The following is a 57,318-nucleotide window of genomic DNA, read 5'->3' as shown; positions in this document are numbered from 1 at the left end:
GGCATTGGCCCGACTGATCATTCTTCAAGGCAAGGATATGGCACCCGAGAACATTCTCTACGAAGCCATCGCGATTCTGATTCTTGCCATTGCAGCGTTTGTAATGACCCGGCTCAACCAGGTTCGCAAATACGACGACTAGCCCGGTTCTGATAAATAGGGCTTTGCCAGCGCCTCTAGTTTTTCTTCTCTCAGTTCGCCGATGGCATTCCATATGTGCTCTGCAAGCTCTGGGTGTGCTGCTTTGAATTCCCGCGAGAGCGTCAGGTAGTAGGGCTTGGTTTTGAGAGGGGGATCAATCCGAACGATGCCCGTGAGCTGCTTGGCGTTCTGGCGTAACAGAAAATCGGCGGTGACCGATTGAAGCGCAACGGCATGAACGCGTCTGGCAGTCAGTAACTGCAGGCTTTGCCTGGAACTCCGAACCTTGATTACGGAAACGCCCAGTTTTTCCAGATCGTTCACGATTGAGTAACCCAATGGGGCGCCAACGTAGAGATCCGTGTCTTCGAAAGCCTTGCCGTTCCAGCCCAGCTCAGTATCCGGTAGGGCATAGAGATTGTAGCTGATGGTGGTTAGTCGGCGGGTAGGGTCAACGTGACCGTCCCGCCAAGGGTATTCGGCAATTCGGGTGCGGGCAGCATTGTAAGAAGCATTGAAGATACCATCCACCTGGCCGGTTTCGAGCATGGCGAGGCATCGTTTCCAGGGGTAGCGGCTGAACCTGATCCGCAAACCCGGTACCCGCTCTTCCAGCATTTTGACCAGCTCCACCGCTGCGCCGGGTCTCTCTAGAACCTCCTGGGTGTCGCCCATGTAGTAGGGGAATTGCGTTTTATCTTCGTAGGCAACATGCAGGACGGTTTCTGCATGGCCAATTCGGGCTGGACTCCAGAGAAGCAGAATGGATAGCGCGAGAGCGAGAACTGCATGAAGACACGCTTTCATGGGCATGCTCAAAAGAGTGAAGAGACAGGAATAGCTTAGTTTGCGGCGAGGAATTTTCAATACATCTTTCCATTGAGACCAGCAGCTCTGGCATCGGACTGGAATGTATAAGACCATGCTATCCATACTTTCGAAAAGAGGCCATTGCGGCCCGGGAGACCTGATCAATGAAGTACAAGAGTCTTGGGTTTTTGTTGGCGGTTGGCGCTTTGACGGGCTGTCAGACGTCCTCTCATTTTTCTTCCGCAGCGATGGATGGAGACGGCATTACCTGTAATGAAATCTACCAGGCATTTTCAGCCTATGAGAGCGACCGGCAATCCGCTGCGGCCTGGGCCCAGCTGGGCACCCTGATCAGCCCCAGTGCCGGGAATTACGCGGATATGGGCGTGAAAACCGCCTCTAAGTACTACGATCAGATCAAGGCGGCAACGAATATTTCTCTCGCTGTTCGCGGTTGTCAGCCGGTGCAGTGACGCATGGCCGCATGCAAAACGGGTTATTCAGTTCTGCATGCGGATATCGTCTTTCCACCGAAAGCCCACGCCACCGGCTTGCCACACGCCATCTTTGTTGAACGGATGGGGGCCGGCCATATTGATGTACTGCGGCAGGCCAAAATGAGGCGACAGGTTTCGCGGAGCTTTGATGGTAACGCGATCCATAATGCGCAGACCCTGTTGCTCTGCCGGCAGGTGGGCCTCCGGTGAGGCCCGATGGGCCACCGCCCAGTTGTCGATAAACAGCAGGTCGCCGGTGTCGTACTCGTAGCGAATGCCGTAGCCATCCTCGAAGGAATCGTTCAGCAAATCGTTGTAGTCGTTGAACAGTTCTTTCATGGCCGCTTCGTCCAGCAGGCGGAAACTGTCTGCATGTGCGGGGAGCGTTTTGAGTTGGTCGATTGTCAGTCCGTCGTCCGGCAGGCGTTCGATGACGGCGCCGGTCATGCCCAGGTGCAGCCACACGCTTTTGCGGCCGGAAATTGGATGCGTATGAACCACGGGGTGTGTGACGCTGGACGCGGAGTTAACCGAGACAAGGCGTTCCCAGAAGTCCTGTTTCTCCGGCGGAAGTGAATCAAACGCGGCGCCCTGGTGAGCGAAATGGGTGCCGCCGCCGTTTTCCGGCGCGCGAGCCATGTAGTAGGCGCTGTGGGAAAAGGTAGCGGCTTCGAAACTGCCGTCGTTGTGCCATTGGGGGCCGACGCCGAGTATGCCCTGGCGGCCATCGTTCGAGCAGCGGAAGATGTGCCGGTTTCGGCCGGGCGTTGCCGGATGAACGCCGTGGGTGGAGTGGATTTCACGGCCGCCCCACCACTTGCAGGCATCAATCAGTTCTTGGGGCGACAGACCGGCCTGGTGTTTGAAAACGATGAATCCGCGATTGGCCATTTCCTCTTCAAGGGCCTCGATGGCGGGCTCTGGCAGTTGGTTGCGCACGTCGGCACCGTAGATTTCAACGCCGATAGGGTCCAGTGGCTTTAGCGACAATCCGTGCTGTTCAAGCAGAGTCACGTTCTCCGGGTTCAGGGCCGCTACGGTGGAGGTGGGTTCGCGGGGAGTTTCCTGGGTCTGTGCCATAGCCGTCACTACCATGCTGCTCGCTTTTCAGACAGCCTAACCCAGCAGGTTTTGGGAATTCAAACCTGAATAATCTCTGTACATGTCTTGAGCCGGGCGGGCCGCGCTTTCACCCGGCAAGACCAATTCGCGTTTGCCTTCGTAGATGCGGCCTCTAGACTGTTATAGGTAACCAAAACCAGAGGAATGGCCGTGACTCCCAAAACCCTTTTTCGCCGCACACTGGCGTTGTTCGCTTTCGTGATGTCCGGATCTTTGTTGGCTGCCGACCCAGTGGTGGTGTCTTCGAAGATTGATACCGAAGGCTCGGTATTGGGCCAGATGGTATTGCAGTCCCTCGAAGGAGCCGGTATTCCGGTTGAAAACAGGCTTCAGCTGGGCGGTACGAGCATTGTCCGCAATGCCATCAAGGCCGGGGAAATAGATATTTACCCGGAGTACACCGGCAACGCTGCCTTCTTCCACGATCAGGCCGAGCGGGATATCTGGAAGGATGCCGGAAAAGCCTATCAGGAAGCCGCCCGCCTGGATAAAGAGGCGCACAACATTGTCTGGCTGGAACCGGCAGAGGCCAACAACACCTGGGCCATGAGCGTACGTGGAGATCTGGCCCGTGAGAACAACCTGGCTACGCTGGAGGATCTGGCGCGCTATATCAATGAAGGCGGTGCATTCAAGTTTGCAGCCAGCGCCGAGTTTGTGGAATCCGCCAGTGCCCTGCCGGCGTTCCAGGAGGCCTATGGTTTCAAGCTTGAATCCGATCAGCTTTTGATTCTTTCAGGTGGTAATACGGCGGCCACTCTCCGTGCGGCGGCGTTGAACAACAACGACGTGAACGGGGCGATGACGTACGGTACCGATGGTGGCCTGGATGCGCTGGATCTGAAGGTGATGGAAGATACCGCGGGCGTTCAGCCGGTGTACCAGCCTGCGCCCATCGTGCGTGGCGAGGTGCTGGAAACCTACCCGCAGATCCGGGAGGTGCTTACTCCGATCTTTGAGTCGCTGGATCTTGAAACCCTGCAGCGCCTGAATGGCCAGGTAGCGGTAAACGGGGTGCCTGCGGATACTGTCGCGCGGGATTACCTGGATTCCCTCGCCCAGAACTGAGGTTTGTCGATTTTCAGCTCCGTTGCTCCGAATTCCATGCCGAACCGTGTCCTGCCCGTGCTGGGGTGTCTTGCCCTGGCGCTGGTCTGGTTGCTGGACTTGGGCGTGATTCAACCCAACCGGATTGTCCCGGGTACCGGGCACGGCCTTTTGTCGGCTCTCGGCGGAGCCGGGGCCGGCCTGGTCTCGCTGATCCTGGCCGGTTGCGTCTTGCTGTCTCTTCTGCCGCTGCGCCGCCGTTACCTGCCGCTGCTGGCTTTGGTAGGGCTCTCACTGGCCCTTTTGCCACTGCTGCTTGAGGTTTTTGCAAGCCGGCATCTGCCAGAGAACGCGCCGTATGCACGATCCTCCATCGGTGCCGGTTTCTGGTGTCTGCTGTTTCTGCTGTCCCTGATGCTGATCGAAATTCTCGAGCGTCTTGGAGGCGGGCGAGGGCTGCAGCTGCTGATTCTGGCCTTTATCAGCGGAAGCTGGTTGTGGTTCCTGCGGGGCGATGGCCTTGAGAGTCTGTCCCTGGTTCGGGAGTTCAACGCCCGGCCAGACAAGTTTGAGCAAGCATTCTGGACCCATCTGGCTTTGGCATTCGGGGCAGTCAGCATCAGTGCGTGCCTGGCGTTTTTCCTTGCCCTGAAGATGATTCGCAGCGTCGCCTGGCGCCGGCCCATCCTTGGTGCTGTCAGCTTTCTGCAGACCATTCCCAGCCTGGCGGTGTTTGGTTTGCTGATCGCACCGCTCAGTGCACTGGCGGCTGCCTTCCCGGCACTTCAGGCGATGGGAATCCGCGGAATTGGCTGGGCGCCGGCTTTGTTGGCGCTGGTGGCTTACAGTCTTCTGCCGATGGTGCGCAATACCTTTGTGGCGCTCACTGAAGTGCCCGAAAGCCTCTCCGATGCTGGGCGAGGAATGGGAATGAATGAACGGCAGCTGTTTTTCAAACTCAAGCTGCCGCTGGCACTGCCGGTGATTGTGGAGGGCGTTCGCATTACCACGATTCAGGCCATTGGCCTGACGGCGGTTGCCGCACTGATCGGTGCCGGCGGTTTCGGCAGCTTTATCTTTCAGGGTCTGGGGCAAGCGGCGATGGACCTGGTATTGCTGGGCGCCTTGCCAACGATTGCACTCGCGCTGCTGACGGATGCTTTGCTTACCATGCTGGCGGCGAGTCTCAAACCGACACCGGCGACGGCCTGACAGGAAAAGGATAAGCCCGGATGATCGAACTGAAAAACGTAACCCGCCGCTTCGGTGACGCCGTCGCCGTGGACAGCATCAATCTGACGGTCGAAACCGGAGAGGTTTGCGTGCTGGTGGGCAGCTCGGGCTGCGGCAAGTCCACCACCTTGCGGATGATCAACCAGTTGCTGCCCCACAGCGAGGGCGAGATTCTGGTGGACGGCAAGGATGTGACCGCCATGAACCCGGAGCAGCTGCGGTTGAACATGGGGTATGTCATCCAGGGCACCGGGCTGTTTCCGCACTGGACGGTGGCCCGCAACATAGCCATGGTGCCCCAGCTTCTGAAATGGCCACGGGAGCAGATCGACGAACGTGTTCATGAGCTGCTGACGCTGCTGGACCTTGACCCGGCCGTCCATGCCAAAAAGTATCCCCAGCAACTGTCCGGCGGCCAGGCCCAACGGGTGGGGGTTGCCAGGGCACTGGCGGCCAATCCTAATATTCTGCTGATGGACGAACCCTTCGGTGCGCTGGATGTCATCACGCGCGAAAATCTGCAGCTGGAAATGCTGCGCATCCAGAGACAGTTGAAAAAAACCACGGTGTTCGTGACCCACGATATCGACGAGGCCCTGAGACTGGCGTCTCGCATCGCCGTTATGGACCGGGGCCGTATCATTCAGCACGACACGCCAGAGAACATCCTCCGCCGGCCGGCCTCCGAGTTTGTCGAGAATCTGGTAGGCAAGCAGGACCGGGGACTAAAACTGATGAGCCTGCGCAGCGTGCGTGACCTGATGCAAGCATACCCACAGCCGAGGCAACCGGAACCCGGAGCCGATGGTCTCAAGGAAGACGACAGTCTGCGGGTGGCGCTGTCGATCATGCTCTGGCAGAACTGGAACCATGTGCCCGTGTTCAATGCCGAGGGCCAGGAAACCGGAACCATCACGCGCGAACGCATTATCCAGGAAGGTGCCTGATGCGGATCTGGGTGCCACCGGTATTGCTGACCGCGCTGCTGTGCGCCCTGAGTGCGGGCATGCCGGCTCTGGAGCCACTATTCGAATGGGTGCAGCCGGACAAACAGAACGTCATCTATGAGCGGGAGAGCTTCCTGTTTCTGCTGCAGAATCATCTGACGCTGGTGGTGATTTCCGCGCTTGTGGGCACGGTTGCTGCGGTAGCGGGCGGAATCTTCGCCACCCGGCCTTTCGGCCGGGATTTTCTGCCACTGGTGAGCCAGATTGCGTCCATTGGCCAGACCTTCCCGCCGGTGGCGGTTCTGGCCCTGGCGGTGCCGGTTCTTGGCTTCGGCGAGGCGCCGATTCTAGTCGCATTGATTCTGTATGGCCTATTGCCCATTTTGCGCAACACCCTGGCGGGCCTTGAGGGGGTTGATACCACCGTCAGGCAGGCAGCCCCGGGCATGGGCATGTCGCCGCTGCAGGTGCTTCTGCAGGTGGAACTGCCGCTGGCGGGCAGGGTGATTCTGGCCGGCATTCGCACTTCGGTGACGATCAACATTGCCACCGCGGCCATTGGCTCAACCATTGGGGCCCGAACCCTTGGTGATCCGGTGATTGCCGGTCTGGTGAATGGCAACACGGCCTACGTGCTGCAGGGTGCGATTTTGATTGGGCTCCTGGCGCTAACTGTGGATAGCCTGTTTGAGGCGGTGGAGCGGGTCTGGGATCGCAGATTTCTGCCCCAGGCTGCAGGCTGAAACCGTTCGCACTATACGCTCACCGCTTTAAAAACCTTGCGTGGATGTCTAGGCTGACGGAGAGGCACAGCGCAAGGAGCACAGCGGAATGAAGTTTCCCTCGAGCACATCATTTGCACTCCTCGGCGCAGCACTGATCGCGATCAGTTACGGGCTTGCGCGTTTCGCGTTTGGTTTGTTTGTGCCCCCGATTCGGGACGATCTGGATCTGGCACCGGATGTGATTGGTATCATCGGTGCGCTGCCGCTGATCAGTTTCGTTTTCGCGACCATGGTTGCGCCGCTCTCCGCGAATCGGCTTGGCGCCCGCAATACCGCCATGGCCTCCGGTATTTTTGGTGTTGTTGGCCTGGCCCTGATTAGCCAGGCCACGGGCGCCCTGTCCCTCGGCATTGGCGTTGTCCTGTGTGGTATCTGCACGGGCCTGATGATGCCTGCGCTCACGGCCGCCATGCAGGCGCTGGTCAGACGCTCCCTCCACGGCCGGGTCAGCTCGGTGATGAACGCGGGCACGAGTGTGGGTGTCATGGTCGCTGTACCAACCATACTTTTCCTGGCCGGTGCCTGGCGCTATGCCTACGCGTTCTTTGCGGTGCTGGCGGTTATTGGCGTGATTGCCACCTGGTTCTTCATCCCCTCGGTTTCACGTGTGGTTCCCGCCAATGCGGCGCCCGTGCAGCCAATCAGTGCGGATCAGTGGTGGCGACTGCTCCGGCTGTCTTTGTTCGCCTTCATGATGGGGTTTGTGTCTGCCGCCTTCTGGATTTTCGCCCCCGATCTTGTGGTTAATCTTGGGTCCATGCCCTCCGATGCCACCGGCTGGCTGTGGTTGGGTGTTGGCTTCGCAGGTCTGGGCGGTGCGGTGGTGGCCGATCTGGCAGACCGGAACAATCCGCCGGTTACCCAGGCCCTGATGTTGATGACATTGGCTGCGAGCCTGGCGTTGCTGGCAGCCAGCCCGGACAACCTGGTGATTTCGGCGTTTTCTGCTCTGGTTTTTGGCCTGGCCTATATGAGTCTGACCGGCCTGTATCTGATGACCGGCATTCGCCTGTTGCCGGGGCGGCTGTCCATGGGGCCGGTGCTGCCATTTATCGCCGTATCCCTGGGCCAGGCGGCTGGCTCGCCAGTGGTTGGTCTGCTGGTCGGCAGCGTGGGTTACGCCGATGCCTTTGCCATGTTCTGCTCTATCGGCATCGTTGTGGCCATGCTGTCTCCCTTCTATCCGCGGTATCTGGAATATGAGCCGGAGGAGGAGACTGAAGAGGATACCGGCCTGCAGGCCGCCTATGACTACCAGCTTCAGGACGAGGAAGGCGAACCCTACTCGCCGGTTACAGGTAAGACTGAGAGCTACTAGGCTGCGCCGCTTCAGGGGCTAGCCCGGGGACCCGTCGGTGGGCGCTGCCCAGCTGGTATAGCCAAGGTCCATAACGCGGGCGACTTCCTCATCCGGTATGGCCGAAAGGTCGCCAAGCTCCAGGGGGTCGAAGTGGAAGGCATAGAGGCGGGAGGTGAACTCGGCAATAGGCAGGGAAGCTTCGCCTCGAAATTCGCCGTTGCCGTGGGTTGAGCAGGTAATGCCCTGGCCCCAGTTCTGGCCGCTGTCGTTGTTTGGGTTGAAGAAATAGACCCGCATTTCGTTTTTTGGGCTCAGGGCAACCCGCAGTATGTTAATGGCGTGGCGGCCGACGAATCGGGCGGCGCTGTCGGTAACAGCAATGCCGGCGGGCTGGGCGTGAATCACCGGGATGTTGCCGTTGTAGAAAGGGTGATAACTGGCGTAAAAATGCCGGATAAAACCTTCATAGTCGTGCACCTCACCGGTTTTTACATCGGTGACCGCGCGGAAACCATGGCTCACCCACCAGCCGTAGAATTCCGGGTTGATCCAGCGGTGGGCATCCTCATCCCGGTTCTCACAGCGGCGCCACATTTCGCCGTAAAGGCGGTCCAGATGGGGGATGAGAACCAGCGAAACCGGGTCGACATCCACGGGCGTTCCTTTGACAAGCCCCGGCTCCAGATCCCGGGATGATACCTCCTGGCCCTCGAATCGACTGAGTACCTCATTGTCCCGCGCCGCCCAGGCCAGAACCTGCAGCAGGTAATCCGCCTCGTTCGATGCCCACATGGAAAGGCCAATGGCAGACTGGCAGGTGGGGTTGTTGCCCTGGCCAACACCCAGTGGCTGTCCCAGAAGATTGATAACACCGGCGAGCAGGAAAACCCGCGGCGGCCGCGCATCGCCGAATGTCTCTGCCAGGGCCTGGTTGGTTTCGGCAGACGGCTGGAGCTTGATTTGCCGCCATAACGCCTGGGCCACGGAGGGGGTAAACAGCGACCCGCGCTCCAGCATCATGGTCAGGCCATACACGGCCTGGCAGGTTTCGGGGTAAATGGCCTCGTCAATCAGTGCATGGACCAGTTCGGTGTAGCAGTAGAGATCGTCCAGGCCGGTCATGGTCAGGCCCAGGGTGTTGGGGATCAGTTCGTCCTGGCCGGTATCGCGGAGAAACCTGAGCATCACCGCATGGTAGGGGGAGGCCAGGCCTGTATCGAACATGCTGCGGGCAAAACTGCTGGCTTCGGAGGACAGCGCCAGGTCATCCATATCTTTCAGGCGTTGCTCGTAAACCGCAAGGCCCGGGTCCTCCGCACTGGCGGGGGTAGGGGCAAACAGTGCTTTCACCAGCCGGGTGGCGTCGGAATTTCCCCGGGTTTTTATCTCGGGGTCATACAGGCACTTGGCAATCTGCCCGATCATCTCGCAGATGCTGTCCACTTGCACTGGCCCCTGGTCCAGCAAGCGCCACACTTCATCCACCAGGCTGTCCAGAAGGCTTTCGTAGCCGAGGTGAGAGACCAGATAGCGATAGAGTTCGAGGACGATGGTGCCGAGTTGCTTCGGACGTTCCCGATCGGCTTCGGTGAGTTGGCCAGACAGCAGATCCAGGTTCAGGGCCATCACCTGGGTGAGGAAGTGCCTCGCCTGCTCCGCAGAGATGCCGGGATGGAAATAGTCGCCCCGGGTAACGGCCAGCATGCGCAGCTCGCTGAGCGCCTCCACGATGGTGGTGACCGCACCGGCCGCCCGAAGCGAATGTTTTGCCAGGGCGGGTTGCAACAGGGCTGGCCGGGCCCAGTCACTGGTTCCGAAAATACCGGCGGATTCCAGTGAGCGAACCCTGCGGTACAGGGCGTCGAACCCGCCGGGCAGGGTCATCAGCAGTCTGGAACGCTCCAGTACGCCAAGACTGGACGCCTTCGGATCGGCGCGGCGGGCGCGGGCAAACTCTGCCAGCGCCATATCAAACTGCATCAGTGCCGGCTTGAGCGCAGGATCTGGGTCTTGGCGCTCCATAGCGTTGGCTCCCTTGCGGTTTTATCCGCCCTGACGAAAGCGTTGGATAAAGGCTTCAGACTCCGCGATTGACTGTTCCATATTGCGAATCAGGGAATCCACATCCTGCCGGATACTCACCAGTTCGTTTTCCAGTGAGCCGATCGCCTGGGCGTTAAGGTTGTGTTTAAGATACAGCACCTGGTCTTCAAATGCCTGTAACACCGGCTCCATGCGATCCTCGGCATCGTGCATCCGGCTGATCAGCTGGCTGTACTGAACACGGGTATCCTTCAGTTGCTGCTCACTGCTGCGGCGCAGTGAGGCGCTCTCGTAGAGGCTGAGCTCGTCTTCCCATTCATCAAACAGGTCCTCGGCGACTTCTTCCACCTTGTCGATCCGGTCTCTAACCTCTTCGGCACTCGCCAGGCTGTCTTCGTAGGCATCGCTGATTTCGGCATATTGTTCCTTGAGCTCGGTGTCAGGCGTGTCCACCACACTCTGGAAACGCTCAAGCGAAGAACGGAAGGTTTCCTGGGCGTCGTTCTGGCTGTCCCGGGCATCTTCGACCCGATCTACCAGTATGTCCCGCTTTTCATACCCGAATTTTTCCATGGTTTTGTAGTACACCGTGGAACACCCGCCCAGCAGCACAGTGGCAAACAATAACAACCAGAAACGCTGGATGCTGGTTTGTGTCTTCGGGAAGTCGGTAGCGGGTCTGGGCATAGAGGCGTCTCCGGTTGCATGCTAATCAGAGAAGTGAAGCATGGCGATGGAGCGCTGACAAGCACGGATTCGGCCCGCTTTTGCTGGTGCTGTTAACAACAAACCCCGGCGCGGAGCCGGGGTCTGTGAATTCAACCAGGAAGAAAGGCTGATTATTTCTTCAGTCCCATTTCCTCGATTGAGATCTCCCGCATCTTGAACTTCTGGATCTTCCCGGTGACGGTCATCGGGAATTCGTCCACGAATTTGTAGTTCTTGGGGATCTTGAAGTGGGCAATCTTGCCTTTGCAGAAGGCCTGCAGGTCCTCTGCGGTGACGGGCGCCGCTTCCGGTGCCAGCTTCACCCAGGCAATCAGCTCTTCGCCGTATTTGTCATCGGGAATGCCGGTTACCTGCACTTCTTCGATGGCCGGATGGGTGTAGAGGAACTCTTCGATTTCTTTCGGGTAGATGTTCTCACCACCGCGGATGACCATGTCCTTGATGCGGCCAACGATCTGGATGTAGCCCTCTTCGTCCATGGTGGCCAGGTCGCCGGTGTGCATCCAGCCGGTATCGTCGATGGCTTCGCGGGTTTTCTCTTCGTTGTTCCAGTACTTCAGCATCACGCTGTAGCCACGGGTGCACAGCTCACCGATCTCACCGCGCGGGACCACGTTGCCGGTGCCCGGATCCACAATCTTGGTTTCCAGGTGCGGCTGGGTGCGGCCCACGGTGGTGACCTGCTTCTCGAACGGGTCGAGGGAGCTGGTCTGGGTGGAAACCGGGCTGGTTTCGGTCATGCCGTAGGCAATCTGAACCTCTTTCATGTTCATCTTGCCGTTGACCTTCTTCATCACCTCGGCCGGGCAGATGGAGCCGGCCATGATGCCGGTGCGCAGGGTGGAGAGATCGTAGGTCTCGAACTCGGGCTCGGCCAGTTCGGCGATGAACATGGTGGGTACACCGTACAGCGCGGTAGCCTTTTCCTGGTGCACGGCCTGCAGCACGGACTTGGGCTCGAAGCCTTCGCCCGGATAGATCATGGTGGAGCCGTGGGTGATGCAGCCCAGGTTGCCCATGACCATACCGAAGCAGTGGTACAGGGGCACCGGAATCACCAGGCGATCTTTCTCGGTGAACAGCTGGCTTTCGGCCACGAAATACCCGTTGTTCAGGATGTTGTGATGGGTGAGGGTGGCGCCTTTCGGGTTACCGGTGGTGCCGGAGGTGAACTGGATATTGATGGGATCATCGAATTGCAGTTCGCCCTGGCGCTTCACCAGATCTTCCTGGGAGACTTCGCTTGCGAAGCCGAGGAATTCTTTCCAGGTCCACATGCCATCGTGTTTGTCTTCGTGAACGTTGATCACGGCACGCAGTTCCGGAACGTGGTCGGCTTTGAGTTTGCCCGGGGCGCTACGCTTCAGTTCCGGGGCCAGCTCGTAGATCATTTCACGGTAGTTGGAGGCCTTGAAGCTGTCAGCGGTGACCAGCACGGTGATTCCGGCCAGGTTCAGGGCGTATTGCAGTTCGTGCACGCCGTAAGCCGGGTTGATGTTTACCAGGATGGCGCCGACTTTGGCAGTAGCGAACTGGGTAACGGTCCACTCGTAGCGGTTGGGGGACCAGATGCCCACTCGGTCGCCGCGTTTTACGCCAATGGCTATGAAGGCACGGGCGGCTTCGTCGACCTTTTCAACAAACTCTTTGTAGGTCCAGCGAATGTCCTGGTGCAGGCACACCAGGGCCTCGTTGTCCGGGTACTTCTCGGCGGTGCGGTCGAGCATTTCACCGATGGTCATACCAAGAAGGGGCACTTCCGCGGTTCCGCTGGTATAGCTTGGTAGAGTCTTGCTCATATCTCTGCCTCCATTGTTTTTGTATTCGAGGGCGAGCAGGGTGGTGTACCTGCTAGCGACTCTGACTGTGATATTCGGGGTTAGGTTGCATATCGCTGGCAATCGCCACGCGGTTCGACATGTTGTAGAAACCGATCAGGTTACTGAGATCCCAGATGCCGCGGTCGCTTAGCCCGGCATCCCGCAGGGCCTGGATGTCGTCCTCGGTAACAGTGGCCGGCGAGCGGGTCAGGTGCGACGCAAAATCCAGCATAGCCCGCTGGCGCTTGTCGAGTTTGGCGCTGCGGTAGTTCATCACCATGTGCTCGCCCAACTGGGGATCACCGCTCAGGACGCGTACGGCGGCGCCGTGGGCGACCAGGCAGTAGAAGCATTTGTTCTCGGAGGAGACAACCACGGCGACCATTTCCCGCTCCAGTTTGGAGAGTTCACCTTCGCCGAGCATAAGCTCGTTGTACAGGCGGGTGAAGCCCTCAAGCTGTTTGAGGTTCTGGCTGTAGGCGGTGAGTACGTTCGGGATCATGCCCAGCTTTTCCTGGCAGATCTGGAAGTACTTCTGGGTGTCTTCCGGCATGTCGCTGATCTCGGGAATTGGCAGATCCAGTGCGACCACATTCTTGTTGCTCATGACTACTCCTGGTTTTAACAGTTACCGCCCAGTGCCTGGCCGACCTTGGAACCGTTGTGGCGGTTCAGTTGGCCGCAGATCCAGTCGCCGGTGGCGACCAGTTTGTCCAGATCGACACCCGTTTCGATGCCCAGACCGTTCAGCAGGTATAGCACGTCTTCGGTAGCGACGTTGCCCGATGCGCCTTTGGCATAGGGGCAGCCGCCGAGGCCAGCGACGGAGGCATCGATCACTGATACACCTTCTTCGAGCACCGCGTAGAGGTTGGCCAGCGCTTGGCCGTAGGTGTCGTGGAAGTGGGCGGCCAGTTTTTCCATGGGTACGTGGGCGGCGACGGCTTCGAGCATGCGCTTGGCTTTCAGCGGCGTGCCGACGCCGATGGTGTCGCCCAGGGAGATTTCGTGGCAGCCCATGTCGTAAAGGGCTTTGGCCACGGTGGCCACCTGTTCGGGTGCGATGTCGCCTTCGTACGGGCAACCCATCACGGTGGAAACGTAACCGCGCACGGGGATGCCGTGCTTGCGGGCTTCTTCCACCACCGGGGCGAAGCGCTCAAGGCTTTCGGCGATGGTGCAGTTGATGTTCTTTTTGGTGAAGGATTCGGACGCGGCGCCGAAGACGGCGACCTCGTCGGCCTTCGCCGCCAGTGCGCCTTCGAACCCTTTCAGGTTCGGGGTCAGGGCAGAGTAGCGAACGCCGGCCTTGCGGTTGATGCTGGCCATTACTTCGGCGGCATCGCCCATCTGTGGCACCCATTTAGGGGACACGAAGCTGGCGGCCTCGATGTGGCTCAGGCCGCTGTCTGCCAGGCGGTCGATCAGCCCGGTTTTGATGGCGGTGGCGATCACCGGGCCGGGCTCGTTCTGGAGTCCGTCCCGGGGGCTCATCTCAACCAGGCGAACCTGTTTGGGAAAGGCCATCAGCCTGCCTCCTCTTCATCTACTTCAATGGCAATCAGTTCGGCACCTTCGGACACCTGGTCGCCTTCGGCGAAGAAGATGTCGGTAACCACGCCGTCGGCCGGGGCCTTGATGGCGTGTTCCATCTTCATGGCTTCCATGATCACCAGGCTCTGACCGGCGGTGACCTTGTCACCCACCTTGGCCTGCACGGCCACGATGGCGCCGTTCATGGGTGCGGCCAGGCTGCCTTCGCCGGCCATTTCCTCGAAGCCGTAGCTTTCCTTGTACACGGTGCAGTTGAAGGTGTCGCCTTCGTAGAACAGCACCAGCTGGTCGTTGTGCAGGTTGCCGTGGATGCTGATGCGGTGGCCGTTGATGACGGCCTGCAGGTAGTCATCGTCCAGTCGGGCAGTAAGGTTGTATACGCTGTCGCCCACGAACACCTGATAGCGGTCGTCGCGTTCCAGGACCTTCAGGTCGTGAATCTCTTCACCCACCTGCAGCTGCAATGGCTGGGCGAACTCGGAGTTCATGCGCCAGCTGTTCTGGCGGCCGAACGGCGACCAGGGGTCGGTGCTGACCACTTCCCGGGATTTGCGCTGTTCCAGAACAAAACCGGCGGCCAGTACCAGGGCCTTGTGGGTATCCAGCTTGGATTTCGGGAACAGCAGTTCCCGGTGATCCTCAATGAAGCCGGTGGTCAGGTCGGCTTCCCGGAACGGCTGGGCGTCGGCCAGGGCGTGCAGGAACCGGATATTGGTCTTCACGCCGGCGATGCGGTAGTGCTCCAGGGCCTGGACCATGCGGTTGATTGCCTGGTCGCGGGTTTCGTCCCACACGATCAGTTTGGCGATCATGGGGTCGTAGTGGATGCTGATGTCGTCGCCTTCGGTCACACCGGTATCCACCCGCACATGGGCGCTTTCGTCCGGGGTGCTCAGGTAGCGCAGGTTGCCGGTGGCCGGCAGGAAATCCTGGTCCGGGTCTTCGGCGTAGATCCGTGCTTCCAGGGCATGACCACGGGTTTTCACCTGGGACTGCTCCAGCGGCAGGGGCTCGCCCCAGGCCACTTTCAGCTGCCATTCCACCAGATCCTGGCCGGTGACCATTTCGGTAACCGGGTGCTCGACCTGCAGGCGGGTGTTCATTTCCATGAAGAAGAAGGAACCGTCGACGTCGTACAGGAACTCGACGGTGCCGGCACCCACATAGTTGATGGCCTGGGCAGCGCGCACGGCCGCTTCACCCATGGCCTTGCGGGTGTCTTCGCTCAGGCCGGGAGCCGGAGCTTCTTCCAGGACTTTCTGGTGGCGGCGCTGCACGGAGCAGTCACGCTCGGCCAGATACACGCCCTTGCCATCCTTATCGCAGAAAACCTGAATCTCCACATGCCGGGGCTGGGTCAGGTAGCGTTCGATCAGCATGTCCGGGTTGCCGAAGGCGTTCTGTGCTTCCCGCTTGGCGGCAGCCAGGGCATCGTCGAATTCGGCCATGCTGTTGACTACGCGCATGCCTTTACCACCGCCGCCGGCAACGGCCTTGAGCAGCAGCGGGAAGCCGCATTTCTCGGCTTCGGCCCGCAGGGTTTCCACCGACTGGTCGTCGCCATGGTAACCGGGCACCAGGGGAACACCGGCTTCTTCCATGATGGCCTTGGCTGCAGACTTGGAGCCCATGGCGGCAATGGCTGAAGAGGGCGGGCCGATGAAGACAATGTTGTTGGCTTCGCAGGCTTCGGCGAACGCGGTGTTTTCCGAGAGGAAACCGTAGCCCGGGTGAACGGCCTGGGCACCACTCTTCTTTGCAATCTCGATGATCTTTTCGGCGCGCAGGTAGCTCTCGGAGCTGGGTGCGGGCCCGATGTGGAAGGCTTCGTCGGCCATGGCCACGTGCCGGGCATTGGCGTCGGCGTCGGAATAGACGGCGACGACCCGAATGCCCATGCGGTGGGCGGTTTGTATGATCCGGCAGGCGATTTCGCCCCGGTTGGCGATCAGAATCTTGCTGAACATTGTTATTCTTCCTCCGGAACCCAGTTGGCCTTGCGCTTGTTCAGGAAGGCGCTGAGCCCTTCCTGCCCTTCTTCACCCACCCGGATATCCGCGATGCGGTGTGCGGTGTCGTCAATCACGTCGTCGTTGATCGGTTTGTGGCTGACGGCGAATACCAGATCCTTGGCGGCTTTCATCGCTTCGGGCCCGTTCATGGCCAGTTGCTGGAGCACCTCGTTGCAGCGGGCTTCCATGGCTTCGACATCGTCACAGACGATGTGGACAAGGCCGTATTCCTGAGCTTGCTTTGCGGTAAACACTTCGGCAGAGATGAAATACCGCCGGGCCTGGCGCTCGCCGATGGCGCGCACCACGTAGGGGCTGATCACGGCAGGAATCAGGCCAAGCTTCACTTCGCTGAGGCAGAAGCTGGACTTCTCGGTAGCGATCACGATATCGCAGCAGGCGGCAAGGCCCACCGCGCCACCGAAGGCAGCGCCCTGTACCAGGCCAATAACCGGCTTGGACAGGTGGTTGAGTACGTTCATCAGCCGCGCCAGTTCCCGGGAATCGTCGAGGTTTTCCTGGCGGGTGTTCTCAGCCATGCGACGCATCCAGCCAAGGTCGGCCCCGGCGGAGAAGTGTTTGCCTTCGGAGCGCAGGATGACCACTTTCACGCTTTCGTCGGCGTTCACCTCGGTGAGGGTGCTGATCAGCTGCTGAATGATCACATCGTCAAAGGCGTTGCGCTTGTCGGGGCGGTTGAGAACAACCTCGGCAATGCCTTCGGAACGGTGCCTGAGCAGAACTGCGGATTCGTTGTCTGTCATGTCAGTCTCCCCGATTACATCCGGAACACGCCAAAGCGTGTCGGCTTGGCGGGTCGGTTAAGGGTGGCAGACAGGCTCAGGGCAACCACTTCCCGGGTCTGGGCCGGGTCGATGACGCCGTCGTCCCACAGGCGGGCGCTGGCGTAGTAGGGGTGGCCCTGCTCTTCGTATTTGTCGATGACCGGTTTCTTGAACTGGGCTTCTTCCTCGGCGCTCCATTCCTGGCCTTTGCGCTCCATGCCTTCGCGCTTTACCTGGGCCAGTACGCCGGCAGCCTGCTCGCCGCCCATGACCGAGATGCGGGCGTTCGGCCACATCCAGAGGAAATCCGGGCTGTAGGCACGGCCACACATGCCGTAGTTGCCCGCACCAAAGGAACCGCCGATCAGCACGGTAATCTTGGGCACGTTGGCACAAGCCACGGCCATAACCATCTTGGCGCCGTGCTTGGCGATGCCTTCGGATTCGTATTTCTGGCCGACCATGAAGCCGGTGATGTTCTGCAGGAACAGCAGCGGGATGTTGCGCTGACAGCACAATTCAACGAAGTGGGCGCCTTTCTGGGCCGCTTCGCTGAACAGGATGCCGTTGTTGGCGATGATGCCCACGGGATAGCCGTGAATGTGGGCGAAGCCGGTGACCAGGGTCTGGCCGTAGTAGCGTTTGAATTCGTCAAACTCGGAACCGTCTACGGTGCGGGCGATCACGTCGCGCACGTCGAACTGTTTGCGCAGGTCGGTGCCGACAATGCCGTAGATTTCTTCAGCGTCGTACAGCGGCGCCTTCGGCTTGCGGATTTCCACATCCGTTGGCTTGCGACGGTTCAGGTTGGAGACGCTGCGCCGGGCGATTTCCAGGGCGTGGGCGTCGTTCTCCGCGTAGTGGTCTGCCACACCGGAGATTTTACAGTGGACGTCGGCGCCACCGAGGTCTTCGGCGCTGACCACTTCACCGGTGGCCGCTTTTACCAGCGGCGGCCCGGCCAGGAAGATGGTGCCCTGGTTGCGGACGATAATGGATTCGTCGGCCATGGCGGGCACGTAGGCGCCACCGGCGGTGCACAGGCCCATGACGACGGCGATCTGTGGGATGTCGTCGGCGGACATGCGGGCCTGGTTGTAGAAGATGCGGCCGAAGTGGTCGCGATCCGGGAAAACTTCGTCCTGGCGGGGCAAGTTTGCACCGCCGGAGTCGACCAGGTAGATGCACGGCAGGCGGTTCTGCAGGGCAATTTCCTGGGCGCGCAGGTGTTTCTTGACCGTCAGCGGGTAGTAGCTTCCGCCTTTTACGGTGGCGTCGTTGGCGATAATCATGCATTCGGTGCCGGAGACGCGGCCCACGCCGGCGATGACGCCTGCTGCGGGGACTTCTTCATCGTAGACGTTGTAAGCGGCGAACTGGCCAATTTCCAGGAACGGGGAACCGTCGTCCAGGAGGCGGTTGATGCGCTCTCTGGGAAGCAGTTTGCCACGGGCGATGTGGCGCTCCTGGTAGGAGGGGCCGCCGCCTTGCTGGATGGTGGCGACTTTGTCGCGCAGGTCGGCGACGGCCTTGGCCATGGATTCCTGGTTGGCCTGGAACTCTTCGGACCTGGGGTTAATCTTGCTTTGCAGTATTGTCATTGTTTCGGGCCTCGAGGTTCGGGGCGGCGGGACTGGCAGGCTGTCTTTCCGGGAACCGCTACGAGCACATCCATGTGCGCTTGACGTCGGCCATCCATGGCCGCCGACATTCCCGAAAAGACACCCTGCCACTCCCTCGTTTTAACTTGGGAGCAGGCCGTCCCCGGTGCAGGGTTGAACGGCCTCGCCTTGTAACGGCTGCTTACTTGTTCAGGTACAGCTCACGACCGATCAGCATCCGGCGGATCTCGGACGTGCCCGCGCCGATCTCATACAGTTTGGCGTCGCGCAGCAGGCGGCCTGTCGGGTATTCGTTGATGTAGCCGTTACCGCCGAGCAGCTGGATGGCGTCCAGGGCGATTTTGGTGGCCATTTCGGCGGAGTAGAGGATCGCGCCGGCCGCGTCTTTCCGGGTGGTTTCAGCGCCGCGGTCGGCGGACATGGCAACCATATAGACGTAGGATTTGGCGGTGTTCATCCAGGTGTACATGTCGGCAACTTTGCCCTGTACCAGTTCGAATTCGCCGATGGCCTGGCCGAACTGTTTGCGCTCGCGGATGTAGGGAACGACCACGTCCATGGCAGCCTGCATGATGCCCAGCGGGCCGCCGGAAAGAACGAGACGCTCGTAGTCGAGGCCGCTCATAAGAACCCGTGCGCCGTTGCCTTCGCCGCCCAGTACGTTTTCCTTGGGTACTTTGCAGTCTTCGAACACCAGTTCGCAGGTGTTGGAGCCACGCATGCCGAGCTTGTCGAGTTTCTGGTGGCGGCTGAAGCCCGGGTAGTCTCGCTCTACGATGAAGGCGGTCACGCCGCGTGAGCCGGCCTGAGTGTCGGTCTTGGCGTAGATGACGTAGGTGTGGGCGTCCGGACCGTTGGTGATCCACATTTTGTTGCCGTTGAGAACGTAGTGGTCACCGGCGTCTTTGGCGCTCAGTTTCATGGAGATAACGTCGGAACCGGCGTTGGGCTCAGACATGGCCAGGGCGCCGATGTGCTCGCCGCTTACCAGTTTTGGCAGGTATTTCTGTTTCTGTTCTTCGGTGCCGTTGCGGTGAATCTGGTTCACACACAGGTTGGAGTGGGCACCGTAGGAGAGGCCAACGGAGGCGGAAGCACGGCTGATTTCTTCCATGGCGATCACGTGGGCCAGGTAGCCCATGTCGGAGCCGCCGTACTCTTCTTTCACGGTGATACCCAGCAGGCCCATGTCGCCCATTTTCCGCCACAGGTCCATGGGGAATTCGTTGTTACGATCGATTTCCTCGGCGCGTGGCGCGATTTCTGCAGCGGCAAAGCCGTTGACCTGCTCGCGGAGCATATCGAGGGTTTCGCCGAGGCCGAAGTTGAGCTCTGAGTACTGTGATTTCATCGTTGGCTACCTTTGATTTCTGTCGATCATTAGTTTTCAGCGGTCTGCCTGGCCTCGTCGTTGGCCGGCGCCTGCTGTTTCTTTTTCTTTTGTAGCTCCGCCAGGGCTTCTCGGCACCGGGCTTCCGCTGTGTCTATTTCCATCTCTGCCTGGGCAATGTCGTTCTTCTGCTGTTCCAGCATGGCTTTGCGACCGTCCAGGATCTCCAGCATTTTCAAGAGCTGTTTTTCGTTACCGGTGAGGGTTTCATCCCACAAGTCAAACAGCTCCCGGGTTTCCGCCAGGGTGAAGCCCATGCGCTTGCCGCGAAGGATCAACTTCAGACGCACGCGATCCTTGGTGCTGAAAATACGGGTCTGTCCGCGTCGGCGCGGCTTCAGCAGCCCCTGATCCTCATAGAAGCGGATGCTTCGCGTTGTGACATCGAACTCCTGTGAGAGCTCGCTGATGCTGAACGTTCTTTTTTCGACCATTGCGATTTCCTTTTTCGACTTAGGTTAGATAAAGTTTACGTAAACGTAAAGCAGTTTTCTGGTCCGATTTTAAACAAACAGAATTCCGAAAAGGGGAGTGAACGATGGATTTCAAAAATGTACCGGCCATTGTAACAGGCGGCGCTTCCGGGCTGGGCGAGGGTGCAGCCCGCGCGCTGGCAGCTTCCGGATGCAAGGTGGCAATCCTGGATCTGCAGAAAGAGCAGGGCCGCAAAGTGGCCGAGGACATCGGCGGGATTTTCCTCGAGTGTGATGTGAGCTCCCCCGATAGCGCGGAAGCTGCCATCAGTGCTGCCCGCGAGGCCCATGGTCCCTGCGGCATTGCCGTGAATTGTGCCGGTATTGCCACGGCTTCCAAGATTCTGGGCCGCGAAGGTGTGATGCCGCTGGAGAACTTCAGCAAGGTTATTCAGGTCAACCTGATTGGTACCTTTAACATTCTGCGTCTGGCCGCGGCGGATATGGCCCAGCGTGAACCCAATGCCGATGGTGAGCGTGGCGTAATCATCAACACGGCTTCCGTGGCGGCTTATGAAGGTCAGATTGGCCAGGCGGCCTACAGTGCCTCCAAGGGCGGTGTGGTATCGCTTACCCTTCAGTCAGCCCGTGAGCTGGCTCGCGAGGGCATCCGTGTAAATACGATTGCACCTGGCCTCTTCATGACACCCATGATGGCGGGTATGCCCGAGGAAGTTCAGGAAAGCCTGGCAGCCACGCTGCCGTTCCCGAAGCGTCTCGGCAAGCCGGAAGAGTTCGGCATGATGGTGGACCAGATGGTGCGCAACCCGATTCTCAACGGCGAAGTGATTCGTCTGGACTGCGCGCTCCGCATGGCGCCCAAGTGAAGCATTCAATTGCAGGAGACATACATGACCGTGTCTGTTGATAAAGAAGAACTGGCGATGTTCCGGGATTCCGTAATCAAGGTCCTGGAAAAAGAAGTGACGCCGCACTACGAAGCCTGGGAAAAATCCGGTCTGGTGCCGCGCGAACTCTGGAACACCCTGGGCAACGCCGGCATGCTTTGTGTGGATGTGCCTGAAGAGTGGGGCGGCATTGGTGCCCCCTTCCAGTTCTCCGTCGTTGTGGGCGAAGAACTGGCCCGCATGGGATTCGGCGCACTGTCCACCAACGTGATGGTGCATTCCGACATCGTGGCGCCTTACCTTAGCCACATGGGCAATGAAGAGCAGCGTCAGCAATGGCTGCCCAAACTGGTCTCCGGCGAAGCCGTAGGTGCCATCGCCATGACCGAACCCGGTGCCGGCAGCGACCTGCAAGCGATTCGCACCAGCGCCGTGAAAGATGGCGACGAGTACATTCTGAACGGCTCCAAGACCTTCATCACTAACGGCCAGCACGCCGATATGGTGATCGTTGCCGCGAAAACCGACCCGAAGGCCGGCGCCCGCGGCATCAGCCTGTTCCTGGTGGACACCTCGCTGCCGGGCTTCAGCAAAGGTCGCAACCTCGACAAGATCGGCCAGCACTCCGGGGATACCTCCGAGCTGTTCTTCTCCGATATGCGCATCCCGGCCTCCGCTCTTCTCGGTGAAGAAGGGCAGGGCTTTGTGTATCTGATGAAGGAACTGCCCCGGGAACGCCTGGTGATCGGTGCTCTCGGCGTAGCCGCCGCCCGTGGTTCCCTGGACCTGACCATCGCCTACGCCCAGGAGCGGGAACTGTTCGGCCAGAAACTGGCCCAACTGCAAAATACCCGCTTTGAAATCGCTCGCATGGAAACCGACTACCGGGTCAACAAGGCCTTCGTGGACCAGTGCATCGACCAGTACGACCTGGGCGAACTGGACGCGCCAACCGCCTCCATGGCCAAGTACAGCGCCACTGAAATGCAGTGCCGCGTGGCCGATGGCTGCCTGCAGCTGTTTGGCGGTTACGGTTACACCACCGAATACCCGATTTCCCGGGCCTTTATCGACGCGCGGGTGCAGCGGATTTATGGCGGCACCTCGGAAGTCATGAAAGAAATTATTGCCCGGTCGGTACTGGGTAAAGCCTGATAAAGGCAGACGAACTCACAATCTGAAGGCCGGGTGCCAGATGCCTTTCAGGGACTGTCTGCAGCATGGATGCTGCAGTCAAGCGTACATGGAAGTATTCACAGCGTGTCCCTGAAAGGCGTCTGGCACTTGGCCCAGCACCAAATTAGAGGGCATTTAACATGAATGGTAACGACGTAGTAATCGCAGGCTCAGCAAGAACCCCGATGGGCGGCATGATGGGCTCCCTCAGCTCCGTGCGCTCCCCGGAACTGGGCGCCATCTCCATCAAGGCCGCCATCGAGCGCTCCGGCCTACAGCCTGCAGATGTGCAGGAAGTGATCATGGGTTGCGTACTGCCCGCAGGCCTCGGCCAGGCCCCGGCCCGCCAGGCCTCACGCGCCTCCGGCATTCCCGACAGCTCCGGTTGCACCACCATCAACAAGATGTGCGGCTCCGGCATGCAGGCCGTGATCATGGCTCACGATCAGATCAAGGCCGGTACCAACAACATCATGATTGCTGGCGGCATGGAAAACATGAGCCAGGCACCGTACCTGCTGCCCAAAGCCCGCGGTGGTATGCGCATGGGCCACGGCCAAGTGATGGACAGCATGTTCCTGGATGGCCTGGAAGACGCCTACGAAGGCGGCCTGATGGGCGTCTTCGCCCAGCGCACCGCGGATAAATACGACATCAGCCGTCAGGCCATGGACGAGTTTGCCATCGGCTCCCTGCAGAAATCCCTGGCCGCCATCGAAAACGGCTGGTTCCGTGACGAGATTGTGCCGGTGACCGTTTCCGGCCGTGGTGGCGACACCGAGGTCGATACCGACGAGCAGCCGGGCAACGCCAAGCCCGAGAAAATCCCGCACCTGAAGCCGGCCTTCGCAAAAGACGGTTCCGTGACTGCGGCCAACTCCAGCTCCATCAGCGACGGTGCCTCCGCCCTGGTACTGGCCTCCGCCGCCGAAGCTGACGCCCGTGGCCTCGTTCCCCAGGCCCGAATCGTGGCTCACGCCACCCACGCTCGCCTGCCAGCCGAGTTCACCCTGGCGCCCATCGGTTCCATCGAGAAGGTGCTCAAGAAAGCTGGCTGGAGCGTCGACGACGTGGACCTGTTCGAAATCAACGAAGCTTTCGCGGTGGTTACCCTGGCGGCCATGAACGAGCTGAAACTCCCGGCTGAAAAGGTCAACGTCCACGGTGGCGCCTGTGCCCTGGGGCACCCGATTGGCTCTTCCGGTTCGCGGATCATCGTTACACTGATCAATGCTCTGAAGCAGCGTGGGCTGAAGCGTGGTGTGGCTTCGCTGTGTATTGGCGGTGGTGAGGGGACTGCTGTTGCCATTGAGTTGATCTGATTGCCTCTCCTCGTAGCCTGCCTGTTTAGGGGCGGGCTTGCGGGGTGGCCGGTGGAGTTTTTCTTGGAAAAAGAACTCCCTTCGCTCAGACACCTTTTTCCGGCGAAAAATTCACCGGCCACTCCCCATAGGCTGAAGTTCTAAACCTCCCAGAAAGCCCAATTTGATATCAGTCATGCGCCCTTGCTGCTGATTTGCTAGCCTTCAGTGCATCGAACGTCCCCGGCATTGGAGAAAGAAACCCCGTGCGAAAGCGCCACGAGTTTATTGAGGAATCCCGCAAACAGTGGAGCTCCGAGCCTGCGTTCGTGGCCTCCATGGCCGCAGCGGCTGTGGGGCTGGGGAACCTGTGGCGGTTTCCTTACATGGTGGGGGAGAACGGCGGTGGCGCTTTTGTGGTGGCTTACCTGCTGGCGCTGATTGTGGTGGTTCTGCCCATCATGATTCTGGAAGTGTCGGCGGGGCGTCTTTCCAAGGGCAGTACCGTTCAGACTTACCGGCAGGTGAACCGCTTTGGCGTGGTCTATGGCTGGTTTGTGGTTCTGATCACCATGGCCATTACCAGCTATTACCTGGTGATTACCGGCTGGACCCTGGGGTATGCGGTGGATGCCGCAACGGACGATCTCCGGGTGTTCGGGGATTTTACCGCCGGGTATAACTCGCTCTGGTACTTTTTCGCCGTCACTTTGCTCGGGGCTATCATCCTGGCCAAGGATGTGACGGCCATTGAACTGATGTCGAAGATCCTGATGCCGGTGTTGATCATTGTGATGATCGGGCTGGTGGTCTTTGCCAGCCGCACACCCGGTTGGGAGCAGACCAAGGATTTCTTTTTTCAGGTGGACTGGAGCCGGCTGGCGGACGGCAAACTTTGGGCGTTTGCCTTCGGGCAGGCGTTCTACACCCTCGCGATTGGCCAGGGGTATCTGGTGACCTATGGCAGTTTCATCCCCCGGCAGACCCACGTTCCCAGGGCCTGTCTGATTGTCGCAGGCACGGAGACCAGCGTGGCGTTGTTGGCAGGCTGGATGATCTTTCCGTTTGTGTTCAGCCTTGGCATGGAGCCCACGGAAGGCAGCCAACTTGCTTTCGTGACCATGCCCCGGGTGTTCGAGGACATGGTTGGTGGCTACTGGGTGGGCACGCTGTTTTTCAGCCTGTTCTTCATGGCGGCGTTCAGCTCCAGTCTGGCCGGTTTGAAGGTGATGATTGCTGCGGTGGCGGAAGAGTTCCGGCTGAGCAATGGCCGGGCGGTCAGTTTGGTTACCCTGGTCATGCTGGTGCTGGGTACAGCATCGGCGCTGAGTTTCACACCACTGGAGTGGAACATTTCCGGGGAGCCGGTCCTGGATGTGATCGACCGGGTGGCCGGCGGCAATGTGATTATCTTCTCCGGTGTCCTGGGCGCGGCCATGTTCTGCTGGTTTATACCACCGGAGAAGATCCGGACTGTGCTGGGCACGGAAAGCCGTTGGTGGGAATGGCGGATGTACCTGGTTGGCCGCTATCTACCGCTGGTGATGCTGCTCTGGATTGCGGTGACTTACGCTTTGAACCAGATGGGCATTACTCAGGCCTGACCTGAAATTCCCGGGGTTCGATCTTCAGTTTTTTAAGGCGCGAAGTCAGGGTGGTGGGTTTTATGCCCAGCATGGCCGCTGCGCCATCTTCGCCGAAGACCCGGCCACTGCTCATGGTGAGGGCCCGGGTCAGGTTCTGTTTCTCCAACTCCCGTAACTCCTGTTCTGTCATCAATTCGCCGCTGTAATGTCTCGCGGGGGGCGTTGTTGTATTTATACGGGCGGTGGAATCCGGCCCGGGCAGGTCCAAGTCCAGCCGGCCGTCGGCGGTGATCACCTGGCGCTCGATCACGTTTTCCAGTTCCCGCACATTGCCCGGCCAATGATAGGCCTTCAGGGTTTCCACATCCCTCTCGCGCAGCGCCAGGGTGGGGCGGTTGAACTTCTGGCAGGCCCGGTTCAGAAACTCCTGGGCCAGGATGGGGATGTCTTCCAGACGGCGGCGCAAGGGAACGGACTCGATGGGAAACACGTTCAGACGGAAATACAGATCCTCCCGGAAGGTTTTCTGCTGCACTTCGGCTTTCAGGTCGCGGTTGGTGGCGGCGATAACGCGAACGTCCACGGCCCGGGTGCGGTTTTCCCCCACCCGCTCGAATTGCTGATCCTGAAGCACGCGGAGTAGTTTGCCCTGCAGCTCCAACGGGATTTCGCCCACTTCATCCAGGAACAGGGTGCCGCCGTCGGCCAGCTCGAACCGACCGACGCGGTCGCTGACGGCGCCGGTGAAGGCTCCTTTGATGTGGCCGAAAAATTCGCTCTCGAACAGATCCTTGGGGATGGCTGCACAGTTCACCCGGATCAGGGGGCGATCCCGCCGGCTGCTGGATTGGTGAATGGCCCGGGCGATCAGTTCTTTGCCCGTGCCGGATTCACCGGTGATCAGCACGTTGGCATCGGTGGGCGCCACCATGCCAATCCGGCGTACGATGGCCTTGATGGCATCGCTTTGGCCGAAGATCTCGTGGAAGTGGTACTCGGCGCTTAATTCTTCCTGCAAATAGGCGTTTTCCATTTCCAGGCGGCGCTTGAGGGTCTCCACCTCTTCCAGTGCCTTGTGCAATTCGTTCTGGGCTTCCTGGCGGGCGGAGATATCTCGGAATACCACCACAGCACCTACCGGATGGCCGTTGTCGAGAATGGGTGTGCTGGTGTATTCCACCGGGAAGCCGCTGCCGTCCTTGCGCCAGAACCAGTCCTCTCCAACCCGCTTCACGCTCGCATCGCGGAAGGCGGCGTATATCGGGCAGTCCTTGAGTGGGTACAAGCTGCCATCGGCATGGGAGTGGTGCACCACCCGGTGCAGAACCCGACCCATAAGCTCGTCGATTCGCCAACCCAGCATGCGTTCTGCTGCGGGGTTTGCGAAGGTGCCTCGGCCCTCGGCATCCACCCCGTAGATGCCTTCCCCGACGGCATGCAGGATCAACTGGTTTTCTCTCTCCATGTCCTTGAACAGCTCTTCCACCCGTCGCCACTCGAGCAGGCCGCCCCGGTGGTAGTGGTTGGCATCATGGCGCTCCCGGAGGGTGCGTAATTGGCGCCGGTCTCTAAGCAAAAGAAGTATGTTCTGGGATTCCGCCTCGCCGACCCGGGACGAGGAGATTTCGAGTTCCACAGTGTGGCCGTCCCGATGCTGCAGAAAGAAATCGCGGCTCCAGCCGTGACTGCGAAACAGAGTCTCTTCGGTAAAGGCGATCAGTTGCGGGCGCTGGTCTGTAAACAGATGGGTGCAGGGTTTCCCCGTCAGCGATTGACGGTCTGTGCCGATCATCCGGCCCATGGCGCTGTTGGCTGACAGAATCAGATCCCGCGCAGCGTCCACCAGCAGGGCCGCTTCCGGGAGATGATCGATCCAGTTGCAGGTTATTTCAGGGCTGATGATGGCTTCGTTATTCATGGTGGCTTCCCGAGTCAGTCTGACGGAGAAGAATCAATCCCCGTGCCAACTACGAAAATTCGCAGTCTACGCTACGAAAAATCGTTAATTACGAAATATCGTAGCTCGACTGTTTGCTGGCTTCTGAATATTGGGCATTTAAAAACAAAGAGTTAAAAAAATTTCTGCACTTGGCACAAACCCTGCGATACCCCCTTCAGAACGCGTAGCCGGCCTGCCCCTGTTTCGACCGTCGGGCCCGAGCCGCATTTTTGTTGCACCACAAGAGTGCAGAAATAACCAGTAAATCACGCTAAACGCAGGAGAGTGCCCCATGACCACGAAAAGCCTCGGAAATCCTTTTGATGGTGACAAATCCCTGATTCACGCAAAGACCTGCGGCTGCCCTGAGTGCAAGCCGGGCGACAGCGCCCCGTCTATTTCCCTTGATCTCAAGCCTTCTGCCGGCCAGCAGGCAGTGGCGGATGAGCCTCTGGACTCGGAAGCGATGATGGATCGTGCCATTGAAGGCGCCGTCGTGCGCTCAGTGTTTGGTCACAACGAACACAGCCGGCGCAGCTTCATGAAGATGATGGGAGCGGGCACCGCAGCGGCCGTTCTGGGCAGTGTGTTCCCTATGGAAAAGGCCAAGGCCGCGGTGAAGGAGTCTCTCGGCAAGCTTGAGAAAACCAAGCTGAACGTCGGCTTTGTACCCATTACCTGCGCCACGCCGATCATTATGGCTCACCCGATGGGTTTCTATGAGCGCTACGGACTGGATGTCACCGTGACCAAGACCGCCGGCTGGGCGGTGGCTCGCGACAAGTCACTGGCGGGCGAATACGACGCTTCCCACATGCTGACTCCCATGCCCCTGGCCATGACCATGGGCGCTGGCTCCACACCGGAGCCCTACATCATGCCCGCGGTTGAAAACATCAATGGCCAGGCGATCGTCCTGCACGTGGACCACAAGGACAAGCGCGATCCCAAGCAGTGGAAGGGCTTCAAGTTCGGGGTGCCGTTCGAGTACTCCATGCACAACTTCCTGTTGCGCTACTACCTGGCCGAGAATGGCGTCGACCCGGACAAAGACGTGCAAATCCGTGTGGTACCGCCACCTGAAATGGTTGCTAATCTGCGCGCCGGTAACCTCGACGGTTACCTCTCCCCGGACCCGTTCAACCAGCGTGCAGTTTGGGAGAAAGTGGGCTTTATCCACATGCTGACCAAAGATATCTGGGAAGGCCACCCGTGCTGTGCTTTTGCCTGCAGCCAGAAGTTCGCCACCGAGAACCCGAACACCTATGGCGCTCTGCTTCGCGCCATCATCGACGCGACCCAGTACTCCAACAATCCGGATAACCGCAAGGAAATCTCCGAAGCCATTGCGCCCAAGAACTACCTGAACCAGCCGGTGCCAGTGATCCAGCAGGTGCTGACCGGTTACTACGCGGATGGTCTTGGCGAGGTGAAAGACGTTCCGGACCGCATTGATTTCGATCCGTTCCCCTGGCACTCCATGGGCGTCTGGATTCTCACCCAGATGAAGCGCTGGGGGTATATCGAGGGTGATGTGGACTACAAGGCCATCGCCGAGCAGGTGTACCTGGCCAGCGAGACCGGAAAGCTGATGGAAGAAATGGGTTACTCCGCACCGGATAAAACCTACAAGACCCACACCATCATGGGTAAAACCTTCGATCCGGACAGCGCCGAAGAGTATACCCGCAGCTTCGCGATCGGGAGGGTGTAATCATGGCTTCCCTGAACGTCCGGGCAGCACTGCTGTCGGTGTCGTTCCTGATTCTGGCCCTGGGGCTCTGGGAAATGGCAACCCAGCCCCCGGAGGCCCAGACCGGAATGACCGAATACGAAATGCTGATGGGTGGCGCGGATCAGGAATCCCGTGTGCCGCCACCCTCGGCGGTGATCAAGCTGGCCTGGGCAGAGCTGTCCAACCCGTTCTATGACGCCGGCGCCAACGACAAGGGTATCGGTATCCAGTTGGCCTACTCGGTATACCGGGTGCTGACCGGGTATCTGGCGGCCATGGCCATCGCACTGCCTATCGGCTTCCTGATCGGTATGTCGCCGCTGATGTACAAGGCACTGAACCCTTACATTCAGGTGCTGCGACCGATCTCGCCGCTGGCCTGGATGCCGCTGGCTCTGTTCATCATCCAGGACTCCGACGCCTCGGCGATCTTCGTGATCTTTATCTGCTCGATCTGGCCGATGCTGCTGAACACGGCCTTCGGTGTGGCCAACGTACGGCAGGACTGGGTGAACGTGGCCCGTACCCACGAACTCAGCCCGATCAAGACGGCACTTACGGTCATTCTGCCGGCCGCCGCTCCCACGATCCTGACCGGCATGCGCATCTCCATCGGCATCGCCTGGCTGGTGATCGTCGCCGCGGAAATGCTCGTGGGCGGCACTGGAATTGGCTACTACGTGTGGAACGAATGGAACAACCTGGATCTGGCCAGTGTGATCTTCTCCATCCTGATGATCGGGGTGGTGGGCATGCTGCTCGACCTGGCCCTGGGCAAGGCCCAGAAACTGGTGGAATACAAAGAATGAGCGGTCCGGCACCGGCTTCCGGTGCCGGCCTCAACCCTCCGAATGGAGACCTGTTATGAGTAAATCATTCCTGGAAGTAGATGGCCTGTCCAAGGTGTACCCGGACGGCCAGGGCGGCGAGTTGACCGTCTTCGAGGATATCCGCTTTGCCCTGGAGAAAGGTGAGTTTGTTTGCATCATCGGCCACTCCGGCTGCGGCAAATCCACCATCCTGAACGTGCTGGCAGGCCTCGACGAAGCCAGCGCCGGCAACGTGGTGATGAACGGCAAGGAAATCAAAGGCCCCGGCCTTGAGCGCGGCGTTGTGTTCCAGAACTACAGCCTGCTGCCCTGGAAAACCACCCTCAACAACATCGTGTTCGCAGTGAAAGCCCGCTGGCCTGAGTGGTCAAAAGAGAAAGTGAAGGAACATAGCGAGCGCTACCTGAAAATGGTGGGCCTGGACCATGCCCTGAACCGCAAGCCGTCCCAGCTGTCCGGCGGTATGCGCCAGCGGGTGAGTATCGCCCGGGCCTTCGCCACCCAGCCGGAACTCCTGCTGCTGGACGAGCCTTTCGGTGCGCTGGATGCGCTCACCCGTGGCGTGATCCAGGACGAACTGGTGAAAATCTGGGAAGAAACCCGCCAGACCGTGTTCATGATCACCCACGACGTGGACGAAGCCATTCTGCTCTCCGACCGCATCTTCCTGATGTCCAACGGCCCCAACGCCCGCATCGCCGAAAGCGTGAAAGTGGACATCCCACACCCACGGGCCCGGGCCACCATCTTCCAGAACCCGGCCTACCACAAGACCCGGGATTACCTGGTGGACTTCCTGGTCAACCGCAGCGGTTCTGCCCTGCCGGAAAAAGATGGCAGCCCGAAAGTTGCTGAGCCTGCCAAGGGCGGTAGCCAATCAACGCCCGAGGTGTCCAAGCCCGAATCCGAAACCACCGCCCGCGCGGTGAATGCCTGACGTTACAACCCAAGAGAGGAAAACAGCCATGATGAACAAAGAACTGATGACCGTAAAAATCCTGGAAGCCAAAGTGTCCAAGGGCATGACCTGGGAAGCCATCGCCGAAACCATCGGCATGTCCCCGGTGTTCACTACCTCGGCCGCCCTGGGCATGAACAGCCTCAGCGAAGACAAGGCCTTTGCCCTATGCGAAACCCTGGGCCTGGAAAAGCCGGTGGCCGAAGCCCTGCAGGTGTGCCCGAAAAAAGCCTGGGATGGTGCCGTGCCCCAGGATCCGCTGATTTACCGTCTGTATGAAGTGGTGGGCGTTTACGGCGACACCATGAAGGAACTCATTCACGAGAAGTTCGGTGACGGCATCATGAGTGCCATCGATTTCACCATGGACATCGAGAAGGAGGAGAATCCGAAGGGCGACCGTGTTGTCGTGACTATGAACGGGAAGTTCCTGCCTTATAAGGCTTGGTAAACGTTCGAACGGAAGCTTCGGAGTGGGCCCGCCTTTGTAGCCTGTTGGTTGAGGGGCGGGCTTGCGGGGTGGCAGGTGGATTTCTCTTGGAAAAAGCAACTCGCTTCGCTCAGACATCTTTTTCCGGTGAAAAATCCACCTGCCACCCCCGTACCTGCCCGCCAGACCTCAGGCTACAAAAAGACCCTGCCCGCGAAACCTCAGGCTACGAAAAGTCCATGCCCCCATAGCCTCAGGCCGATCGAGACCGGGCCATAGACCCAGCTGCGAGGGCAACCTCAGCAACTGTGTGCAACTTCTCTAGTTGCGACTGCAACATGGCAATCGGCCGCGTGCCTTCCAGAGTGAGCGCGATATCCAGATGCTCGCCGGCGGTTTCGACGGCCATGGTGGCGATCCGGAACCCACGGATGCGGACCACCTGGCAGAGCCGCTCCAGGGCGGCGGCTTCCTGGGTCATTCGGCAGTTGATGGTGTAGCTGGGCGTTGATGGCTTGTTTTGCGGGTTCATGCAACTTGCTCCTTGCTGGCTTTGGCGGTTCGGGCGGTTTCGTCGATCATGTCGGTGTTGCTGGCGCCGGGTTTGACGATGGGCCAGACGTTTTCTTCCCGGCTGATGGCTACGTGCAGCAGCATCGGGCCGTTGTAGGCCAGGATGGTTTCGATGCCACGGCGGATCTGGTCCGTGCGTTCGATGTGCAGGGCCGGGATGTCGAAGGCCCGGGCCATGGCGACGAAGTCAGGATTGTCGTCCAGGTTTATCTGGCTTTCCCGGTTGTTGTAGAACAGCTCCTGCTGCTGGCGGACCATGCCAAGGCACTGGTTGTCCATCACGATCAGTTTTACCGGCAGGTTGTAGCGGCGGATGGTGGCCAGTTCCTGGGCGTTCATCATGAACGAGCCGTCGCCGGTCACGTTGATCACCGTGCTGTTGCGGTCGGCAAACTGCGCGCCGATGGCTGCGGGCAGGCCGAAGCCCATGGTGCCCAGGCCGCCGCTGGTGAGGTGGTGGCGTGGGTGATCGAAATCGTAGTGCTGGGCCACCCACATCTGGTGTTGGCCAACGTCGCAGGCAATTATGGTGTCGTCTGGAGCGATCCGGGAGAGCTGGCGAATGAAGGCCGGGCCGGTGATCGGGGCCAGGGGCTCTTCGTTGTCGGCGGCGTGGAAGCCACCGGTGGTGTACCAGGTGCGGCATTGTTTTTGCCACTCCTTGATGGCCAGTGGCTCTGCCTGCAATGCCTCAGTCAGTGACGTCAGGATTTCGTTCAGGTCGCCCCGGATGGCCAGATCGGCGTCGCGAAGTTTGTTGATCTCGGCGGCGTCGGCGTCGATGTGGATCAATTTGGCGTTGGGGGCAAAGCCGCCGAGTTTGCCGGTGGCGCGGTCGTCCAGGCGGGCACCGATGACCAGCAGCAGGTCGCACTCGTCGACGGCCTTGTTGGCGGCCCGGGAGCCGTGCATGCCCAGCATGCCGAGGTTGTAGGGGTTGTGTTTGCCGGGGTTGCCAATGCCCTTCAGCGTGACAACCGCCGGCAGGGCTGAGGATTCGGCAAAGGCCCGGAAGGTCTCCTCGGCATGGGCCAGGCTGATACCGCCACCACTGTAGAGCAGGGGCTTATGAGCGGCCCGCAACATCGCCAGGGCTTCCTTCAGGTCTGGCGAAGTTGGCTCACAGGACTGGGCCTGGGGGAAGGGGGCATCGGCAACGTTGCTCAGCAACAGGTCCTTGGGGATATCAATCCAGACCGGTCCGGGGCGGCCGCTCTGGGCCAGCTCGATCGCCTCTTCCATGATGGCGGGCAGGCTGTCGGCATCGTCGATCAGGTAGCTGTGTTTAACGATGCCCAGGGTCATGCCCAGTACGTCGGTTTCCTGGAAGGCGTCGGTGCCGATCAGGCCGGACGGCACCTGGCCGGTGATGACCAGCATGGGAATGGAATCCCGGTGGGCGTTGGCAACGCCGGTGATCAGGTTGGTGGCACCGGGGCCAGAGGTGGCAATGCAGACGCCCAGCTTGCCGCTGGCCCGGGCGTAGCCATCGGCCGCCAGGGCACAGCCCTGTTCGTGGCGGCACAGCACGTGTTCCACGCCCACATCGTCCACCAGCGCGTCGTATAGCGGCATGATGCAGCCGCCCGGGTAACCGAAAACCGTGCTGATGTGGTGGCGGTGGAACGCTTCAAGAATGTGCTGTGCGCCGTTCATGGTCGTTTTTCCCTTTTCTTTTGCCGTAAAAAAAGAAACCCCCGGGACCTTTCGGTGCCGGGGGTTTCTGGTGTTTTGTCAGGTTTGTCGCTATCTCACCCGCTTGTCCACGCAGAAGCCCCCGGACGGTACCACGACCACCAGGACAAGCTTCACAAGGACAATCACTGCGTTGAGATTCATAAAATCGACAGTCTGCTCTGAATTCATAAAAAAATTCTGTGTAGAATCTACCCCACGTTTTTAGACGGATGCAACCGTTAATTGCCGGTTTTTTTCTGTCACCCTTCGAATCAGGAACAGTGAGCATTCAATGACGAAAGCAAAATGGGGTTCTCTCGGACTGTCACTTCTGATCGTAATCGCGTTGGTGGTCTGGATGGCGACCGGTGAGGTGAAGGTCGCCAGTGACGAGGCTCCGGAACGTCAGGATAGCGGCGATGGTCAGCTCACGACGGTTCAGGTGGAAACCCTGGCGGCGCGGCTTCATGAGCCGGGGCTGATGCTGCAGGGCCAGTTGGAGCCTTGGAATTCGGTCACACTGAGTGCCCAGGTGCCTGGCCGGGTGGAATCCCTGGCGGTGGATCTCGGTGAGCAGGTTCGGCAGGGGCAGACGCTGCTGACGCTATCGGATGAGGGCCGAAGTGCTGCGGTTTCGCGCTGGCAGTCGCGGGTTCGGGAGCTTGAAGCGGACCTTGTGGCCGCCCGCAGGCTGCGTGCCAACAACCTTGCTTCGGAGTCGCAGATCCTGAGTCTGGAAAGTGAGCTTGCGGGGGCGGAAGCGGAACTGACCAGTGCCCGTCAGGCGGTCAGTCACCTCACCCCCAAGGCACCATTTGACGGCACGATCAACAGCAAATCGGTGGATATAGGCGATCTGGTGCAGGTGGGGTCACCGCTGTTTGAGCTGGTGCGGGTGGATAGACTGAAGGCCACCGCGCGGATCCCCCAACAATCAGTGGGTGATGTGGCGCCCGGCCAGGCGGTTCGTGTGGATTTGCTGGATGGCAGTCGTCTTTCTGGCGTGGTGACCTTTGTCGCCAGCGCCGCCTCCCCGGAAACCCGGAGTTTTGCTGTTGAAATCGTCGTTGAGAATCCGGATCGCAAGCGGGTTGCGGGTGGCAGTGCCAGTCTGCGGGTGGCGTTGCCGGAGGTGAAGGCCATGTTTATCTCGCCTGCTTACCTGTCCCTCGGTGACGATGGTCGCCCCGGTGTGAAGTACGTGAACGGCGAGAATCGCGTGGAGTTCGGTGAAGTGAAGCTGTTGAGCGTGTCCACCGAAGGCGCCTGGGTTACCGGTTTGCCGGATGAGATCCGGCTGATTACCCGCGGTGGCGGATTTGTCAGCATCGGCGAGCAGGTGGTGCCCGTTGATGCCGCCGAAAACAGGGGGTAGGGCAGATGCGCAGCCTGATCTTCGCCGCCATTGACCGCAGCCGGACCACCCTGCTCACGCTGCTGTTCCTGATTCTGGGCGGTATCGCCGCGTTCCAGACCATTCCCAAGGAAGCCAACCCCGACGTCACCATTCCGATGATCTATGTGTCCATGACCCTGGACGGTATCAGCCCGGAGGATGCCGAGCGTCTGTTGGTGCGCCCGATGGAGCAGGAGCTGCGTTCTCTGGAGGGTATCAAGGAAATGCGGGGAACGGCCTCGGAGGGCCATGCGTCGGTCATGCTGGAGTTCGATGCCGGGTTTGATCCGGACAAGGCGTTGCAGGATGTGCGGGAGAAGGTGGATACCGCCCGTACCAAACTGCCCCAGGAAGCGGATGAGCCCAGGGTGAACGAGATCAACGTGTCCCTGTTTCCGGTCCTGTCCGTGGGTCTCTCCGGCCCATTGTCGGAGCGCGAGCTGATCACCATTGCCCGCCGGTTCCAGGATGCCATCGAGTCCATTCCGGAAGTGCTTGAAGTGGAGATTGGTGGTGATCGCGAGGACCTGTTGGAAATTGTGGTCGATCCCCAGGTGCTGGAGAGCTACGGAATCGACTTCGATCAACTGGCTTCCCTGGTAACGCGCAACAACCAGCTGGTCGCTGCAGGCTCTCTGGATACCGGAAATGGCCGCATGGCGCTGAAGGTGCCCGGAGTGATCGAGACCATTGAGGATGTTATGTCCATGCCGGTCAAGGTGGACGGCGATACGGTAGTCACCTTTGGCGATGTCGCCATGCTACAGCGCACCTTCAAGGACCCCACCGGCTTTGCCCGTATCAACGGCGAGCCGGCGCTGGTGCTGGAAGTGTCCAAACGCTCCGGTGCCAACATCATCGAGACCATTGCCCAGGTCCGTCAGTTGATCGAAGAGGCCAAACCGCAGTTGCCGGATTCGCTGGAAATTCGCTACATCATGGATCAGTCCGAGGAAGTGCGGGATATCCTCAGTGACCTGCTGAATAACGTACTCACCGCCATTGTGCTGGTCCTGATCGTGGTGATTGCCGCCATGGGGCCCCGTTCAGCGGTGATGGTGGGGCTGACCATCCCGGGCGCGTTCCTCACGGGTATCCTGGTGATCTGGAGTATGGGGCTCACGCTCAACATTGTGGTGCTGTTCAGCCTGATCCTGGTAGCGGGCATGCTGGTGGATGGCGCCATTGTGGTGTCCGAGCTGGCGGATCGGAACCTCTCGGAAGGGCAGACGGTCAAGCACGCCTGGGCCGAGGCGGCCAGCCGCATGGCCTGGCCCATCATTGCGTCGACCGCAACCACTTTGGCCGTGTTTGTACCGTTGCTATTCTGGCCGGGCGTGGTGGGGGAGTTCATGAAATTCCTGCCGCTGACAGTCATCATCTGCCTCATCGCTTCCCTGGCCATGGCGCTGGTGTTCCTGCCCGTGCTGGGCAGCACCAGTGGAGGCCGGCGCGCGCGCCAGGGAAACTTTCAGGGGCGCCTGATGCAGGGCTACCGGCAGCTGCTGGCACTGCTGCTCAAGTCACCAGGGCTGACGCTGATAGGCGTGCTTTGTGTGATCGCCGTGATCTATGCGGCCTATGCCCGCTTCAACCACGGGGTGGAGTTCTTCCCCAGTGTGGAGCCGGATTCCGCCCAGGTGCAGGTGAGGGCGCGAGGCGATCTCTCGGTGTGGGAACGGGATGCCATTGTGCGGGAAGTGGAGCAGCGGCTGCGTGGTATGCCCGAGGTGAAGGCCCTTTACGCTCGCTCGATGGTCCAGACCAGCTCACAGTTGGCGCCGGATGTTATCGGCGTTCTGCAGTTCCAGTTTACTGACTGGTTCACACGGCGTCCGGCCAGCGCGATTCTCGAGGACTTCCGGGAATTGACCTCCGATATTCCTGGCATTGAACTGGAGTTCCGCAAGCAGGAGGGTGGTCCTGCAGAAGGCAAGCCGATAGAGCTTCAGGTGAGCAGCCGGGAGGCGAACAGCCTCAATGGCTACGTGGACGAAATCAAAGATCGAATGCGCGAACTCGGTGGCTTCGTGGATATTGAAGACGACCGGAGCCTGCCCGGTATCGAGTGGCGGCTGCAGGTAGACCGGGAAGCCGCTGCCCGGTTTGGCACCGATGTCCTGGGTATCGGAAGTGCCGTGCGCCTGGTTACCAACGGATTGAAACTGGCGACCTATCGCCCGGAAGACGTGCGGGACGAAGTGGACATCGTGGTGCGGGTGCCCAACAACTGGCGGGAGCTGGACCATCTGCAGCGCCAGACAATCCACACTTCGAGAGGCCAGATTCCGCTCTCGGAATTTGTCGATCTGCGGCCCGGTGACAAGACCAACAGCATTGTCCGGGTAGACGGGCAGCGCACGGTGACCATTAAATCCGATCTCGCACAGGGGCGCCGTGTGGATGAGCTGTTGCGGGCACTACAGGCTGAGATGCCAGAACCACCCGAGGGTATTTCGGTGAAGTTTGCCGGCGAAAACGAGGATCAGCAGCAGGCATCCAACTTCCTTGCGACGGCCTTCCTGGTCGCCATCGCTCTAATGCTGTTGATACTGGTGACCCAGTTCAATTCGCTCTACCAGACCTTCCTGATTCTCTCCGCGATCGTTCTGTCCACCGCCGGCGTATTGCTGGGTCTGTTGGTGAATGGTCAGTCGTTCGGCATCGTGATGGTGGGAATGGGCACGATTGCCCTGGCGGGCATTGTGGTGAACAACAACATCATTCTGATTGATACCTACAATCAGATGCGCAAGGACGGCATGGACGCCTACGAGGCTGCGCTGGAAACCGGCTGCCTGCGTCTGAGGCCGGTGCTGCTGACGGCCATAACCACCGTATTGGGTTTGATGCCTATGGTTCTCGGCGTCAATGTTGACCTGTTGACGCCGTCGCTGGGCCTGGGGGCTCCCTCAACCCAATGGTGGACCCAGCTGTCCAGTGCCATCGCCGGCGGGCTGGCGTTTGCCACCGTGCTGACGTTGTTGCTTACACCGTCACTACTCGTTCTGGGCAACCGAGCCGGCCAGGCCTTCGGGAGACTGACCGCAAGGTTCAGAAGCGTTTGATGGCCAGACAAAACCCACTGACTGTTCTTTACCGGGACGACCATCTTCTGGCCGTCCATAAACCGGCCGGGCTATTGGTGCATCGAAGCCCCATTGACAGACACGAAACCGAGTTTGCCCTGCAATATGCCCGGGCGCTTAATGACGGCCGGCATGTTTACCCGGTACATCGTTTGGACCGACCCACTTCGGGCATACTGGTGTTTGCCAGGGACAGCGACACCGCTCGCACGCTGGGTTTGGCAATGATGGCCGGGGATGTGGCGAAAACCTATCTGGCCATGGTGCGTGGCTGGCCGCCGGAGCAAGGTGAGATTGATTATCCCCTGAGGGAAGAGCCAGAAGATCGGCGGCTGAAAGGGATCGAACAGCCGGTGCGCAATGCGCTTACCCATTACCGCACCTTGGCGACCACCGAGATACCGGTGGAAATCGAGAAATACCCGACCAGTCGCTACGCCGTGGTCGAACTGTCCCCGAAAACAGGCCGGAAGCATCAGTTGCGAAGGCACATGAAGCATATCAACCACCCGATGATTGGCGATGCAAATCACGGCCGGGGCCGACACAACCGTTATTTTGCCGAGCGTTTCGGTGAGGGGCGTCTGATGCTGGCGGCCACAATGATGGCCTTTCGCCATCCTGTTTCGGGTGAACCCCTGACGGTCAGCGCTGTGCCTGAGGCGAGCTTCCTTGAGGTGTTATCAATATTTCCCGGGTTTGATGTGCGCAATCACCTGGAGCAATAGCGGCTAATGAAGTCGGGATAGGGCAGCGGTTTGCTGTAACGGTAGCCCTGGAGGTAGTCGCAGCCTTTCTCGAACAACCAGGCTTCATGGGCTTCGCTTTCTACCCCTTCGGCGACCACCGAAAGCCCGAGCCCCCTGGCCAACCCGATGATCGACAGGGTGATTGCGCAATCGTTGTCGTCATCAGGGAGGTTGTTGATAAACGATCGGTCGATCTTGATGCGGGAGAAGGGCAGGGTTTTTAGCCGCGACAGCGATGAATAACCGGTGCCGAAATCATCAATGGCAAGCTCCGCGCCCGCCTCTACCAGCTGCTCCAGAATCCGACCTATCCCACTGAAATCGCCCTGGATCGAATCCTCGGTCACTTCAAACTGAAGGGCACTGACTGGCATATCCTGGTTCTTGCAGATTTCTCTCACCAACTCCGGTAATTCCGGCACCAGCACCTGCTCGGCGGAGAGATTGACGGATATGGTGGGTAAGGGAGTGTTCTGGTCTTTCGCCTGACGCCAGTGGGCGCAGACGTTCTTGAGTACACAGGCGCCCAGTTCGTACATCAGCCCGGCACTGCGTGCTACGTCGAGAAACTCGATCGGTGACAGCCAGCCCCGCTGTGGATGCTTCCAGCGAACCAGCGCCTCGGCACTTTCCAGCTGTGTTCCCGTGCGGTCCATGATTGGCTGGTAGAACACATCCAGGCCGTTGGTTTTGAGCGTTTCCCGCAATTCGCTTTCCAATGCAAATCGGGAGCGTGCTGTCATCTGGATTTCCGAGTCGAACAGCGTGGATCGGTCCCGGCCCTGCCTTTTGGCATGATACATGGCCGCTTCAGCGCCGCGGAGAAGTTCCTCGGGTTCACGACAGTCGCCCGGGAAGTGACAGATACCCACGCTGGCACTGACGTTCAGGTCCTGGTCGGACACCCGGATTGGCTGGCGGATCCGGGTCTGGATCTCCTGGGTGACTTCATCAAGGAACCCGGGCAGGGTGTAGTTGCGGATGACAAGGGCAAATTCGTCGCCGCCAATTCGCGCCAGGAAGTCCTTGCCCGCCAACTGGATGTCTTTCAGGCGCATACCGATGTCGGCGATCACCTGATCGCCCGCCTGGGGGCCCAGCCCATCGTTAATGGTTTTCAAACGGTCGACATCTATCCAGAGCAGCGCCAGGCTGCCGGTACCCCGACGTTTGATCTTGCGCACCAGGTGGCTCAACCGGTCGCGCAGCGAATCTATGTTGGCGAGGCCGGTGAGAGAATCGTACCGGCTGACGTAATCGAGGGCGCGCTTGGACCTCAGCCACGCTTCGTGGGTGTTCATGAGGCTTATGGTGTCTGCAATGGCCGCTGACAAAGAGATGTCAGGGACCGACCAGTCACGTCGCTCACTTGACTCAAGGCAGATCACCCCGCTGAGGTGTTCGCCGTCGAATATGGGTGCATCCAGCATGGATTGGATGTTCTGGATTGACAGATAATCCTGGTCGAATGACCGAGTGCGGATGTCATTGCGGGCATCCTCTACGGCAATGACCCGTTCTTCGGTCATGGCGCGGAAGTATTCCGGGTGGTCTGAGCGAAACAGGTTGAACTCCGAGCCATTCTGCGCGGTGCAGCTATTGCGGCCGGGCAGCTCTTTGTCATGAAGCCACTCGCAGGTGATACGGTCCCGCTCCGGCGGAAACAGCCAGACACTTGCCCGTTTTACACCCAGCAGGCGAGTGCACAGCTCCATGAGGGCTGCCAGCTTGCGGGGCCGAGGCATTTCGATAAAGCTGATGTTATGGCTCAGTTCCATCAGTGCCCTGTGATGGGTCACAAGGACTTCACTGTCACGCATGGCCGGGCTCAATATGTTGTCCCTTTACTTGAAATACGAACGGCCCTGGGTCTCGGTTCGGTGGAAAGTTCAGGCATCCCTGAGCTTCCTAAAGAATATGGCAGCTGTTGTTATGGGTGTCCAATTTCACAGGGTATCGACCAGAGAGTCGTTGGCGTTAGGGTCGTCACTGGTGAAACGCTGATGATCGATCTCCCAGAGCTGCGGCCAGGGATGGCTGGCCTCCAGGGCATAGGCAATATCCAGAAGCGTTCGCTCGCCTCCGTGACGCCCCATGAACTGCACAGATACCGGTAGATGATCCGGGGTTCGCCCCATGGATATCGAGATTGCTGGTGCGCCCGTGGCGTTGGCCAGTGGGGTGAAGCTGACATACCGGCGCAGCCGCTCGAACAGGGTATCAAAAGGTAACTCGGGGCTGAGGTGACCAAGGGTGGGCGTTGTATGGCCGAGCACCGGAGTGAGCACAGCATCGAAACCTGCCACGGCATGGGCGTAGTCGTGCCAGGAGCGCTTGAGTCGCCAGAGCGCGGCAGGCAGGCGCCAGAACTGTCGTCTGAACATTCTGTCCAGCCCGTTGGTTAGCCCATCCGTTCTGCGTTTGTCGAAGTCCGGGTGAAGTATTTTCCGGCCATTGGTCCTGACACCGAAAGCAAGCAGGGCCCAGTAAAGAGCAAAATCGTCCGGAAAGGCGCTGTGCACGGGTACGGGGACAGGTTCAATCCGGTGCCCGAGCCTTTCCAGTCTGAGAGCGGTTTCTTCGACGGTCTGGCGAGTGATGTTGTCGGTTTTATGGCCATTGGTGGAGTCCAGCACCAGGCCTATCCTCAGTGGCCGACCCGAAGGCCCTTGAATGTTTCCCACAGCTGGTAGCTTCGGGTTCCGGTAATAGCTCTCAGCCTGGTCGAGAAAATTGGCTGTATCCCGCACCGAACGGGTCACCACGCCTTCGCTGATTATGTTGATGGGCAGGGAAGCGGCCGCCTCGTTATCGATCAATCGTCCTCGTGTCGGTTTGAGGCCGACCAGGCCGCAGCAAGCGGCCGGAATGCGGATGGAGCCTCCGCCGTCATTGGCATGGGCAATGGGCACCACGCCGGCGGCCACCAGGGCTGCGGAACCGCCGGATGACGCGCCAGATGAATAGGCGAGATTCCAGGGGTTTCTCGTGGCCGGTCCATGGGCAGGCTCGGTAGAGGCGTTGAAGCCGAATTCGGGCAGCGTGCTTTTGCCAAGGCACAGGAAACCCTGGGCAAGCAGTTGTCGGGCAAATGGGCTGGTATCGGAAGCCGGTATTTCAGGCACGGCCAGAGAGCCCTGGCGTGTGGCCAGTCCTGTCACGTTGGTGTTGTCTTTGATAAAGGTCGGAATGCCCCGGAACAAGCTCTGGGTACCCGCCTTTGCCTCTGCGTCGCATCTGGAGGCGGTTTGGAGTGCCTCGTCGTAGTTCGCCAGAGCCACGCCATGGATCAGCGGGTCGGCTGCCTGGGCCCGGGCGATGGCAGCGCGGGTCAGTTCCGTGACTGAAATCTCCCGGTTGCGGATTTTCTCTGCCAGGGTTGTTGCGTCATCGCGCCCCATCACGTCGTTGCAGAATGTATGGCAAGACTGAGGGATTTCGGGGGCGCTCATAACAGAATTCTCCGGAAAATGACTTTTCCACTCTAATGCATTTAAAAACGTGATGATATGTCATTTTAGGAAGGGTTGGCCCCAGAGTGCCCTGACTCCCACCCCAAACCCTTTTCACAGACGCCTACAGATAATAAGCTGTCGGCCTTAACCCGTTGTAAGCGATCCCGATGGAAGTTATTGAACCCCTCGTACGCCACTTTCTTGGCATTTTCTTTCTGATGATCGGTCTGCAGTTTGCTGGCCGGAGCCTCGGCTTGTATCAGCGTATGCACTTTTCGCACATTAACTATGGTGAGCGAGGCACTGCGCCCTGGTGGCATCGACAGATTTTCAATGTCTTTCGTGCGCTCATTCTGGGTATTTGCGTGGTGCGCATTTTTGCCGATGTTGACGGCTGGCTGGGCGTTTTCGGCCCGCTCTACGTCTGGCCCGTTTTGCTGGCTGGCATGCTGCTGTTGATCGGCTCATATACGGCCGTAAACTATCTGCAGGCCTACATGCACGAAGACTGGCGCTCCGGGATTGATCCGCGCAAGGATCAGCGCAAACTGCTGACAAGCGGTCCGTTTGGCCGCTCGCGGAACCCTCTGTTTATGGCTGTTATGGCGGGACAGCTCGGGTTTTTCCTGGCGCTGCCCAGTGTGTTTTCCCTGGTGTGTCTGGTGGCTGGCGTCCTGGTGATTACCCGCCAGGCCCGGGAGGAGGAGAAGGCGCTGGCGGAAAAGTTCGGCGAAGATTACGAGCGTTATCGGGTGCGCGTGCCTCGTTGGTTCTGACCTGATAACCGGCAATGGCACTACGCGGATTTTTTCCGCGCTTCCTTGATCACATCGTAGGCATGACTGATTTCGCGGGTGCGTTCCTCCGCCATCTCCCGCATGCTCTCTGGCAATCCCCGGCCCGCGAGTTTATCCGGGTGGTTCTCGCTCATCAGCTTCCGGTAAGCCTTCTTGAGTTCTTCATCACTGGCCGAAGAGGACACCCCCAGAACCTTGTAGGCATCGCTGATCTGATCCGCTGACGAAGGCTGGCCGGCGCCGGCCCGGTGGGTGTGGGCGCCCCGAAGCATGGCTTCAAGTTGGTCCACCTGGCTCTCTGGCAGTCCCAGCCCACGGGCTATCCGCACCAGCATTTCGTGTTCGGCAGGGTGTACCTTGCCATCCGCAGCCACCGCCGATACCTGAACCTGCAGAAACATCTGGAGAAATGCGGGTTGGCGTCCGCTGGCCTGGAGAAAGCGGTTCAGCTCGGCATCCAGGTCAAAATCCGGCTCCTTGCCCCGGTTGAAGGCGGCTTTGGCCTTCTCCTTCTGGTCTTCATTCAGGCGGAAGCGCACGAACATGGCTTCAGCCATCTGGATTTCATCCCTGGATATCACGCCATCTGACTTGCACAGGGCGCCCATCACCGCAAAGACCGATTCAATAAAGCCGGACTGGATGCTCTGGAGCTTGCCAATCAGGCGGCGCTTGAGAAGGTTCAGGAGAAAGGCGCCAATCGCTGCGCCGATCAGAAAGCCCGGGAATTTGCCAAAGGCGTAGCCAATCAGACCGCCAATAATGATTGCAAACAGCATTAATAAGTCCTTAACAGGAATGAATCAGCCCATAGAATATACGTGTTTTTCAACGCGGCTTCATGAACAGGCTTTCATCGACCTTTCAAAAGAACTCGTAAATTATTAGGTTGAGCCTTTTAAGAGGGGGAGCGTCATCTATGAACCATGACCTGTTTGATGACCTGGCACCGGATCGGGCGACTGAGCATCTTATGGACGGCGCGTTGGTTATACGACAATTCGCGCTCCCGAATGCCGAATCGCTCATGGAAGGTATTGAAAAGGTCACCTCAGAAGCGCCATTCAGGCACATGAAAACCCCGGGCGGCCATTCGATGTCTGCGGCCATGAGCTGCTGCGGGAATCTTGGCTGGGTCACCGATCGCCAAGGTTACCGGTATCAGTCCGAAGATCCCGAATCCGGCAAGCCATGGCCTGCCATGCCGGCTGTTTTTCGAGAACTGGCCATAAGCGCTGCAGACACCGCCGGTTTCGAGGGGTTTGAGCCGGATGCCTGCCTGATTAACCGGTATCAGCCGGGGGCAAAAATGGGGCTGCACCAGGACAAGGATGAAGAGGATTTCAGCCAGCCGATTGTGTCGGTTTCCCTCGGTTTACCCATTGTCTTCCAGTTCGGCGGTCTGAAGCGCAGCGAACGCCCGATGCGGGTGCCCCTTGGCCATGGTGATGTCGTGGTCTGGGGTGGCCCTGCCCGGATGCGCTATCACGGTGTGCTGACACTCAAGGCCGGAGAGCATCCGCTGACAGGCGGTTACCGTTACAACCTCACGTTCCGGCGGGCCAGGTAAAAAAATTATTGCAGCCAGGCGACCAGCAGTCCGGCTGCCAGCGAGAACACCATGGGGATGCCGACCAGGAAACCTGTCTGACGGTTGCCGACAAACCCAGCCAGCCCCGACTTCACCAGGTTGTTGGTGGCTGCGGCGATCACAATACCGATTACGGCTGTGCCTGCTGCCAGACTGTTATTGGACATGCGGGTCAGGGAGAGGGTGATGGCATCGACGTCGGCAATACCGGAGGTGGCCGCGAGAAAATAGATGCCGGCATCACCCAGCCAGGTTCCCAGATACTCGCCTAGCAGGAGGATGCCCGTCAGTAACCCACCGAAAACCAGAGCCGAAGTCAGGTCCAGCGGGTTCTGGTTGAGTGCCGGCTGGCTGACAAGAAGCTGTCGTTCGTTTTTTCGCCAGATGAATAGCGCTGGGCCATACAGCAGGGCGGTCATCACAAGTACCGGCCAGACAAGGCTGGGTAGAAGATCCGGATTGATCACCAGGCAATACACAAGAATGCGCGGGAACATGGTGCCGCAGGCTATGAGTATGCCGGTGGCGAACTGGGCATTGAGCTGCGGATTTTTCGAGGCCTGGCGGGCAAAGTGCAGGGTGAGGGCGGTGGAGGAACTCAGTCCTGCGAAAAGGCTGGTAAAGAGGATTCCCTTTCGCGTGCCCGCAACCCGTATGGCGAAATAGCCCACAAAGGAAATGGAAGCGATCATCACCACCATCCACCAGATTTCCCGGGGGTTCAGTACTCCGCCGGGCCCCATCTTTTCATTCGGCAGCAACGGTAGCATGACCACGGAAATCAGCAGCAGTTTCAGTGCGGCATCCAGTTCATGTTCCTTCAGCTTGTTGACCCAGCCGTGAATTTCTTCCTTGTTATCCAGAATGATTGCAGTCACGACCGCTGCGGCAGTGGCGATCACCGGGTCCACTGCTACTGCAACCGCACCGAAGCAAAACGTCAGCACCATACCGACCATACCAGTGATGCTGAAGTTGCGGATGTGCTCAAGCCGCTCGCTGTAAGCCACAATGGCCATAGCCACAACGCTGACCAATAGCACCGGAAACGCCCACTCGGTAATTTCTTCGGCCAACACGGCCGAGATGCCACCAAGCAGACCGACCATGGCAAAGGTGCGGATACCGGCAATGCGTTCGCCCGATTTCTGTTCCCGGGCATCCCATCCTCGCTCCAGCCCGATGATGGCACCGAGCAAAAGCGCAACAGCGAGATTCAGCGTGGTCTGGTTTCCGGCCAGAAATTGGGAGGCAACGTCGTCCATGGGTTGGTGCAAACTCTTGTTAATCAATGAATGTTCTGATGATAGCAGTACAGAGGGTCGGTCGTTAGACCTCTAAGAAGATACCGCTAGCGACCTTACTTTCCGGTAAGGGGGCTGATAAGCTTCGCGACCTTTGAATTCCTAGCAAGCTGGAAATCCGAAATCATGGTGAATTCCCTTAAAGCCAACTGGCTTTCGAACATTCGTGGCGATGTACTCGCCGGTATCGTTGTGGCCCTAGCGTTGATACCGGAAGCCATTGCTTTCTCGATCATCGCTGGTGTCGATCCGAAGGTGGGGCTGTATGCCTCCTTTTGTATTGCCGTAATCATTGCTTTCGTTGGCGGGCGCCCCGGGATGATTTCCGCCGCAACGGCGGCCATGGCGGTTCTGATGGTAACGCTGGTCAAGGAGCACGGTTTGCAGTACCTGCTTGCCGCGACGCTGCTTACCGGTGTGTTGCAGGTGATTGCAGGCTATCTCAAGCTCGGCAGTCTGATGCGCTTCGTATCACGCTCGGTGGTCACCGGTTTCGTGAACGCTCTTGCCATCCTGATCTTCATGGCCCAATTGCCTGAGCTGACGAACGTAACCTGGCACGTTTACGCAATGACCGCGGCCGGCCTGGGTATCATCTACCTCTTCCCGCTGGTGCCGGTGGTTGGCAAGGTCCTTCCTTCCCCGCTGGTGTGCATCGTGGTGCTCACCGCTGTGGCCGTGGTGACCGGTCTGGATATCCGGACCGTTGGCGATATGGGTGATCTGCCGGATACGCTCCCCGTTTTCCTGTGGCCGGATGTGCCGCTGAATCTGGAAACCCTGATGATTATCCTGCCGTATTCGATTCCGTTAGCCATCGTGGGGCTGCTGGAATCCATGATGACAGCGACCATTGTGGACGATCTGACAGACACCACCAGTGACCGCAACCGGGAGTGCAAGGGTCAGGGCATCGCCAACATCGGCTCTGGCCTGATCGGTGGTATGGCCGGTTGTGCCATGATCGGCCAGTCCATCATCAACGTGAAGTCCGGTGGCCGGACCCGGCTTTCCACACTCACCGCTGGTGTCTTCCTGCTCATCATGGTGCTGCTGCTCGACAATGTACTGGTCCAGATCCCCATGGCGGCTCTGGTGGCGGTCATGATCATGGTCTCGATTGGTACTTTCTCCTGGGATTCCATCCGCAACCTTCGCAAACATCCTCTCTCCACCAACATCGTTATGCTGGTGACGGTTGTTGTCGTGGTTGCCACCCATAATCTGGCCTTTGGGGTGTTGGCCGGCGTTCTGCTGGCGGCCTTGTTCTTTGCCAACAAAGTGGGCCATTACATGCTGGTGACCTCCGAGCTGGATGAAAGCACCGATACCCGTACTTACCGGGTTGTGGGCCAGGTGTTCTTCAGCTCCTCGGAAAAGTTCATGGAATCCTTTGATTTCAAGGAAGCAGTCGATAATGTGGTGATCGACCTGAGTCGCGCGCATTTCTGGGATATCACCGCCGTGGGTGCCCTGGATAAGGCCGTTATCAAGTTCCGCCGGGAAGGCTCGGAGGTTGAAGTCATCGGGCTGAATGAAGCCAGCGCAACGATAGTTGACCGCTTTGGCGTGCACGACAAGCCGGACGCCGTCGACCAGTTGATGGGGCACTGATATGACACAGACCAGGGAATCCAACACCGATTCCGGCCAGAATAAAAATCACAAGGACCAAGAAGGCGAGGTTGAGATGCTACGAGTAGTTGCCTGTATCGATGGCTCCCAGGCTGCCCCCGCAGTTTGCGATTACGCTGCCTGGGCCAGCAAGCACATGGAAACCCCCATGATGTTGCTGCACGTCCTTGATGAAGAGCGTTACCCGGCAGAGCCGGATCTGGCAGGCAATATTGGTCTGGGCAGTCGTGAACAGCTCCTCGAGGATCTGGCAGAGCTGGACCGCAAACGCGCCAAGCTGGCCCTGGAACATGGCCATCACATGCTGGATGAGGCGCAAAAGCGCGTCACCGAAGCCGGCATCGGTGAGGTGATCCAGCGCCAGCGCCACGGTGATCTTACTGAATCCCTGCTGGCGCTGGAGAACCAGACTCGCCTGCTGGTGATGGGGCTGCACGGCGAGAGCAGCTCCGACCGTGACACCCACGTTGGCAGCCAACTGGAGACGGTGATTCGTAGTATGCATCGCCCGATTCTTCTGGTGCCCGACGAGTACACCGAGCCCCGAAGCGCCATGCTTGCCTTTGATGGCAGCGCCACGGCGTTCAAGGGCGTGGAATTGCTGGCTGGCAGCCCGGTCCTGAAGGGCATGCCGCTGCACCTTGTGATGGTGGGTCCGGATACCAACGACCGCTGGGAGCAGCTCAGGAAAGCCGAGAAAATGCTGGCAGGGCTGGAATCCGAAATTACGTTGGCCATCCGGGCTGGAGACGTAGAACCGGCATTGCACGCCTACCAGGAAGAGCAGGATATCGACATCCTGGTGATGGGCGCCTATGGCCACTCCCGCATCCGTCAGTTCCTGGTGGGCAGTACGACTACCCGGATGCTCGAAACTGCCAGAAAGCCGCTGGTAGTGCTTCGCTAGGCGACTTCACGGGCTATGTTGGCCAGATAGGCCATCGCTGCGCGGTGGCCTTGCTGATAGCCCAGATCCAGCTTGTTAAGGTCTGTGGTTAGTCGACTCACCGGAAAATCCTCTGGCGGTGCGATAATCCGTAGATGGCAGTCGTCCGGCGGATTTTGAATGAACTCCAATGTCTCGTTATATCGTTCGCCGCGCCGGATCAGGGCCTCGGCCATTCCCGGTTGCTCCCGAAACATCCGTTTGGTGAGCGCCGGAAACGCCAGTGGCTTCTTCTCATAGCCCAGTGGTCGGGAAAGAACGACGGTAATATCCCGTGCGCCCCGCCGATAGGCCTCCGCAACCGGAATGGAATCGGCAATGCCGCCATCACTCATGGGCTCATTCTCCACGATCGGGTAATCACGGTAGGCCAGGGGAATCGAGCAGGAGGCTGTGAGTACATCGTGGATGTTCTTATCATCGACGTAGAAATATCGGGCTTCTCCGGTCACCACCGACGTGGTTGCTACCCAGAGCCTGGTGGTGCCAGACAGGTAGCGTTCCAGGTCGAGCGGCACGTCCTCGTAGGATCGGTGCCAGAGCCAGTGAACATCGCAGAGATGCCCGCCCCGGAAGAAACGGCCCCAGTTGATGAACTCCGGGCGGCACGCGTGGTCGGTAATCACCTGATGGTTGCGGCCGTGATGGCCGCAGAGGTAGCCGATGAGGTTGGTTGAACCGGCGGAGACACCCCAGGCTTCGGTGAACGGCTGATAGCGCTGCTCCAGAAACGCATCAAGCACACCGGCGGCGAAGATGCCGCGCATGGCGCCACCCTCTACCACAAGGGCATTGCTGGTTGCGGTGTCATCGTGGCTGTGGAGCATCCTTTCCCCCTATCGGTCGTAGTGTCTGGTCATGCCAATACATGGACTCAGGTTACCAGTTCTACGCCAGCTTTGGGCAATCGGATGTCCGTTCAGGCGCTGTTACCGGCTGCCACGCCCGAGGCCCAGGCCCATTGGAAGTTATGGCCGCCAAGATGGCCGGTCACGTCCACGACCTCGCCAATGAAATACAGGTTTGGCCGTTCCAGCACTGCCATGGTCTTGGAGGAGAGCTGGCGGGTATCAACGCCCCCCAGGGTGACTTCTGCGGTTCGGTAGCCCTCGGTGCCAGCTGGCTTGATCGACCATTGGCCCAGAGTATCGGCAACCTGTTCGATATCGCTGTTCTTGTAGCCCTGCAAAGGGCCGGTCCAGCCCTGTAGCTCGTTGAAGGCCTGGGCAAACCGTTTTGGCAGGTGCTGGGTCAGGTAGTTTGCAATGGTCGATTGCGGGCGGGTTTTCCGCAGGCTCAAAAGGTCGTCCTTGATCTGACAGGCTGGCAGCAGGTTGATAGCCAGGCTGTCCCCCGGTTCCCAGAAACTTGAGATCTGGAGCATTGCCGGGCCACTGAGCCCCCGATGAGTAACCAGCATGGGTTCCCGGAAGTGCTGGTCATGGCATTGCACGTCCACCGGGCAACTGATACCAGACAAAGGGGCAAGCTGTTCTTTCAACTCCGGCTGCAGGGTAAAGGGCACCAGGCCTGCCCGGGTGGGCAGTACCTTCAGGCCAAACTGCTCGGCCACCCGGTAACCAAACGCCGTGGCGCCCATGGTGGGAATGGACAGGCCGCCGGTGGCTATCACCAGGGATTCGCAGGTGAGATCGCCGGAGCCGACGCGCAGGCGATAGCCGTTGTCGGTTTCCGCTATGCGGTCGACCGCAGTCTTCATCCTCACTTCCGCGCCGGCCCACTCACATTCGGTCAGCAGCATGTTGAGGATGTCCTTGGCGCTGTCTTTGCAGAACAGCTGGCCTGGGGCTTTTTCCTCGTGCTCAATGCCGTGTCGATCCACCAGTTCCAGGAAGTCCTGAGGTGTGTAGCGCTTGAGCGCGGAGATGCAGTAGTGCGGGTTGTCCGACAGGAAGTTGGCGGGTGTGCTGTTCAGGTTGGTGAAGTTGCAGCGCCCGCCTCCGGACATGAGGATTTTCTTGCCCGGCTTGTTGGCGTGGTCCAGCACCAGCACCCGGCGGCCGCGATAGCCGGCGGTTGCCGCACACATCAGGCCCGCCGCGCCGGCGCCGATAATGATTACGTCGTACTGTGATGCTGAACCTGCCGTCATGCTGCCCGCCGCTGCAAAGAAAACGGCGGGCAGTATACCAGTCTCAGGGCAGGTAGACGGAGCCTTCCATGTAGAAGGCAGCCTGCCCGGCGATATCGACCCGGTCGCCTTTCAGTTCGCAGCGTAGCACACCGCCACGGGCCGAAATCTGACGGGCGTCCAGCCTTGTTTTGCCCAGTTTCTCAGCCCAGTAGGGTACCAGTACGCTGTGAATGGAACCGGTCACCGGGTCCTCATCAATGCCGGCGCCCGGAGCGAAATATCGGCTGACAAAATCGCAGTCGGTGCCCGGTGCGGTAATGATCAGCCCCTGGTTACCCAGTTGCTTTAATTTGCGCATGTCGGGCTGGGCAGCACGCACGGCCGCTTCGTCCTTCAGAACCACCATGTAGTTGGTGTCGTTGGGAACAAAAAAAGCGGTATCAGGTGCGCCTTCCAGAGCTTCCCGAATCAGCGTTGGCGTGGTTTGCTCCTCGAAGGCCAGATTCGGGAAATCCAGGACCAGCCAGCCGTCATCGGACTGCCTGACGGACAGCCGGCCGCTTTTGGAGTCAAAGCGGATTCGCTCTTCATCCCAGCCAAGCTTGTTGAAGATTACCCAGGCGCTGGCCAGAGTAGCGTGGCCACACAGCGGCACCTCTGTGCCCGGCGTAAACCAGCGGATATGGAAATCGGCTTCTTCGTCCTCGGGAAGCCGCACGAAAAAAGCCGTCTCGGAGAGATTGTTCTCCATGGCGAGCGAGAGCATGACATTGTCCGGCAGCCATTGCTCCAGGGGCATGACCGCGGCCGGGTTGCCACCGAATACCTTGCTGGTAAAGGCATCCACCTGATAGAGGGGGTGTGTCATGGTCTCATCTCCTTGGGTTGTTTGGCCTAACCTGGAAGCACCTTGGATGTTGAGCTTATTGTAGGAAATGAACTGACTGACATAACAGATTCAGATAATCTCATTTTGAACCGGTACAGAGTGTGGTTTTCGGAATCTGTGCCGGTCATATTCGACAGTATCTGTACTGCATGAAGAGGTGCTGCTTCTGGTGCAATGGAGTGGCAACTCCCGAAAGACAGTCAGACGAGGGGCGTGGGATGGGCATTCTTTACAATCAGGTGGCGGATCAGCTTCAGGAGTTGATCAGGGACGGTGTCTACCGTGACGGTGATCGATTGCCGGGCGTGCGAATGCTGAGCCGGCAGTATGGCGTAAGTATTTCGACTATCCTGCAGGCGCACCAGACCCTGGAAGCACGAGGCTTTCTGCAGGCCAGGGAGCGCAGTGGCTACTTCGTAAGGCTGCCGACGGTGGATGCACCCGAGCCTGTGATGCGAAGGCACCGCAGCCGTCCGGTGCCAGTCAGCGCCCGGGAAATGACCCTGGACCTTTGTGCCGACGAGCAGAAGCGGATGGTGCCTCTGGCGACAGCGATTCCCCATCCTGATTACCTGCCGCTTCGGCAAATCCAGCACAGCACGCTCTGGGCCGCACGACGAGGCCTGGAAACACTCGACTATGCCTTTCCCGGCAAGGAATCGTTTCGGCGGCAGATTGCCCAGCGGATGGCGACACTCGGAGTACCGGTAACGCCGGATGATGTACTCGCCACCAACGGTGCCCAGGAAGCGATCATCCTGGCGCTTCGTGCCGTGACCCAGCCTGGTGATATTGTGGCCGTGGAATCCCCGTCCTTCCCGGGAATTCTCCAGGCGCTGGAGGTGGTGGGGCTAAAGGTCATTGAAATTCCTACCCATCCTTCTGAGGGGTTGAGCCTGGAGGGCTTGCAGCTGGCGCTTGAGCAGTGGCCCCTGAAAGCCTGTGTGGTGGTGACCAATCACAGCAACCCCATGGGCGCGCGAATGTCCGACGAACGCAAGAAGCAGCTGGTTTCCATGCTGGCGGCTGCTGCGGTGCCTCTGATCGAGGACGACATTTACGGGGATCTGCATCATTCCGGAGACCGGCCAAAACCGGCCAAGGCATTCGATCGTGCGGACAATGTGATTTACTGCAGTTCGTTCTCCAAGACTATCTCACCGGGCCTGCGGCTTGGCTGGATGGTCCCGGGGCGGCACATGGCCAGCGCCCGGCAGCACAAATACTTTGTCAACCTGGCAACCTCATCGATTCCCCAGATGGCGGTGGCGCATTTTTTGGAGCAGGGCGGTTACGATCGCTATCTGCGCTCAGCGCGTCAGCACTATCGTGAGTCCACTGAGCGTATGCGCACAGCCGTGGCCCGGGCATTTCCAGAGGGCACGGCTGTGAGTCGGCCCCAGGGCGGCTTTGTGCTCTGGGTGCAGTTGCCGGATGGTGTTTCCGGCACCGAGGTGTATCACAGGGCCAGGGCTGAGGATATCAACGTGGCGCCGGGGTTGATGTTCTCCACCGCGGACAAATACGAAAACTGCCTGAGGCTGAACAGCGCTAACCCTTGGAGTGAACGTATAGAGCAGGCTGTGGCCAGGCTGGGAGTGCTGGCTCACGAGGTGCAGGCGGCCTCGGGGTAGGAGTTACTCAGCTTTTTTCGCTACGCAGGTCCAGCGGGTCAAGCAGACCGGCGGCGATGGCTTTGCCAGTCACATCTGGCAGGCGATCGGCGCCCAGACGTTTCATCACCCGGGCCCGGTACAGATCGATCGTCTTAACACTGACATCCAACTGCTCGGCGATTTCCCGGCTGGTGTAGCCCTGGGCCAATGGCAGAAACACATCCCGTTCGCGCCGGGTGAGGGTGGTCAGCAGGGCTTCGGTTGACTCATCCCCCAGCAGCCGTGGGCCGGATTGCTGGTGTTCCTGCAGGGCCTGCTGAACGCTGTCCAGCAGCAGCTGTTCGTTGAAAGGCTTTTCGATAAAGTCGAAAGCGCCAGACTTGAAAGCCCTGACCACAATAGGCACATCCGCATGCCCAGAGACAAAAATGATGGGCACGTTAAGCCCTCTCTTCTGCAGTTCTTCCTGAACGTTCAGGCCGCCGAGCCCCGGCATTCTCACATCCAGAACCACGCAGCCGGCTTTCTTGTTGCCTACCGCGTCCAGAAATTTCCGGCCGTCGCTGTAGGCTTCCACGTTCAGGCCCACCGATTCCAGTAACCATTGGGTGGATTCCAGCATGCCGGCGTCGTCGTCAACAACATAGACGGTGGTGGCTTCCGGGGCAGAATGGTCAGTCATCAGGCTGGTTCTCCGTGATTGCGGTTTTGTGCTTCTGGTTCTGGCTGGCCGGGAATCGACAGATTAGCGACAGCCCACCGGTGGCGGCGGGGCGGGCGTCGAGGAAGCCACCGAAACCCTCGATAATGGAACGGCTCATGGACAGCCCCAGGCCAAGGCCCTGGGGCTTACTGGTGTAGAACGGCTGGAACATCTGGCGGATGCCCTGTTCATCCAGGCCTGGGCCTTCATCGGTGACTTCAATCAGGGTTTCGTTCTGATCGTTGATGCAGGTAGTTACGACGATCTGCGCGGGTGCGTCCTGAGTTTCTTGGCCACGGGCATCGATCGTGGCTTCAATGCCGTTGCGGATCAGATTGATCAACACCTGTTCCAGGAGCACCGGGTCGGCAGTGATGACCGGCGCGCAGCAGGCCAGTCTCTCAAGAATCTGCACATTGTTTTTTTCCGCTTCCCACTGACACAGGCGGGCGACGTTGCTCACGACGTCGTTCAGGGCGATTGGCGCGGTCCGCTTCTGCCCTTTGCGTAAGAAAGCCCGGAGGCGTTTGATCACTTCCGATGCGCGGTTGGCGTGGTGAACAATTTTCTGCAGGCCATCATCCACGCGATCCAGGCATTCAGGGTTGGTTCGGGCACTTTTCAGATAGCGCTGGCTGGCGCTGGCGAAGTTCACAATGGTGGCCAGCGGTTGGTTCATTTCGTGGGCAATGCTGGAGGCAAGCTCCCCGAGAGTCGCGAGCCTGGCGGTATGGGCCAGTTCGTCGGCCAGCCTGCGGTTGTTCTCCTCGGATTCCACCCGGGCGGTGATATCCCGGGACACGCTGATGACCTCAATCACGGCGCCGGTATAGGTCTCCCGGATGGCCCGGCTGGCAATCTCGAACCAGCGACGGGAGCCGTCTCGGTGGATGATCTCCAGGGTCATGGTGGCGTAGCCGTCATCCCTGAGCAGGTTACGGGTCTCCGCCAGTTTCTGGGTCACATGGTTTCCGCGAAAGACCTCTTCGAGCGGTTTGCCACGCAATTCCTCCGGCCAGTAGCCCAACAGTCGCCATGATGCGGGAGTGGCATCAATAAAACGCCCATCCGGAGCGTGTCGGGAGATCAGGTCGGTGGTGTTTTCGGTGATCAACCGGTACAGGCGGTTGGAGCGGGTGGCCTCTTCCTGGGTCCGGACGTCTTGCGTGGCGTTCCTTGCCCGTGCCAGAACCTGGGCCGTCTTGACGTCCGGGATGAACGTCCACATCAAGATCGTCCCGGTTTGGCCCGGTTGCGTCCGGGATTCGACGTTTTCAATGGCCCGGATTTGTTCCAGGGATGATTTCACCAATGCCCGGGCGTTGATTGGCAGAAGGTCCTCGGGCGAGGCCAGGCCGGCTGTTTGACGCAGTTCCCTGGCTGCACGGTTCTCCCCCAGGACAGCGCCCGCGCCATCCAGGATTAATCCGGGTTGCGGGTCGGCGTCGTGCAAACTAAATACACTTGAAGGGGAGTTATCGTTCATGGCTCTTCGATATAGTAACTAAACTATAATACGTTGGTATAATTTCTAGTATTTATTCTATTCAATACTATTTTGGCCAGCCCGAAGTATAGCTAGTTTAGCGATATTCCTGAATACGCCATAAGAACAACAGCACTCAAGAGGACCACGCAATGACCTCGATATTTGACCAGGGCCTGGCGCCCGTTGACGCCAATTACGCCGTCCAATCTCCCGTCGATTTTATTGAACGCACCGCCACCGTTTACCCGGAGTACCCCGCGGTAATCCATGGTGCGATCCGTTACACCTGGGCGCAGACCTATGAGCGCTGTCGCCGTCTGGCCTCGGCCTTGAAAGGGCGCGGCATCGGACGAGGTGACACCGTTGCCGTCATGCTGCCGAACATTCCGGCCATGGTGGAGTCCCATTTCGGCGTGCCCATGATTGGTGCGGTGTTGAACACCCTGAATGTTCGCCTGGATGCCGAAGCCATTGCTTTCATGCTGGAGCATGGTGAGGCCAAGGTTGTGATTGCCGACCGTGAATTCGGGGAAGTGATCAAGGACGCCGTCAGCCGCCTGGACACCAAGCCGCTGGTAATTGATGTGGACGATCCCGAGTACGGTGAGGGCGTTCAGGTCAGCGATCTGGACTACGAGGCATTCCTGCAGGAAGGCGATCCGGCGTTCCAGTGGAGCTTCCCGGAAAACGAGTGGGACGCCATCTCCCTGAACTACACATCCGGCACTACCGGTAATCCCAAGGGTGTGGTCTATCACCACCGTGGCGCCTACATCAATGCCATTGGTAACCAGGCGGTCTGGTCCATGGACATGCACCCGGTGTACCTGTGGACCTTGCCGATGTTCCACTGTAACGGCTGGTGTTTCCCCTGGACCATCACCGCCATGGCTGGAACCCACGTCTGCCTGCGTCGGGTTGACCCGGAGAAGATCCTGCAGCTGATCCGTGACCATCAGGTGACCCACATGTGCGGTGCGCCGATTGTTCTTAACGCACTGCTGAACGTGCCGGAATCCGCCAAAGCGGGTATCGACCACGAAGTGAAGTCCATGACAGCCGGTGCGGCGCCCCCCGCCCAGGTGATTGGTGCCATCGAAGAGATGGGTATCCAGGTAACCCACGTTTATGGCCTGACCGAAGTGTATGGGCCGGTGACGGTTTGCGCGTGGAAGTCCGAGTGGGATGCGCTGCCGCTGCACGACCGGGCCCGCAAGAAGGCTCGCCAGGGCGTTCGCTATCACACCCTGGCTGGCACCATGGTTGGCGACCCGAACACCATGGAGCCGGTGCCCAAAGACGGCAAGACCATCGGTGAAATTTTTCTGCGCGGTAATACCGTAATGAAGGGCTACCTGAAGAACCCCAAGGCTACCGAAGAGGCCTTCCGGGGCGGCTGGTTCCACACTGGCGACCTGGCCGTTTGGCACGAAGACGGCTACATGGAGATCAAGGACCGGCTGAAGGACATCATTATCTCCGGTGGTGAGAATATCTCTACCATTGAGGTTGAGGATACCCTGTACCGTCATCCCGCTGTCCTTGAGGCGGCTGTGGTAGCAAGGCCTGACGAGAAGTGGGGTGAGACTCCCTGCGCCTTCGTTACCCTCAAGCCGGAGGCGGGGCAGGTCAGCGAGGAAGACATCATCAATTTCTGCCGTGAGCACCTGGCCCGGTTTAAAGTGCCCAAGACAATTGTATTCTCGGAGCTGCCCAAAACCTCCACGGGCAAGATCCAGAAGTTCGTGCTGAGAGATCAGGCCAAAGATCTGAACTGACCCTGTGATCGGCTGCGCCGCCCTGGCGCAGCCGACTTTAACCAGAAAAACAACGCTGTCAGGCACACGCACCGCGTGAGCCCGGAGACCTTTTTATGCAAATGTTTCACCGAAAGAACGGGGAAGAGCAGCCATACTGGCCGGCTGGTCCCTTCAAGGTTCGTCTGCCGTTTGTTCATTACCGCTGGGAATTCGCGGAGATGGTGCAGGCCCTGATTATGTTCGTGGTCAGCCTGGCCATGATCCCCCTTCTTGAGAAATACCTGGGAGTGCCTTACGACGTGGCTCTGGCATACGTGGTGATCTGCGGTATCGGCTTCATGCTGCCGGCCCTGCTGGGTGTGCCTCTGGTGCCTGGCTGGATTACCCCGGGTATTCCGGTTGTCCTGTTGTTCCTGAGTGACTACGAGCCAGGCCCCGAAG

49 protein-coding genes (2 of these 49 cut by a window edge) are annotated in these 57,318 nt (G+C 59.3%); 25 read left to right on the top strand and 24 right to left on the bottom strand.

Going from position 1 to position 57,318, the window contains the following annotated elements; translation table 11 throughout:
• Positions 1-142, top strand: partial view of a phosphate-starvation-inducible PsiE family protein gene (locus WA411_RS16175; protein ID WP_222466386.1) — the end only. Its footprint begins 248 nt before the window's first position; 142 of the gene's 390 nt are visible here — the last part of the coding sequence; its start codon lies beyond the left edge, outside the window; it ends in the stop codon at positions 140-142.
• Here the strand turns inward: WA411_RS16175 and WA411_RS16170 are convergent.
• Positions 139-948, bottom strand: coding sequence for a substrate-binding periplasmic protein (locus WA411_RS16170; protein ID WP_291908191.1), 810 nt, complete (start codon positions 946-948; stop codon positions 139-141). The genes WA411_RS16175 and WA411_RS16170 overlap by 4 nt on opposite strands.
• Before the next feature lie 167 nt (positions 949-1,115).
• Between WA411_RS16170 and WA411_RS16165 the strand changes: the two genes are divergently transcribed.
• The gene (locus WA411_RS16165; protein ID WP_291908189.1) at positions 1,116-1,424 is read left to right on the top strand and encodes a hypothetical protein; all 309 of its coding nucleotides are present in this window, start codon (positions 1,116-1,118) and stop codon (positions 1,422-1,424) included.
• A 27-nt stretch (positions 1,425-1,451) separates the two neighbouring features.
• Here the strand turns inward: WA411_RS16165 and WA411_RS16160 are convergent, their stop codons facing one another.
• A complete protein-coding gene (locus WA411_RS16160) occupies positions 1,452-2,528 on the bottom strand; it encodes a TauD/TfdA dioxygenase family protein (RefSeq protein WP_291908187.1) in 1,077 nt (358 codons plus the stop codon).
• Between the two features lie 243 nt (positions 2,529-2,771).
• Here WA411_RS16160 and osmF point away from each other — a divergent pair, with 243 nt between their 5' ends.
• The 5 genes from osmF to WA411_RS16135 all read left to right on the top strand — a co-directional run bounded on the left by osmF (position 2,772) and on the right by WA411_RS16135 (position 7,900).
• Entirely contained in the window at positions 2,772-3,638 is an 867-nt protein-coding gene (osmF, locus tag WA411_RS16155; RefSeq protein WP_442915590.1) for a glycine betaine ABC transporter substrate-binding protein OsmF, read from the top strand.
• A gap of 36 nt (positions 3,639-3,674) precedes the next feature.
• On the top strand, positions 3,675-4,829 hold the full coding sequence (locus WA411_RS16150) for an ABC transporter permease (RefSeq protein WP_291908184.1): 1,155 nt from the start codon (positions 3,675-3,677) through the stop codon (positions 4,827-4,829).
• 20 nt (positions 4,830-4,849) lie between these two features.
• Complete coding sequence (locus tag WA411_RS16145) at positions 4,850-5,797, top strand: ABC transporter ATP-binding protein (protein WP_291908182.1); 948 nt, start codon at positions 4,850-4,852, stop codon at positions 5,795-5,797.
• Complete coding sequence (locus WA411_RS16140) at positions 5,797-6,540, top strand: ABC transporter permease (RefSeq protein ID WP_291908180.1); 744 nt, start codon at positions 5,797-5,799, stop codon at positions 6,538-6,540. Before WA411_RS16145 ends, WA411_RS16140 begins: the two co-directional genes overlap by 1 nt.
• 88 nt (positions 6,541-6,628) lie before the next feature.
• A complete protein-coding gene (locus WA411_RS16135; protein ID WP_222466392.1) occupies positions 6,629-7,900 on the top strand; it encodes an MFS transporter in 1,272 nt (423 codons plus the stop codon).
• An 18-nt stretch (positions 7,901-7,918) separates the two neighbouring features.
• On the opposite strand, the gene WA411_RS16130 is transcribed toward WA411_RS16135, so the two are convergent.
• The 10 genes from WA411_RS16130 to WA411_RS16085 all read right to left on the bottom strand — a co-directional run bounded on the left by WA411_RS16130 (position 7,919) and on the right by WA411_RS16085 (position 20,271).
• Positions 7,919-9,904 carry a hypothetical protein gene (locus WA411_RS16130; protein ID WP_291908178.1) on the bottom strand — a complete coding sequence of 662 codons (1,986 nt, stop codon included), beginning with the start codon at positions 9,902-9,904 and terminating at the stop codon, positions 7,919-7,921.
• Between the two features lie 21 nt (positions 9,905-9,925).
• Positions 9,926-10,612: a DUF2959 domain-containing protein gene (locus tag WA411_RS16125; RefSeq protein ID WP_069183915.1), complete on the bottom strand. Its 687-nt coding sequence runs from the start codon at positions 10,610-10,612 to the stop codon at positions 9,926-9,928.
• 152 nt (positions 10,613-10,764) lie between these two features.
• Positions 10,765-12,453 carry an AMP-binding protein gene (locus WA411_RS16120; RefSeq protein WP_291908176.1) on the bottom strand — a complete coding sequence of 563 codons (1,689 nt, stop codon included), beginning with the start codon at positions 12,451-12,453 and terminating at the stop codon, positions 10,765-10,767.
• A gap of 52 nt (positions 12,454-12,505) precedes the next feature.
• On the bottom strand, positions 12,506-13,081 hold the full coding sequence (locus tag WA411_RS16115) for a peroxidase-related enzyme (RefSeq protein ID WP_069183914.1): 576 nt from the start codon (positions 13,079-13,081) through the stop codon (positions 12,506-12,508).
• Between the two features lie 14 nt (positions 13,082-13,095).
• Positions 13,096-14,001 (bottom strand): hydroxymethylglutaryl-CoA lyase, encoded by a 906-nt coding sequence (locus tag WA411_RS16110; protein WP_069183913.1) that lies wholly within the window; start codon positions 13,999-14,001, stop codon positions 13,096-13,098.
• The gene (locus WA411_RS16105; RefSeq protein ID WP_291908175.1) at positions 14,001-15,995 is read right to left on the bottom strand and encodes an acetyl/propionyl/methylcrotonyl-CoA carboxylase subunit alpha; all 1,995 of its coding nucleotides are present in this window, start codon (positions 15,993-15,995) and stop codon (positions 14,001-14,003) included. The genes WA411_RS16110 and WA411_RS16105 overlap by 1 nt, the downstream gene beginning before the upstream one ends.
• A gap of 2 nt (positions 15,996-15,997) precedes the next feature.
• Entirely contained in the window at positions 15,998-16,804 is an 807-nt protein-coding gene (locus tag WA411_RS16100) for an enoyl-CoA hydratase-related protein (RefSeq protein ID WP_291908174.1), read from the bottom strand.
• A gap of 14 nt (positions 16,805-16,818) precedes the next feature.
• Positions 16,819-18,426 (bottom strand): carboxyl transferase domain-containing protein, encoded by a 1,608-nt coding sequence (locus WA411_RS16095; protein WP_069183910.1) that lies wholly within the window; start codon positions 18,424-18,426, stop codon positions 16,819-16,821.
• Positions 18,427-18,628: 202 nt separating this feature from the next.
• On the bottom strand, positions 18,629-19,798 hold the full coding sequence (locus tag WA411_RS16090; protein ID WP_069183909.1) for an isovaleryl-CoA dehydrogenase: 1,170 nt from the start codon (positions 19,796-19,798) through the stop codon (positions 18,629-18,631).
• 29 nt (positions 19,799-19,827) lie between these two features.
• Positions 19,828-20,271 carry a MerR family transcriptional regulator gene (locus WA411_RS16085; RefSeq protein ID WP_069183908.1) on the bottom strand — a complete coding sequence of 148 codons (444 nt, stop codon included), beginning with the start codon at positions 20,269-20,271 and terminating at the stop codon, positions 19,828-19,830.
• A gap of 104 nt (positions 20,272-20,375) precedes the next feature.
• On the opposite strand from WA411_RS16085, the gene WA411_RS16080 reads away from it, so the two are divergent.
• The 4 genes from WA411_RS16080 (at position 20,376) to WA411_RS16065 (ending at position 25,239) form a co-directional block, all read left to right on the top strand.
• Positions 20,376-21,137 (top strand): 3-hydroxyacyl-CoA dehydrogenase, encoded by a 762-nt coding sequence (locus tag WA411_RS16080; protein ID WP_069183907.1) that lies wholly within the window; start codon positions 20,376-20,378, stop codon positions 21,135-21,137.
• Between the two features lie 24 nt (positions 21,138-21,161).
• Positions 21,162-22,313: an acyl-CoA dehydrogenase family protein gene (locus WA411_RS16075; protein ID WP_014576486.1), complete on the top strand. Its 1,152-nt coding sequence runs from the start codon at positions 21,162-21,164 to the stop codon at positions 22,311-22,313.
• 161 nt (positions 22,314-22,474) lie between these two features.
• A complete protein-coding gene (locus WA411_RS16070) occupies positions 22,475-23,656 on the top strand; it encodes an acetyl-CoA C-acyltransferase (RefSeq protein WP_291908173.1) in 1,182 nt (393 codons plus the stop codon).
• 245 nt (positions 23,657-23,901) lie between these two features.
• Positions 23,902-25,239, top strand: coding sequence for a sodium-dependent transporter (locus tag WA411_RS16065; protein WP_291908172.1), 1,338 nt, complete (start codon positions 23,902-23,904; stop codon positions 25,237-25,239).
• Here the strand turns inward: WA411_RS16065 and WA411_RS16060 are convergent.
• The gene (locus WA411_RS16060; RefSeq protein ID WP_291908171.1) at positions 25,226-27,139 is read right to left on the bottom strand and encodes a sigma 54-interacting transcriptional regulator; all 1,914 of its coding nucleotides are present in this window, start codon (positions 27,137-27,139) and stop codon (positions 25,226-25,228) included. The genes WA411_RS16065 and WA411_RS16060 overlap by 14 nt on opposite strands.
• 313 nt (positions 27,140-27,452) lie before the next feature.
• Here WA411_RS16060 and WA411_RS16055 point away from each other — a divergent pair, with 313 nt between their 5' ends.
• The 4 genes from WA411_RS16055 to cynS are packed head-to-tail and all read left to right on the top strand — an operon-like array spanning position 27,453 to position 31,134.
• The gene (locus WA411_RS16055; protein ID WP_291908170.1) at positions 27,453-28,874 is read left to right on the top strand and encodes an ABC transporter substrate-binding protein; all 1,422 of its coding nucleotides are present in this window, start codon (positions 27,453-27,455) and stop codon (positions 28,872-28,874) included.
• A gap of 2 nt (positions 28,875-28,876) precedes the next feature.
• Positions 28,877-29,704 carry a nitrate ABC transporter permease gene (gene ntrB / locus WA411_RS16050; RefSeq protein ID WP_069183902.1) on the top strand — a complete coding sequence of 276 codons (828 nt, stop codon included), beginning with the start codon at positions 28,877-28,879 and terminating at the stop codon, positions 29,702-29,704.
• A gap of 55 nt (positions 29,705-29,759) precedes the next feature.
• Positions 29,760-30,662 (top strand): ABC transporter ATP-binding protein, encoded by a 903-nt coding sequence (locus WA411_RS16045; protein WP_291908169.1) that lies wholly within the window; start codon positions 29,760-29,762, stop codon positions 30,660-30,662.
• Positions 30,663-30,690: 28 nt separating this feature from the next.
• Complete coding sequence (gene cynS / locus WA411_RS16040) at positions 30,691-31,134, top strand: cyanase (RefSeq protein ID WP_291908168.1); 444 nt, start codon at positions 30,691-30,693, stop codon at positions 31,132-31,134.
• Between the two features lie 232 nt (positions 31,135-31,366).
• On the opposite strand, the gene WA411_RS16035 is transcribed toward cynS, so the two are convergent.
• On the bottom strand, positions 31,367-31,645 hold the full coding sequence (locus WA411_RS16035) for an ACT domain-containing protein (RefSeq protein ID WP_291908167.1): 279 nt from the start codon (positions 31,643-31,645) through the stop codon (positions 31,367-31,369).
• Positions 31,642-33,342 (bottom strand): acetolactate synthase 2 catalytic subunit, encoded by a 1,701-nt coding sequence (gene ilvG, locus WA411_RS16030; protein ID WP_291908166.1) that lies wholly within the window; start codon positions 33,340-33,342, stop codon positions 31,642-31,644. Before ilvG ends, WA411_RS16035 begins: the two co-directional genes overlap by 4 nt.
• 313 nt (positions 33,343-33,655) lie before the next feature.
• On the opposite strand from ilvG, the gene WA411_RS16025 reads away from it, so the two are divergent.
• The 3 genes from WA411_RS16025 to WA411_RS16015 are packed head-to-tail and all read left to right on the top strand — an operon-like array spanning position 33,656 to position 38,576.
• Complete coding sequence (locus WA411_RS16025) at positions 33,656-34,738, top strand: efflux RND transporter periplasmic adaptor subunit (RefSeq protein WP_291908165.1); 1,083 nt, start codon at positions 33,656-33,658, stop codon at positions 34,736-34,738.
• A gap of 5 nt (positions 34,739-34,743) precedes the next feature.
• Positions 34,744-37,827, top strand: coding sequence for an efflux RND transporter permease subunit (locus tag WA411_RS16020; RefSeq protein WP_291908164.1), 3,084 nt, complete (start codon positions 34,744-34,746; stop codon positions 37,825-37,827).
• Complete coding sequence (locus WA411_RS16015) at positions 37,827-38,576, top strand: pseudouridine synthase (RefSeq protein ID WP_291908163.1); 750 nt, start codon at positions 37,827-37,829, stop codon at positions 38,574-38,576. The genes WA411_RS16020 and WA411_RS16015 overlap by 1 nt, the downstream gene beginning before the upstream one ends.
• Here WA411_RS16015 and WA411_RS16010 read toward each other — a convergent pair.
• Positions 38,561-40,417 carry a sensor domain-containing phosphodiesterase gene (locus WA411_RS16010; RefSeq protein WP_291908161.1) on the bottom strand — a complete coding sequence of 619 codons (1,857 nt, stop codon included), beginning with the start codon at positions 40,415-40,417 and terminating at the stop codon, positions 38,561-38,563. The two genes, WA411_RS16015 and WA411_RS16010, sit on opposite strands and share 16 nt — an antisense overlap.
• Before the next feature lie 126 nt (positions 40,418-40,543).
• Complete coding sequence (locus tag WA411_RS16005) at positions 40,544-42,049, bottom strand: amidase (RefSeq protein WP_291908159.1); 1,506 nt, start codon at positions 42,047-42,049, stop codon at positions 40,544-40,546.
• A 170-nt stretch (positions 42,050-42,219) separates the two neighbouring features.
• Here WA411_RS16005 and WA411_RS16000 point away from each other — a divergent pair, with 170 nt between their 5' ends.
• Entirely contained in the window at positions 42,220-42,828 is a 609-nt protein-coding gene (locus WA411_RS16000) for a methyltransferase family protein (protein WP_069183891.1), read from the top strand.
• 20 nt (positions 42,829-42,848) lie between these two features.
• Here the strand turns inward: WA411_RS16000 and djlA are convergent, their stop codons facing one another.
• The gene (gene djlA, locus WA411_RS15995; protein WP_291908157.1) at positions 42,849-43,628 is read right to left on the bottom strand and encodes a co-chaperone DjlA; all 780 of its coding nucleotides are present in this window, start codon (positions 43,626-43,628) and stop codon (positions 42,849-42,851) included.
• Positions 43,629-43,768: 140 nt separating this feature from the next.
• On the opposite strand from djlA, the gene alkB reads away from it, so the two are divergent.
• Positions 43,769-44,419, top strand: coding sequence for a DNA oxidative demethylase AlkB (gene alkB, locus WA411_RS15990; protein ID WP_291908155.1), 651 nt, complete (start codon positions 43,769-43,771; stop codon positions 44,417-44,419).
• A gap of 5 nt (positions 44,420-44,424) precedes the next feature.
• Here the strand turns inward: alkB and WA411_RS15985 are convergent, their stop codons facing one another.
• Positions 44,425-45,705: an MgtC/SapB family protein gene (locus WA411_RS15985; protein WP_291908153.1), complete on the bottom strand. Its 1,281-nt coding sequence runs from the start codon at positions 45,703-45,705 to the stop codon at positions 44,425-44,427.
• Between the two features lie 165 nt (positions 45,706-45,870).
• Here WA411_RS15985 and WA411_RS15980 point away from each other — a divergent pair, with 165 nt between their 5' ends.
• Together WA411_RS15980 and WA411_RS15975 are read left to right on the top strand one after the other, a co-directional pair.
• Positions 45,871-47,358 carry a SulP family inorganic anion transporter gene (locus tag WA411_RS15980; protein ID WP_291908151.1) on the top strand — a complete coding sequence of 496 codons (1,488 nt, stop codon included), beginning with the start codon at positions 45,871-45,873 and terminating at the stop codon, positions 47,356-47,358.
• A 1-nt stretch (position 47,359) separates the two neighbouring features.
• Positions 47,360-48,286, top strand: coding sequence for a universal stress protein (locus tag WA411_RS15975; protein ID WP_291908150.1), 927 nt, complete (start codon positions 47,360-47,362; stop codon positions 48,284-48,286).
• Here the strand turns inward: WA411_RS15975 and WA411_RS15970 are convergent.
• The 3 genes from WA411_RS15970 to WA411_RS15960 form a co-directional block, all read right to left on the bottom strand.
• Positions 48,283-49,152, bottom strand: a complete 870-nt coding sequence (locus WA411_RS15970; protein WP_291908149.1) for a patatin-like phospholipase family protein — start codon at positions 49,150-49,152, stop codon at positions 48,283-48,285. The two genes, WA411_RS15975 and WA411_RS15970, sit on opposite strands and share 4 nt — an antisense overlap.
• A gap of 92 nt (positions 49,153-49,244) precedes the next feature.
• A complete protein-coding gene (locus tag WA411_RS15965) occupies positions 49,245-50,438 on the bottom strand; it encodes an NAD(P)/FAD-dependent oxidoreductase (protein WP_291908148.1) in 1,194 nt (397 codons plus the stop codon).
• 43 nt (positions 50,439-50,481) lie between these two features.
• Complete coding sequence (locus tag WA411_RS15960; protein ID WP_136631700.1) at positions 50,482-51,288, bottom strand: PhzF family phenazine biosynthesis protein; 807 nt, start codon at positions 51,286-51,288, stop codon at positions 50,482-50,484.
• A gap of 239 nt (positions 51,289-51,527) precedes the next feature.
• Between WA411_RS15960 and WA411_RS15955 the strand changes: the two genes are divergently transcribed.
• Positions 51,528-52,943 (top strand): aminotransferase-like domain-containing protein, encoded by a 1,416-nt coding sequence (locus WA411_RS15955; RefSeq protein WP_069183882.1) that lies wholly within the window; start codon positions 51,528-51,530, stop codon positions 52,941-52,943.
• A 7-nt stretch (positions 52,944-52,950) separates the two neighbouring features.
• On the opposite strand, the gene WA411_RS15950 is transcribed toward WA411_RS15955, so the two are convergent.
• Together WA411_RS15950 and WA411_RS15945 are read right to left on the bottom strand one after the other, a co-directional pair.
• On the bottom strand, positions 52,951-53,607 hold the full coding sequence (locus tag WA411_RS15950) for a response regulator transcription factor (protein WP_291908147.1): 657 nt from the start codon (positions 53,605-53,607) through the stop codon (positions 52,951-52,953).
• The gene (locus WA411_RS15945; protein WP_291908146.1) at positions 53,600-55,114 is read right to left on the bottom strand and encodes a PAS domain-containing sensor histidine kinase; all 1,515 of its coding nucleotides are present in this window, start codon (positions 55,112-55,114) and stop codon (positions 53,600-53,602) included. The genes WA411_RS15950 and WA411_RS15945 overlap by 8 nt, the downstream gene beginning before the upstream one ends.
• Positions 55,115-55,266: 152 nt before the next feature.
• Between WA411_RS15945 and WA411_RS15940 the strand changes: the two genes are divergently transcribed.
• Both WA411_RS15940 and WA411_RS15935 read left to right on the top strand, forming a co-directional pair.
• The gene (locus WA411_RS15940; protein WP_069183879.1) at positions 55,267-56,895 is read left to right on the top strand and encodes an acyl-CoA synthetase; all 1,629 of its coding nucleotides are present in this window, start codon (positions 55,267-55,269) and stop codon (positions 56,893-56,895) included.
• Between the two features lie 95 nt (positions 56,896-56,990).
• Positions 56,991-57,318, top strand: partial view of a solute carrier family 23 protein gene (locus tag WA411_RS15935; RefSeq protein WP_209398339.1) — the 5' end (the start) only. It continues 1,049 nt past the right edge of the window; only the first 328 of its 1,377 coding nucleotides appear in the window; the start codon lies at positions 56,991-56,993; its stop codon lies off the right edge, out of view.

Source organism: Marinobacter sp. CH_CUG1437-1 (assembly GCF_037029655.1).
Lineage (GTDB): Bacteria > Pseudomonadota > Gammaproteobacteria > Pseudomonadales > Oleiphilaceae > Marinobacter > Marinobacter salsuginis.
This window is presented reverse-complemented; position numbering and strand designations above follow the sequence as displayed.

Coding starts and splice junctions, on each gene's coding strand:
- WA411_RS16170 (WP_291908191.1), bottom strand. CDS start 948: ATGAAAGCGTGTCTTCATGCAGTTCTCGCTCTCGCGCTATCCATTCTG.
- WA411_RS15940 (WP_069183879.1), top strand. CDS start 55,267: ATGACCTCGATATTTGACCAGGGCCTGGCGCCCGTTGACGCCAATTAC.
- WA411_RS16010 (WP_291908161.1), bottom strand. CDS start 40,417: ATGCGTGACAGTGAAGTCCTTGTGACCCATCACAGGGCACTGATGGAA.
- WA411_RS16015 (WP_291908163.1), top strand. CDS start 37,827: ATGGCCAGACAAAACCCACTGACTGTTCTTTACCGGGACGACCATCTT.
- WA411_RS16060 (WP_291908171.1), bottom strand. CDS start 27,139: ATGAATAACGAAGCCATCATCAGCCCTGAAATAACCTGCAACTGGATC.
- WA411_RS15985 (WP_291908153.1), bottom strand. CDS start 45,705: ATGGACGACGTTGCCTCCCAATTTCTGGCCGGAAACCAGACCACGCTG.
- WA411_RS16020 (WP_291908164.1), top strand. CDS start 34,744: ATGCGCAGCCTGATCTTCGCCGCCATTGACCGCAGCCGGACCACCCTG.
- WA411_RS15970 (WP_291908149.1), bottom strand. CDS start 49,152: ATGCTCCACAGCCACGATGACACCGCAACCAGCAATGCCCTTGTGGTA.
- WA411_RS16005 (WP_291908159.1), bottom strand. CDS start 42,049: ATGAGCGCCCCCGAAATCCCTCAGTCTTGCCATACATTCTGCAACGAC.
- WA411_RS16135 (WP_222466392.1), top strand. CDS start 6,629: ATGAAGTTTCCCTCGAGCACATCATTTGCACTCCTCGGCGCAGCACTG.
- WA411_RS16070 (WP_291908173.1), top strand. CDS start 22,475: ATGAATGGTAACGACGTAGTAATCGCAGGCTCAGCAAGAACCCCGATG.
- cynS (WP_291908168.1), top strand. CDS start 30,691: ATGATGAACAAAGAACTGATGACCGTAAAAATCCTGGAAGCCAAAGTG.
- WA411_RS15945 (WP_291908146.1), bottom strand. CDS start 55,114: ATGAACGATAACTCCCCTTCAAGTGTATTTAGTTTGCACGACGCCGAC.
- WA411_RS16080 (WP_069183907.1), top strand. CDS start 20,376: ATGGATTTCAAAAATGTACCGGCCATTGTAACAGGCGGCGCTTCCGGG.
- WA411_RS16095 (WP_069183910.1), bottom strand. CDS start 18,426: ATGACAATACTGCAAAGCAAGATTAACCCCAGGTCCGAAGAGTTCCAG.
- WA411_RS16150 (WP_291908184.1), top strand. CDS start 3,675: ATGCCGAACCGTGTCCTGCCCGTGCTGGGGTGTCTTGCCCTGGCGCTG.
- WA411_RS16120 (WP_291908176.1), bottom strand. CDS start 12,453: ATGAGCAAGACTCTACCAAGCTATACCAGCGGAACCGCGGAAGTGCCC.
- WA411_RS16090 (WP_069183909.1), bottom strand. CDS start 19,798: ATGAAATCACAGTACTCAGAGCTCAACTTCGGCCTCGGCGAAACCCTC.
- WA411_RS16105 (WP_291908175.1), bottom strand. CDS start 15,995: ATGTTCAGCAAGATTCTGATCGCCAACCGGGGCGAAATCGCCTGCCGG.
- WA411_RS16145 (WP_291908182.1), top strand. CDS start 4,850: ATGATCGAACTGAAAAACGTAACCCGCCGCTTCGGTGACGCCGTCGCC.
- WA411_RS16000 (WP_069183891.1), top strand. CDS start 42,220: ATGGAAGTTATTGAACCCCTCGTACGCCACTTTCTTGGCATTTTCTTT.
- WA411_RS16160 (WP_291908187.1), bottom strand. CDS start 2,528: ATGGCACAGACCCAGGAAACTCCCCGCGAACCCACCTCCACCGTAGCG.
- WA411_RS16115 (WP_069183914.1), bottom strand. CDS start 13,081: ATGAGCAACAAGAATGTGGTCGCACTGGATCTGCCAATTCCCGAGATC.
- WA411_RS16075 (WP_014576486.1), top strand. CDS start 21,162: ATGACCGTGTCTGTTGATAAAGAAGAACTGGCGATGTTCCGGGATTCC.
- WA411_RS16100 (WP_291908174.1), bottom strand. CDS start 16,804: ATGACAGACAACGAATCCGCAGTTCTGCTCAGGCACCGTTCCGAAGGC.
- ilvG (WP_291908166.1), bottom strand. CDS start 33,342: ATGAACGGCGCACAGCACATTCTTGAAGCGTTCCACCGCCACCACATC.
- osmF (WP_442915590.1), top strand. CDS start 2,772: ATGTCCGGATCTTTGTTGGCTGCCGACCCAGTGGTGGTGTCTTCGAAG.
- WA411_RS16085 (WP_069183908.1), bottom strand. CDS start 20,271: ATGGTCGAAAAAAGAACGTTCAGCATCAGCGAGCTCTCACAGGAGTTC.
- WA411_RS16055 (WP_291908170.1), top strand. CDS start 27,453: ATGACCACGAAAAGCCTCGGAAATCCTTTTGATGGTGACAAATCCCTG.
- WA411_RS16045 (WP_291908169.1), top strand. CDS start 29,760: ATGAGTAAATCATTCCTGGAAGTAGATGGCCTGTCCAAGGTGTACCCG.
- WA411_RS16025 (WP_291908165.1), top strand. CDS start 33,656: ATGACGAAAGCAAAATGGGGTTCTCTCGGACTGTCACTTCTGATCGTA.
- WA411_RS16130 (WP_291908178.1), bottom strand. CDS start 9,904: ATGGAGCGCCAAGACCCAGATCCTGCGCTCAAGCCGGCACTGATGCAG.
- WA411_RS15950 (WP_291908147.1), bottom strand. CDS start 53,607: ATGACTGACCATTCTGCCCCGGAAGCCACCACCGTCTATGTTGTTGAC.
- WA411_RS16125 (WP_069183915.1), bottom strand. CDS start 10,612: ATGCCCAGACCCGCTACCGACTTCCCGAAGACACAAACCAGCATCCAG.
- WA411_RS15965 (WP_291908148.1), bottom strand. CDS start 50,438: ATGACGGCAGGTTCAGCATCACAGTACGACGTAATCATTATCGGCGCC.
- WA411_RS16165 (WP_291908189.1), top strand. CDS start 1,116: ATGAAGTACAAGAGTCTTGGGTTTTTGTTGGCGGTTGGCGCTTTGACG.
- WA411_RS16110 (WP_069183913.1), bottom strand. CDS start 14,001: ATGGCCTTTCCCAAACAGGTTCGCCTGGTTGAGATGAGCCCCCGGGAC.
- WA411_RS15960 (WP_136631700.1), bottom strand. CDS start 51,288: ATGACACACCCCCTCTATCAGGTGGATGCCTTTACCAGCAAGGTATTC.
- WA411_RS16035 (WP_291908167.1), bottom strand. CDS start 31,645: ATGAACCCGCAAAACAAGCCATCAACGCCCAGCTACACCATCAACTGC.
- WA411_RS15975 (WP_291908150.1), top strand. CDS start 47,360: ATGACACAGACCAGGGAATCCAACACCGATTCCGGCCAGAATAAAAAT.
- alkB (WP_291908155.1), top strand. CDS start 43,769: ATGAACCATGACCTGTTTGATGACCTGGCACCGGATCGGGCGACTGAG.
- WA411_RS16140 (WP_291908180.1), top strand. CDS start 5,797: ATGCGGATCTGGGTGCCACCGGTATTGCTGACCGCGCTGCTGTGCGCC.
- djlA (WP_291908157.1), bottom strand. CDS start 43,628: ATGCTGTTTGCAATCATTATTGGCGGTCTGATTGGCTACGCCTTTGGC.
- WA411_RS15980 (WP_291908151.1), top strand. CDS start 45,871: ATGGTGAATTCCCTTAAAGCCAACTGGCTTTCGAACATTCGTGGCGAT.
- WA411_RS15955 (WP_069183882.1), top strand. CDS start 51,528: ATGGGCATTCTTTACAATCAGGTGGCGGATCAGCTTCAGGAGTTGATC.
- ntrB (WP_069183902.1), top strand. CDS start 28,877: ATGGCTTCCCTGAACGTCCGGGCAGCACTGCTGTCGGTGTCGTTCCTG.